The sequence below is a fragment of the Achromobacter sp. NPDC058515 genome, from assembly GCF_042721735.1.
Classification (GTDB): domain Bacteria; phylum Pseudomonadota; class Gammaproteobacteria; order Burkholderiales; family Burkholderiaceae_B; genus Achromobacter.
Map to the genome: position 1 here is coordinate 1 of NZ_JBHXNI010000006.1, position 54,276 is coordinate 54,276.

Sequence of the window (54,276 nt, forward strand, 5' to 3'; positions counted from 1 at the left end):
GCGGCGAACGCGCTTCCTATGGTTCGGAACGCCGCGAAGGCCAGGGCCGTCCGGATTCGCGCCCGTCCTATGGCGGCCAGCGCGGTGAAAACCGTAGCGGCGAACGCGCTTCCTATGGTTCGGAACGCCGCGAAGGCCAGGGCCGTCCGGATTCGCGCCCGTCCTATGGCGGCCAGCGCGGTGAAAACCGTGGCGGCGAACGCGCTTCCTATGGTTCGGAACGCCGCGAAGGCCAGGGCCGTCCGGATTCGCGTCCGTCCTACGGCGGTCAGCGCGGTGAAAACCGTGGCGGCGAACGCGGTTCCTACGGTTCGGATCGCGGGGAAGGCCACGCCCGCTCGGACGTCCGTCCGTCGTATAACGCGCCCCGCGGGGAAGACCGTGGCGGCGAACGGGACCAGGCGCCGCAAAAGCCCCAGTTCAATCGTCCGCGACTATCCTACGCCGCCATCCGTATCGACCAGGTGCAGCGCGTCCTGGGTGAAATCCTGCAATGGACGTATCCGGCCGACGCCGCGTTGTCGCATTGGCTGCGCCACCATCCGAATCTGGGGGCGCGCGACCGCTCCGAAGTCGCCGAAGCCGTCTATGACGTGCTGCGCCACCTGCGCCGCTACCGCCAGTTCGGCGAAAGCGGCGTCGGCCCCGCCTCGCGCCGCCTGGCCATCCTGGGCCTGAACGCGACCCTGGGCGCCGACGCCCTGGAAGAGGGCATGGATGCCGCGGAAGCCGAATGGCTCAAGCGCGTGTCCCAGATCGACCTGGCCACCTTGCCCCGCGCCGTGCGCGGCAGCATCCCCGATTGGCTGGACGAACGCCTGAGCGTCATGGACAGCCCGGAAACCCTGGTTGAGGCGCTCAATCGCCAGGCCAGCCTGGACTTGCGCGTGAACCCGCTGAAAGCCGAACGCGACGCGATGCTGGCCGAGTTGCAGCAAAGCGCCGGCCGTTACGAGCCCGTGGCCATGCCTTTTTCGCCTTGGGGCATTCGCATGGAAGGCCGTCCCGCGATCAACCGCTGGCCGCAGTTCGAGAACGGCAGCATCGAGGTCCAGGACGAAGGCAGCCAGCTGCTGGCGCTGCTGGTCGCGCCGCGCCGGGGCGAAATGATCATCGATTTCTGCGCCGGCGCGGGCGGCAAGACCCTGCTGCTGGGCGCGCTGATGCGCTCGACCGGCCGCCTGTACGCCTTTGACGTGTCGGCGGCCCGCCTGGCGCGCGCCAAGCCGCGCTTTGCGCGCAGCGGCCTGTCGAACGTAGTGCCGGTCGTCATCGACAGCGAGAATGATGCCCGTGTGAAGCGCCTGGCCGGCAAGGCCCATCGCGTGCTGGTCGATGCGCCTTGCAGCGGCATCGGCACCCTGCGCCGCAATCCGGACCTGAAGTGGCGCCAGCACCCCGAGGCGCTGGCCGAGCTGGGCCGCCTGCAGGAACGCATCCTGAACAGCGCGGCGCGTTGCGTGGCCCCGGGCGGCCGCCTGGTCTATGCCACGTGCAGCTTGTTGGCCGAGGAAAACGAGGTGCAGGCCGAGCGTTTCCTGGCCAGCCACCCCGATTTCGAGCGCCTGGACGCCGCCGAGATCCTCGCGGCCCGGTGCGAAACCCTGAAGCTGGACGGCCCCTACGTGCAACTGCGTCCGGACGTGCATGGCACCGACGGCTTCTTCGCCGCCGTTTTCGAGCGCAAGAAGAAGGGCGCCGCCACGGATGACGCCGCGGCCGTCGTGGCCGAGGACGCCGAAGCTGGCGTCGACGCCGGCATCGAGGCCGACGCGGGCGCGGAAACCGGGCTCAAGGCCGAAGCCGAGACCGCCGGCCAAGCCGATACGGATGTCGACGCCACGGCGGAACCGGCGCCGCAGGGCGAGGCCGGCAAGCCGGCCTGATCCGGCAGGCGGGCGCGCCGCCGGGTCAGGGACCCGGCGTGACGCCTACCGTGGCGCTGTAGCGGCGGGTGCCGATGGTCTTGTTCTGGTACTTCACTTCCCAGGACAGGGTGTCGGAACCGGGCCGGTCCGCCTGGTAGATCACTTGCGACACCGGCACAGCCTTGTATGCGCAGCGCCCGGAATCGCTGGATTGGCCGCGCGTCTGCTGGATGCTGGCCTTGCCCAGCGTCGGCATCTGCGTGATCGCCACCCGCGGCGCCCGCAGCGCCAGGCAGTCCGACCCGCGTATCTCGTAATAAGAGGCCAGCACGGCGACGTCCCCCGACTTCAGCGTTTGCGCCAGGACGGGGGCGGACAACGCCAATCCGAGCGCGGCCAGGACGGAACGAAATCGGGGACGCATTATTATGTGCAACATCAGTGGGGCAAAAGAGACAGTTGGGTAGGCGGGGCGGGCACGAAGTGTGCGCCCGGATCGTGGCGTCTTCAAGACGAACGGCCTGGCTGACAGGAACTTTAATGGCGAAATGTAGCCAAAACCAAGTGCCATTGCGAATATCCCCACCTGGAGCAAGGGTAGCCGCCACCGGCGGCCGGATTACCGCAAGGCCAGCCTCGCGACCGCCCGAAGTTGTCGCGAGAGTGGTTTTTTTGTGCTCAAAACCGGGGCTTAGTCCTTGATTTCGCTCAAAAACTATTTTGAAACTACCTTGTCATAAGACAACAAAGGTACGTTAAACTTCAGGCACTTCTCAAGCGAGGCTCATAACAGCTTTATGGATTACATCCTCTCCTTCATTGCCGGTGGTCTGACCCAAGCTACTTGGTGGCAGGTCGTCGTTTTCACCCTGGTAGTGACGCACATCACCATTGTTGCGGTCACGGTCTTTCTCCATCGCAGCCAAGCGCACCGCGGTCTGGACTTGCATCCAGCCGTCATGCATTTCTTCCGCTTCTGGCTCTGGATGACGACCGGCATGGTCACCAAGGAATGGGTCGCCATTCACCGCAAGCACCACGCCAAGTGCGAAAAGGAAGGCGACCCTCACTCGCCCATCCTGTTCGGTATCTGGAAGGTGCTGTTCCGCGGCGCGGAACTCTATCGTGAAGAATCGAACAACAACGAAACCATGGCCAAGTTCGGTCATGGCACGCCCGACGACTGGCTCGAGCGCAACGTCTACAGCAAGCACAGCCTGTGGGGCGTGCTGAGCATGCTCGCCATCGACGTGGCCCTGTTCGGCGCCATCGGCGTCACGGTGTGGGCGGTGCAGATGGCCTGGATTCCCTTCTGGGCGGCCGGCGTCGTCAACGGTATCGGCCACTATTGGGGCTACCGCAACTACAACAGCCCGGACACCAGCACCAACGTGTTCCCCTGGGGCATCGTGATCGGCGGCGAAGAGCTGCACAACAATCACCACGCCCACGGCACGTCGGCCAAGTTCTCGGCCAAGTGGTATGAGTTCGACATCGGCTGGTGCTACATCAACATCCTGAAGTTCCTTGGCCTGGCCAAGATCAAGAAGGTTGCGCCCAAGCTCAAGCTCGACGACACCCGCACCGGCATCGACCTGCGCACGCTGCAAGGCGTGATCACGCACCGCTACGAAGTCATGGCCCGCTATGCGGACGTGATCAAGAGCGCCGCCCGCGAAGAACTGAGCAAGCTGAAGGCCTCGCGCCAGGAAGGCAACGCCGAATGCGGCTATACCAAGCTGCACCAGGTGCGCCGCGCCATCCACCGCAACGAGGACATCCTCCAGCCCGAACAGCTTGCCGCTGTTGACAAGGCCATTGCCCAGAACAAGTCGCTGTCCACGCTGGTGCAGATGCGCCGCGAACTCGGCCGCATCTGGGAAAGCTCCAGCGCCAGCAGCGAACAGCTCCTCAATGACCTGCAGGCCTGGTGCCAGCGCGCCCAGCAAAGCGGCATCGCCGGGCTCGAGCAATTCGCTCAACATCTGCGCCGCTACGCGGCATGATGCTAGAGAAGCTCAACCCTGAACAACGCGCCGCAGTAACGTTAGAACCGCAGCACGCCCTGGTCCTGGCCGGGGCGGGCAGCGGGAAGACCCGGGTGCTCACCACCCGCATGGCCTGGCTGATTCAAACCGGCCAGGCTTCGCCTTTTGGGCTGCTGGCGGTCACGTTCACGAACAAGGCCGCCCGCGAGATGCTGGCGCGCATGTCGGCCATCCTGCCGATCGATACGCGCGGCCTCTGGATCGGCACCTTCCACGGCTTGTGCAACCGCATGCTGCGCGCGCACCACCGCGACGCCGGCCTGCCGCAAAGCTTCCAGATCCTCGACGTCACCGACCAGCTTGCGGCCATCAAGCGCCTCATGAAGGCCAATGGCGTCGACGACGAAAAATACCCCCCCCGCGATGTGCAGCGCTTCATCAACGGCGCCAAGGAAGAAGGCCTGCGTCCGCCGGACGTCGAGGCCTACGACGCCCATCGCCGTCGCCTGATCGAGATCTACCAGCTTTACGAGGCCCAGTGCCAGCGCGAAGGCGTGGTGGACTTCGCCGAGCTGCTGCTGCGCGCCTATGAATTGCTGTCGCGCAATGCGCCCGTGCGCGAGCACTACCAGCGCCGTTTCCGCCACATTCTGGTCGACGAGTTCCAGGACACCAACACGCTGCAGTACAAGTGGCTGCGCCTGTTGGCGGGCGGCGGCGCGGCCATCTTCGCCGTGGGCGACGACGACCAATCCATCTATGCGTTCCGCGGCGCCAACGTCGGCAACATGGCCGATTTCGAGCGCGACTACGCGCGCGGCACCGTGATCCGCCTGGAGCAGAACTACCGTTCGTTCGGGCACATCCTGGATTCGGCCAACGCGCTGATCGGCCACAACACGGGCCGCCTGGGCAAGAACCTCTGGACCGAACAGGGCGAAGGCGAGCCGGTGCGCGTCATCGAGCAGCCGTCCGACGGCATGGAAGCGCAGTGGATCGTGGACGAGATCCGTTCCCTCATCCACGAAGGCAGCGACCGCCACGAGATCGCCGTGCTCTATCGCAGCAACGCGCAGTCGCGCGTGCTGGAACACGCCATCTTCTCGGCCGGCATACCTTACAAGGTCTACGGCGGACTGCGCTTTTTCGAACGCCAGGAAATCAAGCACGCGCTGGCCTACCTGCGCCTGATGGCTAACCCGCACGACGACACGTCGTGGATGCGGGTCGTCAATTTCCCGACGCGCGGCATCGGCGCGCGCACGCTGGAACAGCTTGCCGACGCGGCCCGCGCGCACGACACCAGCCTGTATGCGGCGGTGGCGCTGGTGGGCGGCAAGGGCGGTTCCAACCTGGCCCAGTTCGCCCAGCTGATCCATCGGCTGATCGAAGAAACGCGCGACCTGCCGCTGCCGGAGATGGTCGAGCACATGCTCGAGACGAGCGGTCTGAATGCCCACTACAAGGCCGAGCGCGAAGGCGCCGAGCGGCTGGAAAACCTGAACGAACTGATCACGGCCGCGGCCGTGTTCGCTTCCGAGGAAAACTACGACGGCATGCCCGCCGGCGTGGTGCCCGAGCAGGACACCTCGTCGACGCTGATGCCGGGCGTGGTGGACGCGCCCATCGTGGCGCCGGAAGGCCTGACTCCGCTGGCGGGGTTCCTGTCCCACGCGGCGCTGGAGGCCGGCGACAACCAGGCCCAGCAAGGCCAGGACGCCGTGCAACTCATGACGGTGCACGCCGCCAAGGGCCTGGAGTTCGACGCCGTCTTCATCACGGGCCTGGAAGAGGGGCTGTTCCCCCACGAGAACAGCATCCTGGAGCCTGCCGGCCTGGAGGAAGAGCGCCGCCTCATGTACGTGGCGATCACGCGCGCGCGCCAGCGCCTGTACATCAGCCTGGCGCAAAGCCGGATGCTGCACGGCCAGACCCGTTACGCCATGCGTTCGCGCTTCCTGGACGAAATCCCCGAGCAGCACCTGAAATGGCTGTCGCCCAAGGCCGGGCTGGCGCCGGTCAGCGCCATGGGCGCCGGCTGGGGCGGAGGCAACCGCGGCGATGCGTTCGGACGCAAGGCAACCAATACCATTGCGCCGCGTCAACCTCGCGGCGTCGCGACCGGCGTCACGGTGGGCGACAAGCAGTATCGTGTAGGCCAGGGCGTGCACCACGCGCGGTTTGGCGATGGCACGATCATCGGCTTGAGCGGAGCGGGACAGGACGCCCAGGCAGAAATCCAGTTCCGCGACGTAGGCGCCAAGACCTTGGCGCTGGGTATCGCCAAGCTTGATATTGTTCAGGGTTGAGAGACATGGCCAATAACGATTCCCCGAAAGCCGAGTTAGCGTCGCTGCGCGCCGAGGTCGATGAAATCGACCAGCAGATCATGCTGCTGCTGGGCGTGCGGTTCCGTTGCACGGACATGATCGGCGAGCTCAAGACGAAGCACGACATGGATCTGGTGGACCCCAAGCGGGAAGCCCAGCAGGTCGAGCGCATCCGCCGGCTGGCCGAAGAGGCGGGCGTGCCGCCCGCCCTGGCCGAAACCATCCTGCGCGAAGTGATCGATACCGTCATCGACCACCACACCCGCCTGCGCGAGCGCCCGTACTCGTAACGCCAGGCCAGGCGGCGCGCGATGCTTGCCTGCGCAAGACACCGGCGCCGCCTTCTCTTTCTCCTACAAGACCTTCATGAACGCCAGCAAGGCGTCGATGTCGTCCGCGCTCAAATCCAGGGGCCGGATGTGCGCTGACTTGCGCGGCGCGTAAGGGTCCGGCGGGTTGGCCGGCGCAACGTCCCGGCCCATGCCGGCGTTGTACATCCGCAGCTGGCCGCGGCGGCGGAGGCCGCCGCCTTGCGGGCTCAGGCCTCGCTCTGGTCGATCTCTTCCAGCGAGCCCTGGAGTTCCAGCCACTGCTCTTCGAGTTCGTCCATGCGCTTGCCGTGTTCGCCGTGTTCGGCCATGACCTTCTGGCGTTCCGCGCGGCGCGCATCGGAGTACAGGTCGGCGTCCGCGATGACGGCGTCCAGCGCATGCAGCTTTGCGCGCAGCTTCTCCATCTCGGATTCCACCTTGGCCAGCCTGCTTTCCAGCGGCTTGCGCAGAGCGGACAGGCGTTGGCGCTGTTCGGCCTCGGCCCGGCGCTGCGCCTTGCGGTCGACGACGGGCTCGCCGCCCTCGGCGTTTTCGCGCGCCTCGGCGCGCTCGCCCGCATTGCGGGCGGCCAGCCAGTCCCGGTAGTCTTCCAGGTCGCCGTCGAACTCGCGCACCGCGCCGTCGGCCACGATCCAGAAGCTGTCCACGGTGGTGCGCAGCAGGTGGCGGTCATGCGACACCAGCAGCATGCTGCCGCCGAAATCCGCCAGCGCGGTGGCCAGGGCCTCGCGCGTTTCAACATCCAAGTGGTTGCTGGGCTCGTCCAGCAGCAGCAGGTTGGGCTTCTGCCAGACGATCAGCGACAGCGCCAGGCGCGCCTTTTCGCCGCCGGACATGGGACCGACCTTGCTGGTCACCGTGTCGCCAGAAAATCCGAAACCGCCCAGGTAGTTGCGCAGCTCCTGTTCGCGCGCCTCGGGCGCCAGGCGGGCCAGGTGCGCGATCGGCGTGCTGTCCACGTCCAGCATGTCGAGCTGGTGCTGGTGGAAGTAGCCGATGGCCAGCCCGCGCGAGGCGCGGCGTTCGCCGGCCTGCACGGGGATCTCTTCGGCCAGCGTCTTGATCAGCGTGCTCTTGCCGGCGCCGTTGGCGCCCAGCACGCCCACGCGGCTGCCCGCGCGCACCATCAGCGTCACGTCCTGCAGGATGGGCACGGCATTGCCGGCCGCGTCCGTGTAGCCGGCCGACAGGTGCTCCAGCGTCAGCAGCGGGTCGGGCACCTGGTCCGGCGAGGGGATGCGGATGTCGATGCCGGCTTCAGCCTGCAAGGGCGCAAGCACCTGCATGCGCGCCAGCGCCTTGACGCGGCTTTGTGCCTGCTTGGCCTTGGACGCCTTGGCCTTGAAGCGGTCGATGAAGCCTTGCAGCCGCGCCGTTTCGCGGGTCTGGCGCTCATAGGCGATGTTGGTCTGGCGCAGGCGCTCGGCGCGCTGCGTCAGGAAGTCGCCGTAGCCGCCGCGGTAGCGAGTCAGCTTGGCGTGGTCGAAATGGAGGATGGATTTGGCGACCGCGTCCAGGAACTCGGTATCGTGGGAGATCAGCATGACGGTGCCTTCGTAGGCGCCCAGCCATTTCTCCAGCCACAGCATGGCGTCCAGATCCAGGTGGTTGGTGGGCTCGTCCAGCAGCAGCAGTTCGGACGGCGCCATCAGCGCGCGGGCCAGCGCCAGGCGCATGCGCCAGCCGCCCGAAAAGCTCTCCACTGGCTGCGTCCACTCCGCGGGCTTGAATCCCAGGCCGGCCAGCAGTTGCTCGGCGCGCGAGGCCGCGCTCCAGGCGCCGGCTTCCACCAGCGCGGCTTCCACTTCGGCGATCTCCGTGCCGTGGTCGTCGGAGAGCGCGGCGCGCTGCGCCTGCAGCGCGCGCAGGTGGGTGTCGCCGTCGATGACGAACTCGCGGGCGGGGCGGTCGTCCGCGTGCAGCTCCTGTTCGACGCTGGCGATGCGCCAGCCCACGGGCACGGACAAGGTGCCCGCGTCCAGGTCGAGCGCGCCGGTCAGCAGCGCGAACAGCGAGGACTTGCCCGCGCCGTTCTTGCCCACGATACCCACGCGTTCGCCCGGGTTCACGACGAATTCAGCGCCGTCCAGCAGCACTTTGGTGCCGCGGCGCAGGGTCAATCCAGTAGCGCGTATCACAGGCTGAGTTGCTCGCGGGTAAGCAGCAGAAGCTGGTCCGAGGCTTCTTCCGTATCCAGCCAGACGGGCGACAGCGCCGGGAACGCGGCCTCGAAGAAGTCGCGCTCGTGGCCGATTTCCAGCACCAGCACGCCGTCCTGCGTCAGGTATTGCGGCGCCGCGGCCAGGATGCGGCGCACCAGGTCCATGCCATCGTCGCCGCCGGCAAGCGCCAGTTGCGGTTCGTGCAGGTATTCCTGGGGCAGGGCGCCCATCGAGCCGCTGTTCACGTAGGGCGGATTGCAGATGATGACGTCGTATTGGCGCGCCGGCAGCGCGTCGAACAGATTGCTCTCGTGCAGGTCCAGCCGGCCGGCCAGTCCATAGTCATCGACGTTGCGGCGGGCCACTTCCAGCGCGTCCTGGGACACGTCCACCGCATCCACGTGGGCGTAGGGGAACGCCAGCGCGGACAGGATGGCCAGGCAGCCGGAACCGGTGCACATGTCCAGCACGTTTTCCACCGCCAGCGGGTCCTGCACCCAGGGCGACAGCCCCGAGTCCAGCAGCTCCGCGATGGGCGAGCGCGGCACGATGACACGCTGGTCCACATAGAAGCGGTGGCCTCGCAGCCACGCCTCGTTGGTCAGGTAGGCGACGGGCACGCGCTCGGTCACGCGCCGTTCCAGCAGGTCCAGCACGCGGTCGCGCTCTTCGCGGACCACGCGGGCATCCAGGAACGGTTCCAGCGTGTCCAGCGGCAGGTGCAGGGCGTGCAGCGTCAGGTAGACCGCCTCGTCCCAGGCGTTGTCGCTGCCGTGCCCCAGCGCCACCTGGGCGCCGTTCAGGCGCGACACCCCATAGCGGATGAGGTCGCGCAGGGTCAGCAATTCTTGGCGGGCGGATTGATACATGAGGGACTTTTATTTTTGCAGCAGGAGGTTTTCCAGCGTGCGTCGGTAGATATTCTTGAGCGGGTCCAGCGAGGCCACTTCGACGCGCTCGTTGACCTTGTGGATCGTGGCGTTGCCGGGGCCGAACTCGATGACCTGCGGGCAGATCTTGGCGATGAAGCGGCCGTCGGACGTGCCGCCGGTCGTCGACAGCTCGGCGGCGACGCCGGTCTCGGCGTGGATCGCCTGCACCAGCGCGTCGGTCAGCGAACCGCGCGGGGTCAGGAAAGGCTCGCCGCCCAGTTCCCAGTCCAGTTCATATTCCAGGCCGTGCTTGTCCAGCACCGCGTGCACGCGCTGCTTCAGGCTGTCCGGCGTGCTGGCGGTCGAGAAGCGGAAGTTGAACAGCGCCACGGCTTCGCCCGGCACCACATTGGTGGCGCCGGTGCCCGAGTTCAGGTTCGACACCTGGAACGTCGTGGGCGGGAAGTACTCGTTGCCCTGGTCCCATTCGATGCCGACGATCTCGGCCAGGGCCGGGGACAGCTGGTGCACCGGGTTGCGCGCCAGGTGAGGGTAGGCCACGTGGCCCTGGATGCCCTTGACCGTCAACTTGCCCGACAAGGAGCCGCGGCGGCCATTCTTGCAGGTGTCGCCCAGCACGTCGCCGGAAGTCGGTTCGCCGACGATGCAGTAATCGAGCTGTTCGCCGCGCGCCTTCAGCGCGTCGCAGACGATGGCGGTGCCGTCGATCGACGGGCCTTCTTCGTCCGAGGTGATCAGCAGCGCGATCGAACCGCCATGCTGCGGGTGGGCTGCCACGAATTCCTCGGCCGCCACCACGAAGGCGGCGATCGAGCTCTTCATGTCGGCCGCCCCGCGGCCGTACAGCCAGCCGTCGCGTTCGGTGGGCACGAACGGATCGCTGTCCCACTTTTCGCGCGGACCGGGAGGGACCACGTCGGTGTGACCGGCAAAGACGGTCAGCGGCGCGGCGCTGCCGCGCCGGGCCCACAGATTGGTGACGCCGCCCTGCGCGATAGTCTCGCAGGTGAAGCCGATACGTTCCAGGCGGGCGGCAAGCGCCGCCTGGCAGTCTTCATCCGCCGGGGTGACCGACGGGCGGGCGATCAGGTCTTTAACCAGATCCAGTACGGCAGAAGGGGATTGGGCCTCCTGCCGCGTTGCGGCTGCCTCCCCGAGGGAGGGTGCACGCCCTTCGGGCGGCCGTGCGGGCGAGCTCATTTACGCCCTCAGCAGATCGTTGATGCTGGTCTTGGCGCGGGTCTGCGCGTCGACACGCTTGACGATGACGGCGCAGGCGAGGCTGTGCGAGCCATCGGCCGACGGCAGCGAGCCCGGGACCACGACCGAACCCGAGGGCACGCGGCCGTAGGTGACCTTGCCCGTGGCGCGGTCATAGATCTTGGTGCTTTGCGACAGGAACACGCCCATGGCCAGCACCGAGTTTTCCTCGACGACCACGCCTTCCACGACTTCCGAGCGGGCGCCGATGAAGCAGTTGTCTTCGATGATGGTGGGGTTGGCCTGCAGCGGCTCCAGCACGCCGCCGATGCCCACGCCGCCCGACAGGTGGACGTTCTTGCCGATCTGGGCGCACGAACCGACGGTGGCCCAGGTGTCGACCATGGTGCCTTCGTCGACGTAGGCGCCGATGTTCACGTAGGAGGGCATCAGGATCACGTTGCGGCCGATGAAGGCGCCGCGGCGAGCCACGGCGGGCGGCACCACGCGGTAGCCGCCTTGCTTGAAGGCGTTGTCGCCGAATTCCGAGAACTTGAGCGGCACCTTGTCGTAGAACTGCAAGGGCGCCTGGCCCATGATGGCGTTTTCGTTCAGGCGGAACGACAGCAGCACGGCCTTCTTGATCCACTGGTGCACGACCCAGTCGTCATTGATTTTCTCGGCCACGCGCAGGCGGCCCAGATCCAGGCCGTCGATGGTGTGCTCAACCGCTTCGCGCACTTCGGCGCTGGCGTCGGTGGGCGACAGGTTGGCCCGGTCGTCCCAGGCTTGTTCGATGGTGGTCTGCAGGTCGAGAGTCATAGCGGCTCAGCTTTTAAAGGTTGATCAAACAGAAGTATGCACAAAATGGGCGATGCGTTCGGCTGCCTGCACGCAGTCGGCCAAAGGCGCCACCAGGGCGATGCGGATGCGGCCCTGGCCGGGATTCACGCCATGCGCGTCCCGCGCCAGGAAACTTCCCGGCAGCACGGTAACACCGGTGCGTCCATAAAGGTCGCGGACGAAGGCCGTGTCCGATCCCGGCGTGGCCGCCCACAGGTAGAACGAGGCTTGCGGGCGCGACACGTCCAGCACGTTCTGCAGGATGGGCACGACCGCGTCGAATTTCTCTTGGTAGAGGCGGCGGTTGTCCTTCACGTGCGCCTCGTCCGTCCAGGCCGCGACGCTGGCCGCGCAAACCAGCGGGCTCATCGCACTGCCATGATACGTGCGATACAGCAGGAAACGGCCAATCAGCGCCGCGTCGCCCGCGACAAAGCCCGAACGCAGGCCCGGCACGTTGGAGCGCTTGGACAGGCTGGAGAACGCCACCAGGTTGCGGTAGGTGTCCCGGCCCAGGCGGCGCGCCGCCTGCAGCCCGCCCAGCGGCGGATTGCCTTCGTCCAGGTAGATCTCGGAGTAGCACTCGTCCGAGGCAATCACGAAACCGTAGCGGTCGGACAGCTCGAACAGCGTTTCCCATTCGTCCAGCGCCATGACGTTGCCGGCCGGGTTGCCCGGCGAGCAGACGAACACCAGGCGCGTCTTCTTCCAGACATCCTCCGGCACCTGGTTCCAGTCGCAAGCGAAATTGCGCACCGGATCGGCGTTGACGAAGTAGGGCGTGGCGCCGGCCAGCAGCGTGGCGCCTTCATAGATTTGATAAAACGGGTTCGGGCAGATCACGACCGAGCCGGCCGACGGGTCGATCACCGTCTGCGTGAACGCAAACAGCGCCTCGCGCGAGCCGAGCGCCGGCAGCACCTGCGTCTCGGGGTCGGGCGCGGGAATGCTGTAACGGCGCGCCAGCCACTCCGAGATCGCCCGGCGCAGGGCCGGGTCGCCCTTGGTGGACGGGTAGACGGACAGCCCGGCAAGATTGTCGCGGATAGCCTGCGCGACGCGCTCAGGCGCGGCGTGCTTGGGCTCGCCTATCGACAAGTTGATGGGCGTCAGGCCGTCCGGCTGCGAGCTGGCCGAAGCCAGCAAAGCCCGCAGTTTTTCGAACGGATAGGGGTGTAAGGCATCGAGGCGCGGATTCATGACGCAAGATTTTACCAAGCAAGCTACAATAGCGGGCTTGGCCTAATGCGAAGGTGGCGAAATTGGTAGACGCACCAGGTTTAGGTCCTGACGCCGTAACAGGTGTAGGGGTTCGAGTCCCCTCCTTCGCACCAAGAATTATTGAAATCGTTGGTTAGGTTAGGTCAATATTTAAAATCAACGGCTTAGCGGGTAGGGCGGGTGCCGGTTGACTGCCAAAAAGCAAGAATTCGCAGTCCTGGCCCATGCTCCCCGCACCTTCCGCGGGCGCTCGCCTTGCCGCAGGATTCGCAGGTCAAGTACATTTTTTCAATAAATCCATGTCTGGAGAGAGAGAATGTCAGAATTCAAGCACCAGATTTCGTATTACCGGGCGATCATCAAAGATCTCAAGTCGGCGCAAAAGCGTGCGCCCGTCTCGCCCAAAGTCGAAGATGCAAGCGGTAGCGCCGCCAAGGAAATCACACAGGCCCGGGTTAGGCAGGTGATGCGCCATCATGGCGAAGTACTTCGCGCGCTTAAGGACCGCTGATGGCGCTCCTCGATCTCGACTATGTCATCGGGGTTCACGACGAAATAATTCTGCAGCTGGGCGGCACGCCTGGTTTTGCCAATGGCGGTAGGGGCGGCGTGGAAGCCGCGCTAAAACGCATCGAGATGCACCAGCACTATGCCGGGGTGGATGATGTGTTTTCCATGTTGGAAGACGCAGTTGTCTATCTCGCAGAGGGCAGCTGGAAGCGGAAGACTTTGGCGATTACTTGGACTTTCTGTGGCTAAAGGCGGGGCGTCCTACTGAGCCGCCCGCAGGCAATTAATCACACGAATTCTGGGAAGTGCTGCCGCAAGGCATAGTTACCCGCGTGAAATCACGCGCAGAACGCGCCAGGCTTGGCGATAAAGGCCCGCTTCTCATCGCCGGAAAATCCGGCTCCCGCATAAAAATCCAGCGTCGCCTGATCCTTGCGCCCGGTCATCAGCATGACCTTGTAGCAGCGCATGGACCATGCGAATTCCAGTGCGCCTTTCAGGACCGCCTTCCCGTAGCCTCGTCCCCGGTGAGCCCGATGCGTGACCACGTTCTCGATGACGCCGTAGGGCCTGCAACCCCGAGTGAGATTTGGGATGACGGTAATCGTGCAGCTCGCAAGCAACTGGTCCTGCTCGTATGCGCCCACATGCCTGCAGCGAGGATTGGCCATCAGTTCCTCCCACACCGCCCCGACTTGCGAGGCATCCGGCAAGGGGTCGTCCGTGTCGTGCAAATGCGCATAGAGCGACAGCAGTTCGCCCAGTCCGTTTCGATCGATATGACGCAGTTCCATGGGGTTTGTCCTCATGCCCGACATCCTTGACACGCTGGAGGATAGTCCATAAAGTCACCGCACAGATTTAGATAAAAGACCATCTGTAAGGTGGTCTTTTATCGCGTGCAGATTGCGTCGACCTCTTACAGAAATAATTCCAAGAGGAGACGACTGTGCAATCATCGACCGTAAAAATACGTGGCATCGACGATGTCATCGCTTATATCGATTCACGCCCAGGCATCACGGGCCGGGCCGGCCTGATATGGTGGCTCGCGCTGGGCGGATTGTTTCTCGACGCATTCGCCAATTCCGCATTAAGCGCGGGCCTGGGCCCGATGACGCGCGACCTAGGCTTGAAAGCCGGCCAGGTGGCGCTGATGACCTCTTTCGCAGCCTGGGTGGCCATCGCCTTCAATCCCATCGGCGGATGGATGGCGGACCGCTGGGGCCGCATACGGCCTCTGGTCATCGCCAAGTTCCTCGCCGTCATCGGCGCGCTGCTGGTGGTGTTTGCGCCCAGCTTTGAAGTCATCCTGGTGGGCCGCTTCTTCGTGGGAGCGGCGTACGGCATCGACTTCGCCATCGCGATGGCCGTGCTGGCCGAGTTCACCCCCGTCAAGTTCAAGAGCCGCCTCAATACCTGGCAGGGCATGTGGTACACGGCCGTCTGCACGAACCTGCTGCTGGCCATGCTGTTCTTCTCGTGGGATGTGGGCGATTCGATCTGGCGTTATTCGGTCGCGGCCACCGCCATCTTCGCGGTCGTCATCCTGCTGCTGCAGATGCGCTACATGGTGGAAAGCCCGATCTGGCTGGCCCGCAAGGAACGCGTGGAGGACGCGGCGCAGGCAATGACGCGTATCTACGGCCAGCGATTCGCGGCGGCTCCGCTGGAAGAGCGCGTGCCTGTCCTCAACCTGGCCAGGCGCGGCCTGGCCAACGTGCTGCTGATCTTTCGCGGCGTGTACCTGCCGCGCACGATTCTGGCGGCCACGGTGCAGATCGGCCAGTCCATCCAGTACTTTGCCGTGGGCTGGTACCTGCCCCTGATCAGCGCCGCCCTGTTTGGCAAGGATTTCATCTACGCGACGATCGGCGCGCTGGTGTTCAACGTCTTCGGCATCTTCGGCGGCTTCCTCTCGCCGTACATCGGCCGCAAGCTGGGCCTGCGGCGCGCGTCGGCGTTCGGCTTTGCCGCGGTGTTCCTGATGCTGCTGCTCCTGGGCTCCTTCCACGGCAAGATGCCCATGTGGCTGGCGGTCGTGGTTCCCTCCCTGTTCATCCTGTTCCACTCCGGCGGCCCGGGCGCCAATGGCAAGAGCCTGTCGTCCCTGTCCTTCCGCAGCGAGCTGCGGGCCGGCGCCAACGGCATCATCGGCGCGCTCGGCTCCACCGGGGCGGCGATCGGCCTGCTGGTGTTTCCGATCTTCCGCGAGAACTACGGCCTGGAGAAGACCTTCCTGATCCTGTCTGTCGTTCCCCTGGTCGCCAGCATCATCTGCTTTGTGATCAAGTGGGATCCGACCCGCACGACGATCAACCCCGACAACGAAGCCGGCGCGCCGCAGTTCAAGGACGACGTGCCGCTGGCCGCCCTGGACCCCGCGATCGGAAAGGTCTCGCGATGACAAACAAGCCAGTGATTCTTGCCATAGACGAGGGCACCTCCGGCACGCGGGCGGCGACCGTGGCGCCCGATGGCCACGTGTCCTGCCTGGAGTATCTGGCGCTGCGCGTCGACTCCCCCCGGCCGGGCGTGGTCGAGCAGGACGCCAACGACATTCTGGACAAGACCATCGAGGTCTGCCGCAGCGCCATCGCGCAAGCCCGGCTCGAAGGGCAGGACATCGTCGCCCTGGCGATCGCGACGCAGCGCGCCACCGCGGTGCTGTGGGATACGCATAGCGGCCGCGCGCTGGTGCCGGCGATGGTCTGGCAGGACACGCGCTACGTGGACGAACTGGCGGAGCTGGCCCCGCAATGGGACGAGCGATTGCTGGCGCGAGTCGGGCGTCCCGTCGGCGTGCGTTCGCTCTACCTGTGGGCGGCGCGCCACCTGCGCGACACGCCGCAGGTCGCGGATGCCTGGCGCGACAGGCGGCTGGCCTTCGGCACGGTCGACAGCTGGCTGCTCTGGCATTTCTCGCAGCGGCGCGAGTGCGTGACCACGCCGACCAACGCCACGTCGGCCGGCGCCTATGTGCTGGCCGGGCATCGCTATTACGAGGATTGGGTGCAAGCGCTGGGGTTTCCGCCCGAGCTCCTGCCCGAACTGCGGCAGGACGCCGATGATTTCGGCCTTACCCGTCCGGAGGTGCTGGGCATCGAGGTGCCCATTCTCGCCTCCGCGGGCGACCAGCACGCGGGCGCCGTGGGGCTGGGCTGCCTGGACCGGGGCCAGGCGATGTGCGTGCACGGCACCGGCAGTTTCGTCGACCTGATCATCGGTCCCGAACCGCCCGCCAATTCCGGCTTGCTGGCAGGGTCGCTCACCATGACCGCGCGCCGCCAGCACGGGGTGTCGCACTTTGCCGTCGAGACTTTCGTCGCCACGACCGGCTCGGCGTTGAACTGGGTGTGCGACAAGCTGAAGTGGTTCAAGGATGCGCGCGAGATCAGCGCCTTGGCCGCGAGCGCCACGTCCTCGCGGGGGGTCACCTTCGTGCCCGCGCTGACGGGGTTGCGCGTGCCCAGGATGGAGGCGGGCGCCCGGGCTTCGCTGACCGGCGTCTCCATGGCCACGACGCAGGCGGAAGTCGCCTACGCCATTCTGGAGGGCATCGCTCATTCGGTTGCGAGCTGCATCGAGGCCGACGAGCAAGCCTCGGGCGTGCGGGTGTCGGAACTGGTGGTCGGCGGGGGGCTGGCGGGAAGCGATCCCTTGCTGCGGATCCAGGCCGACCTGATCGGCATCCCGATCCGCCGCATGCAGGAGGCCGACCGCGCGAGCCTGCGCGGCGCGGCCTTCCTGGCCGGCTCATCGGGCTTGCTGTGGAAGTCCCTGCAGGAGGCCCGCAAGACGACGGTGACGGACGCGGTGTTCGAACCCGTCCTGGATGCGGCCGGGCGGGCGCGCCGCCGCGCGCTCTGGCATGCCCGGGTGGATGCCGAACTGGCGCACGTCGATCAATTCAAGCAAGACAAACAGGAGGCCTTGGAAACATGATGGGGTGGCTATCCAGAAAGCCTGGGAAGGACCAGGCCGACATGACGAGCACCGAACCATTACGCCTGATGCGGCAGGAGCAATTGGACCGGTTGGGCGGCGAGCGTTTCGACATCATCATCGTGGGCGGCGGCATCACCGGCGCCTATGCGGCGCTGGACGCGAGCCTGCGCGGCTACCGGGTGGCGCTGGTCGAGAAGGACGATTTCGCCTCCGGCACCTCTTCCAAGTCGTCAAAGATGGTGCATGGCGGCTTGCGGTACATCGAGCAAGGCAATCTTGGCCTGGTGCGGCATTCCCTGCACGAGCGCCAGCGGCTGCGGCGCAACGCCAGGCATCTGGTGCAGCGCCTGCCGTTCCTGTTTCCGATCCTGGAGAAGGACGGGGTCTTCGACAAGCGCCTGTCCAAGGCGTTTGAAAGCCTGCTGTGGACGTATGACATCGCCGGCGGCTGGCGCGAGGGCATCCTGCACCAGAAACTGAGCACCGCCGAGGTGCTGTCGCATTGCCCGACCTTCAAGGAGGAGGGCCTGCTGGGCGGATTCCTGTACTTCGATGCGCGGGTCGACGATGCGCGCCTGACGCTGGCGGTCGCGCGCAGCGCGGCTTTCCACGGCGCCGCGGTCGTCAACCACGCCAAGGCGATCGAGGTGACCCGCAACGAGCACGGCAAGGTCGACGGCGTGATCGTCCAGGCGGGGGAACGGGAGATCCGCGTCCGCGCCGGCGCGGTCATCATGGCCACGGGCGTCTGGCTGCGGGACTGGAACGGCGCGAAGCGGGGCGATGCCCAGGCGCTGCACATCCGCCCGGCCAAGGGCGTGCATGTGGCGGTGCCCTGGCTGAAGGTGCGCAACGATTGCACGGTGACCATCCCGGTGCCCGGCCGCAGCCGCCGCGCCACCATCACACGCTGGGGCAACGTGTCGTACCTGGGCACGACCGACGAAGACTACGAGGGCGATCTCGACGACGTGTACTGCACGCGGCGCGAGCTGGACTTCCTGCTGGAAGGGGCGCGGTCCGCGCTCAAGACCGACCTGCGTGCCGAAGACGTGGTGGGCAGCATCGCGGGCTGCCGGCCGCTGGTCGCGCCGCCCGGCGGCAAGACCCTGGAGATCAAGCGCAACCACGAGATACGCGTGGCGGCGGACGGGCTGGTCACGGTCGTGGGCGGCAAGCTGACGACCTCGCGCCACATGGCCGAGCAGACCATCGATGCGGCCCAGCAGGTCATCGGAAAGCAGGCCAAATGCCTGACCAGGCGCGCCTATCTGCTGGGCGCGGCGGGCTACGACGCGCAAGCCATCGTGGCGTCCGGCGGCCTGTCCGCGCACCTGGGCGAGCGCTACGGCACCGAGGCCCGGTTTGTCAGCGACATCATGCAGGACCGGCCAGAGCTGCTGGCGCCCATTGTCGAGGGCCTGCCCTACACCGAAGCCGAAGTCGTGTACGCCGCGCGGCATGAACTGGCCGGCACCGTCGAAGACGTGCTGTCGCGCCGCATGCGGGCGCGCCTGATGGCGCGCGACGCCTCGGCCCGCGCCGCCGCGCGCGTCGGCCAGATACTGCAGGCCGAACTGGGCCTGTCCGAAACCACCGTTGCGCAGCAGGTCGACGACTACCTCGCTGCGGTCAGGCATGAAAAGTCCGTACTCATGGGAGATGAATAAATGATCAGCAAAGAAGCCATCAAGCGCGGCTACAACCGGGGCAACTACGTGGTGGGCGCGCACACGCCGCCGGCCTACGCCGCGGCATTGACCCAAACCGGCTCGGAGCCCGGCCTGCAGCGCGATCCCGTGCGCGTGCCCGCCGAGCAGGTGGAGGCCTTGCGCCGCGTCTGCGACGAGGTGCTGACCGATGTCGCCAGCGTCGTGGCCTGGACGCGCGACTGGTGGGCGGGATCGATGATGACCGAAACGGCGGGCAAGCCCGCCACGCCGCATGCCGTCATCGCCAAGGCGTCCACGGTCGGGCAGGTCCAGGCGGTGATGCGCATTGCGAACGAAGGCGGCATCCCCGTCACCGTGTCCGCGGGCCGCAGCAACGTGACGGGCGCCGCCTTGCCGGTGCGCGGCGGCATTGTGCTGGACGTCTGCCAACTGAACAGGCTGATCGGCGTGGACCGCGAGAGCCAGATCGTGGAAGTGGAAGCCGGCATGTTCGGCGACGTCTTCGAGCAGACGATCCAGGGCGAGTACGGCCTGACGATGGGCCACTGGCCCTCGTCGTTCGGCATCAGCACCGTGGGCGGCTGGGTGGCGTGCCGCGGGGCAGGGCAGTTGTCCACCCGCTACGGCAAGATCGAGGACATGGTGTTCGGCATGGACGTGGTGCTGGCCGACGGCAGCCTGATCACGGTGGGCGGCTACTCGCGCGCCGCGCTGGGTTCGGACCTGCAGCAGGTGTTCATCGGATCGGAAGGCACGCTGGGCGTCATCGTGCGCGTGCGCCTGAAGCTGCACCGGCTGCCGGACTACGGCCGGGCCATCGCCTATGGATTCAAGACCTTCGCCGTCGGCCTGGACGCCTGCCGCGAGATCATGCAGCGCGGCGCCAACCCCGCCGCGCTGCGCCTGTACGACGAACTGGAAAGCGGCGTGCAGTTCAACCGGCCGGACTTGAACGTGCTGCTGGTGGCGGACGAGGGAGCGCGGCAGATCGTCGACGCCGTCATGGAGATCAGCGAAGGCGTGTGCGAGGAACTGGGCGAGAAGCTGGACGGCGACGCGGTCTTTGAGCGCTGGCTGGAGACGCGTTACCTCACGGGCAAGAGCGCCGAGGGATTCAAGCGCAGCCCGGGATTTGTGGCCGATACGCTGGAGATGGCGGGGCGCTGGAGCGATCTTGCCGCCATCTACACCGAGGTCGTGAACGCCGTCAACGCGGTGCCGGGCACCCTGGCGGGATCGGCGCATCAGTCGCATGCCTATGTCGACGGCGCATGCCTGTATTTTTCGCTGCGCGGCGAGGTGGAAGTGGAGCGCCGCGCCCAGTGGTATCGCCAGGCATGGGACGCGGCCAACGCGGTGCTGATTAAATATAATGCGGCGCTCAGCCATCACCACGGCGTGGGCCTGCTGCGGGCGCCGTACATGCAGGAATCGCTGGGCAGCGCGTTCGAGGTTCTGCGGACGATCAAGCGCACGCTGGATCCGCGGAACATTCTCAACCCCGGAAAGCTCGGACTTGGCGATGAGCTTTTCCCCGACCAGGGCAAGCGATAACCATGGACAGATCATTCGGCGCATGTCTGGCGCGTCACCCGGTCATCGCGACGCTGTACGGGGTGGAGCAGATCAATACCTTCGTGGGCAGCGCGGCCGAGATCGCGATCGTGGCCAATGTGGAACTGCGCAAGCTCGCGCCCGTGATCTCCACGCTGAATCGGGCGGGAAAGTTCGTCATCGTCAACATCGACAGCTGCGAGGGCCTGTCGCAAGACAAGGGCGGGGTCGAATACCTGGCGGACATCGGCGTGGCCAGTCTCGTTTCCACGCGCGTGGCCACGATCCAGCGCGCCAACCGGGCAGGCATGGTGACCATGCAGAAGGTGTTCGTGACGGACCGCTCCACCTGGCCGCGCAGCGTCAAGGCCCTTGAGCAGAGCGATCCCAACCTGGTCCAGCTGATGCCGGCGCCCATGCTCGCGCACATGGCGGCGCAGGATCTCAAAGCCTTGCCGCCCATCGTCGCATCGGGGTTTGTCTGCAACCAGGCCGATGTGGGCATTGCCATCAAGCATGGGGCGGTCGGCGTGTCCACCAGCGAACATGCGCTATGGAGCCTGGACCCGGGCCAGTTAAGGCGCTGACGCCTCAACGCCGCGACAGCCTCGCGTCCCGCAGGGCCCCGCGCATGTGATCGTGCGCGGGGCCTTGCGCCTTTTCGCTACGCCCGTTTGCGCGATGCCCGAATTCCTTGCGCAACGTTATCTTGGTTGCGGCAGCCATTGCCCGCCTTGCCGCGTACAAGGATTGTCAAGATTTGCATTGTTTTAACTTCCTGGCGCGCGCTTCAAGATACCGTTGGGCTTTCGTTTTCGAGGAGTGGAGATGTACTCGCTACCCAAGCGCTGCGGCGCGGAATTCTTTGGCACGTTCTGGCTGGTGCTGGGCGGGTGCGGGGCCGCGGTGCTGGCTGCCGGCTTTCCGCAGATGGGCATCGGCTTTGCAGGCGTGGCCCTGGCCTTCGGCCTGACCGTGCTGACCATGGCGTTCGCGGTGGGCCATATTTCGGGTGGGCACTTCAATCCGGCCGTCACCGTCGGCCTGGTGGCGGGCGGCCGCTTTCCCGCCCGGGAAATCCTGCCTTACGTCATTGCCCAGGTCCTGGGCGCCATCGCGGCGGCGGCGGTGCTGGCCTGCATCGCCAGCGGCAAGCTCGGGTTCGATCTGAAGGCCAGCCACTTCGCGGCCAATGGCTACGGCGCCTACTCCCCGGGCAAGTATTCGATGGTCTCCGCCCTGGTGACGGAACTGGTGCTGACCGCCGGCTTTCTCTTCGTGATCCTGGGCGCCACAAGCCGGCGGGCGCCGGCGGGATTCGCGGCGATCCCGATCGGGCTGGCGCTGACGCTCATCCATTTGATCAGCATCCCGGTCACGAACACGTCGGTCAATCCCGCCCGTTCGACGGGCCCCGCCGTGTTCGTGGGCGGCTGGGCGCTGGAGCAGTTGTGGCTGTTCTGGCTCGCCCCGATCGCGGGAGCAGTCATCGGCGCCATCGCTTACCGGCTGGTCAGCGATCCTTCAGCGGAACGCGCGTAGCGCGATCAGGTCGCCTCATCCAGTTGCGCCAGTTGGGCATCCTCGGGAAAGCCCAGTGTCCGATACCGGATGGGATAGTAGTTTTCCGGCGCAAGCAGGGGTTCAAGCAGATGCGCGGCTTGCTCCCAGGACACCACCCGGACTTCGCCGATGTCGTCGGCGGCGTCGGGGCGGACCAGCGCCAGGCGGTCTACCCTGGGCAGCGAGGTATCCACGCCGCGTGTCCATGACGCCAGCGAAAACGAGGTGCCAGGGTCTTCGTTCTGCGTGAAGAGGTTGTAGCTGGCCACGAAGATGTCCTTGCCCTGTTCTTCGTGGATGTGGTCCAGGGCCTCTTTCTGCGCATCGTATTCGGACTTGGCCAGCACGCGGGCCAGGTGCGCCAACCGGTGCGCCAGCGCGGCGTCGCGCGGCTGGTAGCGCGACGCCGTCTTGTCTTCGTAGTGGTACATGTGCGGCGAGATCATCCGGCCATGCTGGATGGCCAGGTGGCACAGCTCCACCATTTTCAAGAGGCCCTCGTCGTCGTTGTCGCCGGCGACCAGCAGCGCATCGCGCGTAGGCATCATGAATACGGGCCGGCCCCGCACGGGAACTCTTTCCAGCATGTCCGGCAGCAAGGCGCGGCTGATGTCGTAGCCGTCGGCCCACGCGCCGCCGTAGACACCCGTTGCCAGTTCAGCGAAGTTGTCGGGCTCGTCGCGCAGATTGTCCATGGCGATGGCCAGCGCCTGGTCGAATGTCAGTTTCCAGGCCGCCTCGGGACCGTTCGTCAGTGTGGAGATGGCGTCCGGATGATCCAGCGCGAGCAGCACCGCGCAATCGTCTCCGAACGGCAGGTACGACGGATGGTGGGCGTCGTCGTTGCCCTCTGCCCGGATGTGATGCAGCCGCACGTCCTCGATGGCGCTGCGGTTGCGGATGATGGCGCGCAGCAGCGGCCGGACCTCGGACGCCTGTTGCGGCGTGCCTTGCGTGCTGCTGGCCAGCGCGCAGACATACCGCTGCAGGGCGCGCTCCCGTTCGGCGCCTTTGTTGCCGCAGTAGGCGTGATAGGCGTTGTGCAGATTGAAGAACGATCCTTCAGCCAACAGCAGCCGGAACTCGTCGGCCTTGTACTGCAGTTCAGCGTCAAAACCCTGCTGGCGCGCCGCGTTGACAAACAGCTTGGCAAACTGGTCCTGCGTAGGCTTGCGCCGGAAAAAAGAATCGAAAAAACCCATGTTGGCTCAGCCTGTTGGATCAAATGCCGGATGGCGCGGCGGACCGGGCCGCGACGGGACATTGTGGCCAGTCATCGCCGGTGCGTCCAGCGATAACGCTCGCGCGCCCGCGCGGGGGGATAATGGGGCCGAGTCGCTCGCTCTTGTTCCTGGCCGTCGGCCCGGACGGGCGCTCAACGAAGAACCCGACCGCGAACGAGGCCTTCCATGAGTGGATTCTCCATTGCCATCAACCTCTTTCTCGCCATGCTTCTGGGCGCTGCCGTCGGTGTGGAGCGGCAATGGAGGCAGAACTACGCCGGGGTCGTGACGCACGCACTGGTCTCCCTGGGAGCGGCCGCCTATACCTCCTTGCCCGCGTTGCTGGACGCCGGCAGCGACATGCGCCTGGGCAGCCAGGTGGTGACGGGCATCGGTTTCCTGGGCGCCGGCCTGATCATGCGGGACGGGCTGACCATACGCGGGCTGAGCGCCGCAGCCACCATCTGGGCCACTGGCGCAGTCGGCGTCCTGTCGGGCTACGGCTTTCTCGCGGGCGCGTCGGCCGTGACAGGGCTGATCCTGGTTACCAACGTCCTGCTGCGGCGGGGCGCCAGTCTGGTGGACCGCTACGTGCCGGAAGCGGCAACGGAGGAGCGCTACTACAACATCGCGCTGACCTGCGCGTCGGTGGACGAAGCCCTCATGCGGGCCGAGCTGCTCAACGCGCTGGGCAAGCACAGCCTGCGTCTGCGCGGCGTGGAAAGCCAGCTGCGCGACGGCGGGCGTTCCGAGGTCCATGCGGTGGTCTATACAACGCATCAGGAAGACGAGCGCGTGGAGAAACTGGTGGGCAGCCTGAGCCTGCTGCCGCAGACATTTTCCGCGAGCTGGACCTCCGATACGGGAAACGCCTGATGCCTTCCGTAGCAGGGCGCAGCGGTCGGGACGCCGCCAGCGGGATGAGGCGCTGGAGGCCGGGAAAGCGGCACAGGGGGTGAAATCCTGGGTGGGCAGGTTGTACATTACGCACTATCCCCTGCCTTATTTCTACAGGATGCACCCATCATGACCGCCCCAGAAGTCGCTATTTCCTCCTCGATCAGCTGCGCGAACGATCGGCCCTTCGTGCTGTTCGGCGGCATCAACGTGCTGGAATCCAGGGATCTCGCGCTGCGCGCCTGCGAGGAATACCAGCGCGTGACCCGCAAGCTGGGCATTCCCTACGTCTTCAAGGCGTCGTTCGACAAAGCCAACCGCTCCTCCATCCACTCCTATCGCGGCCCGGGCCTGGAAGAGGGGATGAAGATCTTCGAGGCGGTCAAGGACCAGTTCGGCGTCCCCGTCATCACCGACGTGCATGAACCCTGGCAGGCCGCCCCGGTGGCCGAAGTGGCCGACATCCTGCAACTGCCGGCATTCCTGGCGCGCCAGACGGACCTGGTGGTGGCGCTGGCGCGGACGCAGCGCGTCGTGAACATCAAGAAGCCCCAGTTCCTCAGCCCGGGCCAGATGCTGAACATCGTCGAGAAGTTCACCGAGGCCGGCAACGACAAGCTGATCCTGTGCGACCGGGGCACCAGTTTCGGCTACGACAACCTGGTCGTGGACATGCTGGGCTTTGGCGTGATGAAGAAGGTGAGCGGCAATCGCCCGCTGATCTTCGACGTGACGCACGCCCTGCAACAGCGTTCGTCGCTGGACGCCGCGTCCGGCGGCCGCCGCGAGCAGGTCGCCGAGCTGGCGCGCGCCGGCATGGCGGTCGGCCTGGCGGGCCTGTTCCTGGAAGCCCACCCCGATCCCAAGAACGCGAAATGCGATGGCCCCAGCGCCTTGCCGCTGGACAAGCTCGAACCCTTCCTGACGCAGCTCAAGAGGCTGGATGACCTGGTGAAGTCCTTTGCTCCCATCGACATCGAACCCTGACCTTGGCCGTCATCCCCGATACGCCAAGTTGTTATACGATCCAGGCCACGCTTTAGGGAGGCCTGGATGTCTTTGTATGTGATCGTCGCCGTTCGAAAAGAACCCGTCAGCGGGCACGTCGCCTATGTGCGCTGGGGCCAGGCCGTGCGCGGCGTACCCGGCTGGGTCACCGAGCCCATGACGGCGGCGGCCTCCGAGGTCATCGATCTCATCAAGGACGGCGCGGAAGTCGAGACCGCGATCAGCGTGGATGGCCTGACCGTGGCCTCGCGCGCGGTGCGCGTGCTGGTCGACGATGACGGACGCGAGCATCTTGCATCCGTGCCCGTGCCCAGCTCCACCCTGCATACGCTGTTCGACCTGCCCGAGTTCTAGCCGGGCCGGGCGGGCTCCTGGCGGCGGCCTTGCGCGAAGCTGCGCAGGGCGTCGCCCGCCAGGCGGTAGCGCACCCACTCGTCCTGCGGCAGCGCGCCGATGGATTCATAGAAGTCGATGGCGGGCTTGTTCCAGTCCAGCACGCTCCATTCCAGCCGTCCGCAGCCGTTTTCCACCGCTTCCTGCGCGAGGCGGCGCAGCAGATCGCGGCCCGCGCCGATTCCGCGCTGTTCGGGCGTGACGTACAAATCCTCCAGATAGATGCCGTTCCTGCCCAGCCACGTGGAGTAGCTGTAGAAGTAGACGGCGTAGCCGATGGCCTTGCCGTCCAGCAGGCACATCAGCGCCTTGGCGGGCGCACCCTCCGCGAAGAGGGTCCGCTTGACGTCGGCGGCGCTGGCGATCACCTCGTGCGCGGCGCGCTCGTAGACGGCGAGCTCGGTGATGAACGCATGGATCTGGGCCGCATCCGAAGGGGCGGCGGGGCGGATTTCGATGTTCACTGGGGCTTCCTGTTTGTTGGGATGGCTATCCTACCTGCTAATTGCCGCCCCCGCAGGCCCCATACGGGGAATCCCCCTCTTGCGCGGCGGACGGAGTGGCGTGATTCTTCAAAGGGACTGCGCCCGCCAGGGCGCACACCAAGAGGACATCCTCTATGCCTGAGCCTGGCCCTGCCGCCGGTGAAGCGCCCTCCGCAACTCGTCGCGGGCGCCGGCTTTCCTGGATCTGGCTGGTGCCGATCATCGCGGCGCTGGGCGGACTGCTGCTGGTGCTGCGGGTCTGGATGGATGCCGGCCCGACGGCCACGATCAGCTTTCAGACGGCCGAAGGGCTGGAGGCCGGCAAGACCCAGGTGCGCTACAAGGAGGTCAATGTCGGCATCGTCGAGCGGGTGGCCCTGAACCCAGACCGCACCGGCGTCGTGGCGACAGTGCGCATCGACAAGGAAGCGGGCAGCCTGCTGCAGGAGGGCACCATGTTCTGGGTGGTCCGCCCGCGCCTGACGCTGAGCGGCGTGTCCGGGCTGAGCACCTTGCTTTCCGGCGCCTACATAGGCCTGGACCCGGCTGGGCCGAACGCCAAGAACGGGCATGCCGGGCCCACCAAATTCTCCTTCACCGGGCTGGAGGTGCCGCCCGAAGTGGCGCAGGACCGTCCCGGCAAGCGCTTTACCCTGAATGCCCACGACCTGGGGTCGCTGGATATCGGGTCGCCCGTCTACTACCGGCGCATCGCCGTGGGCCAGGTGGTGGGCTATCAGCTGGACAGCAGCGGCAAGGGCGTCAATGTGCAGGTGTTTGTCGATGCGCCCAACGACGCCTACGTCAACGAGGGCACGCGCTTCTGGAATGCCAGCGGCGTCGATTTCACCGTGGACGCGCGCGGCCTCCAGGTGCATTCCCAGTCGCTGCTGTCGGTGATCGTGGGCGGGGTGGCCTTCGATTCGGTCGAGGCGCGCGAGCATGCCGCCGCCAAGGCCGATGCGGCCTTTGTCATCTACCCCTCCGAAGAGGCCGCCCGCGCGCGGCCCGACGGCACGCCCTTGCGCATCCGCATGCGGTTCGACCAGTCGGTCCGGGGCCTGGTGGTCGGCGCTCCCATCGATACCTTTGGCGCCACGATCGGGCAGGTGGATTCCATCGGGCTGGAACTGGACCGCACGACCAACCAGTTCTACGCGGTGGTCGGCGCCACCCTGTATCCCGAGCGCCTGGGCGCCAAGACCTTCGGAGACATCACGGAATTCTCGGGGCCCTCGTTGGAGCACCCCTCGGGCAAGTTGATGGCGGCCATGATCGAGCGCGGCCTGCGGGCGCAATTGCGCATCGGCAATGTGCTGACCGGCCAGTTGTACGTCGCGATGGTGGTGTTTCCGGATGCCAAGCCGGCGACGTTCAAGATGGAGGACGCGCCGTTCATTCCGACGGTGCCGAACAATCTCGACCATCTGCAGCAACAGATCAACAGCATCCTGGCCAAGCTCGACAGGGTGCCTTTCGATGGGCTCGGGACCGAGCTGACCAATGTGCTGCGCGGCGCCTCAAGCCTGGTCAGGCGGCTGGATACGCAGCTTGCGCCCGAGGCGGTGGCCATGTTGCGGCAAGCCGGCAAGTCCCTGGCCGCGGTGGGGGGATTGCTCAACCCCGACGCCGGGCTTCCGGTCAATACGGGGATGGCGCTGCAGGAGCTGGCGCGAACGGCGCGGTCGCTGCGCGAATTGGCGGACTACCTGCAGACCCATCCGGATTCGCTGCTGCGGGGGCGCGCCCCGGACTCGGTGCGCGAGCGCACGCAGGTGCGCTAGGGTGCGAATTTCGGCGCCAATGGTAGATTTTCCACCGCCGGTCGGATGGATCAGGCGGAAATGCGGGATTCCTGGACGGCGGGGAGGCAGGTACGGTAATTGCTGTTGAACCTGTTGGCGGGATTGCCGTTGCCTGTGTCATGGCATGGCGCCCGTTGGGGGATTCAGCATGGATCATAGTGAAATGATGGTGCGCATGATCTCGCAGCCCGTTGCGCCGGACAAGTTTGACGGTTGGGATGGCGTGCTTTCCGCCTTGGCGGACTGCTTGTTGCAGGTGCAGGGAAAGCTGTCGGAAGCCGATGTGAAGCAGTTCCTGGACGTCGGAGCCCTGGTCTACCGCACCTGTTGCCAGGACGAGGCCCGGCAGCGCTGGACGGCCGAGGAAATGGCTTCCTATCACCGCAAGCGCCAGCTTGGCGCGTAGGGCGGGCGTTCGCGCCCGCGGCGTTCAGTACAGGCACTGCCGCAGCGCGAACTTCCTGCCGAAGGCGTGGACCTCGTCGCCGTCCACGGATGCAGCTACATCCCAGCGGTCGCCGCGAGTGATCAGGATCGACTGGCTGGAGAAGGCGTGACGCAAGGCAAACTGCCAGAACGCGGCTTCGGAACCCTCCGGCGCCAGGTCATGCGGCCCGATCCGAAGCCGGACAGGCCGGGGCGTTGCGCCTAGCGTCCATCGCAAGGCAATCGCCAGGAACGCGAAACGCCCAGACAACGATGCGGGCTGGATGCACAGGACTCGGATCTTGTCGCTCATGGCCGTAACCCTATTCAGGTGGAGCCAGCGTAGCAAAGACCCTTGCGGCCTTCCATACCGCGTTTGGTCGATCCCGTGCGCGCCTTGGATCAGGGGGAAAGCTATTTCAAAGTAGTTTTTATCCGGGCCTGGCGACGCGCCCGAGCAGGAGCAACGCGAGGGCCGGGGCCAGCGCGAACGCCCCGAACAGCCACTGCGCCGCATGCTGCGCGCCGGCCACGCCGCCGGGATTGGCCAGCCCGGCGCTGTTGGTGATGATGCCGGCCAGCGCCGCCGTCAGCGCCGTGCCGTAGAGCTGCACCGTGGTGATGGATGAGGATGTCAGCGTCTCTTCGCCCCGGGGCGCGGCGTTGAAGATCTTGGTCAGCAGATGGGGCCACCCCAGGCCGATGCCGAATCCGACCCCCGCCAGCGCGACGACGTACACCGCCAGTCCGGCAGGGCTGTCCAGCAGCCCCGCTCGCGGCGTCAGGATGGCCAGCGCGATCAGCGCGGCCAGGATCACCGCCGGGCTCGACCGCACCATGAAATCGGCGTCGGCGCCGCTGCGCGTCGAGCTGGGCATGGCGGCCAGCGTCCACCCCGCCGCCATGGCCGCCGTCATGTAGCCGGCGCCCAGGGGCGTCATGCCATGGATGACCTGCAGGAAGTACGGCACGAAGATCTCGGTGGTGATGGCGGCAACCACCAGGCACATCATCGCGTACAGCGCGCCCAGCGGCGCGCGGATCGAATAGGCGCCGGTAGGCAGCAGCCGCTTGGCGGCCCGCGTATCCACCACGCCGATCAGCGCCGCGAGCGCCAAGCCCGCGGCGATGCCGGCAAGGTTCCAGCCGATTGCCGTGGACAGGCTGGCCAGCGTGATGGCCAGCACGGACGCCACCAGCAGGCCCAGCGTGGTCCAGGGCAGGGCGATGGGCGGAGCCGGGCGGGCGGAGGCTTTCCCGCCCACTTTGAAGGCCACGATCAAGGCCAGCGCCGCCGCCGCAGGCAGCAAGGCCCAGAATGCCAGCCGCCACTGGCCGGCCTGCGCGAAGACGCCGCCGATGGCGGGTCCGCAAAGGGTGGCGACGCCCCACATGCCGGACACCAGCGCCATGGCCCGCGACCACAGCGGGGCCTCGAACACCAGGCGGATGAGCGCATAGCTGAGCGCAAAGAGAATCCCGCCGCCCAGGCCCTGGATGCTGCGTCCGGCCAGCAGCAGCGGCATGGACGGCGCCAGCGCGCAGACGATGGTCCCCGCGGTGAATATCGCGACGGCCAGCAGATAGGCGGCGCGCGGCCCCAGCGCCGCGATCAGTTTGGCCGACAGCGCCGACCCGACGATGGACGTGACCACGAACAATGTGGTGTTCCAGGCGTAGTACTCCAGCCCGCCAATATCCTTGATGACGCTGGGCAGGATCGTCGTGACGATATAGACATTGATCGCGTGCAGCGCAACGCCGCCCGCCAGCGCAATCGAGCGCAACGCATTGGCGCCGTGCAGCAGGTCTGCCCAGGATGCGCTTGAAACATTGGCCGTGCCGGAACTCACGCTGACCCCCGATAGGTATTGTTATTTAAACAAGTTAATTGTTGGATAATAGGCGCGATGCGCAGGAACCGCAATCCCGCCGCTCGGGCCGATCAGGCGGCCGTATCGCCTGAACCCCGCAGCAGACCGCGCAGCAGCAGATCCAGCGCCTGCAAGGCGTGCGCCAGCCGCGGGCCCTCGTCGCCTTCCTCGGCGATCCAGAAAGCGCTTTCCACCAGGCTCCCGTTGATCAGCCGGGCCAGGGCCAGCGGGTCCGCCGCCTCGACCACGCGTTCGTCCATCAGCCGCTGCAGCAGCGCGCTCAGCGAAGCGATGCACTGCTGCGCCGCGGCCGGCGCGGGCGCCAGCACCGCCCGCGCGTCCTGCAATACGATGCGGCGGATCTCCGGTTCGACGGCCATTTCCAGATAGGCCCGGCAGCGATCGCGAAACGCGGTCCAGGCGTCGGGGGCCCGAAGGGACACGGCGCGCAGCCGCTCGTCCATCTCGCCGTCGATCTGTTCGACGACGGCGGCGAGCAGTCCTTTCTTGTCTCCGAAATGGTGATACAGCGCCCCACGCGTCAGTCCCGCCGCGGCAGTGAAATCGTCCATCGACGTGGCCGCATAGCCCGCCTGCCGGAAGGCCTGCCGGGCGGTCGCAAGCAGCTTTGCGCGGGTGGCTTCAATCATCTCGGCGCGGGATCGCGACATTCGGCTCTCCAGGACATACGTTGCGTAGGTAAATTGACATACGCAATGTATGTGAATACGATCTCGCTGTCTACCCGCATTCAAAGGACCCCGGTGTCGAATCCGTATCGCGAGTTGTTCCAGGCGCCCGGCGCCGCCGGCTTTGTGCTGGCCGGCGCCATCGCGCGGCTGCCCTTGCCGATGATAGGCATCGGCATCATCACGATGCTGTCCCAGGTGCGCGGGGCATATACCCTGGCGGGCGCGGTCGCCGCCACGTTCGCGCTGGCCACGGCCTTGCTGGCCCCCCGCATCTCGCGCCTGGTGGACCGCCACGGGCAGGGCAAGGTGCTGCCCCTCGCCGCGGGCGTCTGCGTCATGGCGCTGATCGGCCTGTCGGCAAGCGTGCACTGGAATGCGCCGGACTGGGCCTTGTTCGTTTTCGCGGCGTTGTCGGGCAGCCTGCCCAGCATGCCCGCCATGATCCGGGCGCGCTGGACGGAGATCTTCCGGGACCGCCCCGAATTACGCACCGCCTACGCCCTGGAGTCGGTGGCGGACGAGCTGAGCTTTATTGTCGGGCCGCCCTTGGCGGTGGGTCTGAGCGTGGCGCTGTTCCCGCAGGCGGGGCCGCTTGCCGCCGCGCTGCTGCTGGCCGTCGGAGTCGCCGCGTTCGTCATGCAGCGGGCCACGGCGCCGGCGGTGCAGTTCCGGGAGACCGGGCGCCAGGCGTCCGTGCTGCGCATGCCCCGGATGCGTCCGCTGCTGGCCATGATGTCGGCGATGGGCGTGATCGTCGGGACCATCGATGTGCTGAGCGTGGCGTTCGCGAGGCAGCAGGGCATGCCGGCCGGCGCAAGCCTTGTGTTGTCCGCCTACGCCCTGGGATCCTGCGTGGCGGGCTTGGTGTTCGGCGTGCTGAAGTTCCAGATGCCGCTTGCCCGCATGCTCGCGATCGCGGCCGCCGTGACGGCGTTCACGACCGTGCCCTTGCTGCTGGTGAATGATCTGCTCAGCTTGTCGCTGGGCGTGCTGCTGGCCGGCCTGTCCTTTGCGCCGACGATGATCATTGCGATGGCTTTGGTGGAAAGCAGCGTGCCGGGCAACCGGCTGACGGAAGGGCTTACCTGGCTGGTGACGGGCCTGGGCGCGGGCGTGGCGGCCGGGGCGGCGCTGGCGGGTTGGGTGGTCGACCACCACGGCGTCAGCGCGGGTTTCTGGACCGCCGTGGGCGCAGGCGCGGTCGTCCTGCTGGTGGCGGCGCCGGGCGCGCGCGGCGGGGCGGTCGAACCCGTCCGCGCATGAACCTCGATTGCTAGAATGAGCGCCAGGCGAGCCGCCGGCCGCCAGGAGAAAAACATGTCCAGAACCGTCGTCAATCCCGATACCGTATTCAACTCCGTGCAGTACGGATTCAGCCAGGCCGTGATCGTGACGGGACAGCGCCGCATGCTGTTGTCCGGCCAGGTCGGCGTGGACGCCGGCGAGCGCACCGTGGGCCCGGGCCTGCAAGTGCAGACCGAAGCCGCGCTGGACAACATCGAACGCGTGCTCGCCGCCGCCGGCGGCACGCTGGCGCAGGTCATCATGCTGCGCATCTATATCTGCGACACCGTCCGGGAAGAGCAGGAGGTGGTCGCCCAGGCGCTGCGCGACCGCTTCAAGATCGACCCGCCGCCTTCGTCGTGGATCATCGTCAGCGGTTTGTCCCTGCCGGAATGGCTGATCGAGATCGAAGCCGAAGCGATGCTGGACTGAATGCCCTGCTGCGCGCTACGGCGCGTCGCGCCAGGGCGGCGTGGCGAAGGCGGCGCGCAGGTAGGCCAGAAAGCCCGCGGTGCGGGCGGACAGCTCCTGCCGCGATTTCACTAGCGCCACCACATTGGCTTCCGGCAGGCTCCAGCCCGCCAGCAAGGGCACCAGCGCGCGCGCCCGCGTGTGCTCGGCGACGTCCCATTCCGAACGAGCGACGATGCCATGGCCGGCCAAGGCCCATTCCAGGGCGGCCGCGCCCGTATTGCTGGAGAGCACGGGCGCTATGCGCACCCCCACCGCCGGGCCCCGGCCGCGCTTGAAACGCCACAAGGTCACGTCCTCTTCATTCTCGCGCAAGGCGATGCAGTCATGGTCGCGCAAGTCTTCCGGCTTGGCGGGCGCCCCCCGGCGCGCCAGGTAGGCGGGCGACGCGCACAGGATCCGCCGGTTGGGCGCCAGCGGATAAGCCACCAGCGAGGAATCGCGCAGTTCGCCGATATGGACCATGACATCCCAGTTGTCGGACGCGAGGCGGGGAGGGCCGTCCGACAGCGTCAGGCTGGCCGTGACGTCTTCGCTGTTCTTGCGAAACTCCGCCACCAGCCCCGCCACGTAGCGCTGGCCGAAGCCCAGCGGCGCGACGACGCGCAGGTGCCCGGCCACCACGCCGCGCCGTCCCGCCAGTTCGTCGGCAAGATCGATGAGTTCGCCGCAGATCTGTCCGGCGCGCATGGCCAGCAGCCGGCCCTCGTCGGTCAGCGCCGTGCCGCGGCCCGACCTGTTTACGAGCCGGACGCCGAGGCGCTTTTCCAGCGCATGCAGCCGCTGCGTGACCGCCGGCGGCGTCACGTCCAGGGCGCGGGCCGCCTGCGCCAGGGAGCTGGTCGCGGCAAGGCTCAGGAAAAAGCGCAGGTCGTCGGTGGTGATCATTCAGTTCGTGCTTAATCGAAAATTAAGATTCTATTAAACACGCATGAGCCCTTGCGCGCCATACTCCGTTCATATGGGAGCCGGGCTGGCTCGGCTTCCCGCCGATAATCCCCATAGAGGCCGTCATGACACTTGCCCCCGCACCGTCCACGCTGGACACCCTGGAAACGCCCTGCCTGCTGCTGGACGAGACGCGCATGGCGCGCAATATCGATCGCCTGAACACGCTGATGGCAGGCCACGGCGTGCAACTGCGTCCCCATCTGAAGACGCCCAAGTCCATCGAGGTGGCGCGCCGGCTCATGTCGACGCCCCAGGGGCCCGCCGCGGTGTCGACGTTGCAGGAAGCGGAGCAATTCGCGGCCGCGGGCGTCACCGACCTGCTTTACGCGGTAGGCGTGTCTCCCGCCAAGCTGGATCGCGTGCTGGCGCTGCGCGGGCGCGGCGTGGACCTGACGGTGGTGGTCGACAGCATCGAGGCGGCGCGGGCGGTGTCCGCGCGGGCCAGGACGGCGGGCGACGCCATCCCGGCCTTGATCGAAATCGATTGCGACGGCCACCGCGCCGGGGTGCAGCCCGGCAACACCGAGCATCTGCTGGCGATCGCCCGGGTGCTGCATGAGGACGGCGCCTGCCTGCGGGGCGTCATGACGCATGCGGGCGAGTCCTACGGTTGCCGCAGCGTCGAGGCGATCGCGGACATGGCCGAGCAGGAGCGCTGGGCCGCCGTGAGCTGCGCACAGGCAATCCGCGATGCGGGCCTGCCGTGTCCGGTGGTCAGCGTGGGATCCACCCCCACCGCCCACTTCGCGCGCAGCCTTGAAGGCGTGACCGAAGTCCGCGCGGGCGTTTATGTATTTTTCGATCTGGTGATGGCCGGGCTGGGCGTATGCAGCGTGGATGACATCGCAGCTACCGTATTGACGACCGTGATCGGCCATCAGCCCGACAAAGGCTGGATCCTGGTTGACGCCGGATGGATGGCCATGTCGCGCGACCGGGGCACCGCCAAGCAGGCGGTGGACCAGCTGTACGGCCTGGTCTGCGATGCGGACGGCAAGGTCTATCCCGACCTGCTGCTCGCCGAAACCAACCAGGAGCAGGGCATCGTCAAGCTGCGCGCCGGCAGCAGCGCTGTCCTGCCCGACTTGCCCATCGGCGCCAAATTGCGGATCGTGCCCAATCATGCCTGCGCAACCTGCGCCCAGCATGACGCGTACGAAGTCGTGCGCCCCGGCGAGACCGGGGTCGTGGCGCACTGGGAACGCTTTCGCGGCTGGTAGGCCGTAAGCCGAGCAAGGAGTCAGAGATGGAAATGATCCACACGCCCAAGGCGACGCCGCCCGCCGGCCATTACTCGCAGGCGGTGCGCGCAAACGGTTTTGTGTTTGTCTCGGGGCAGTTGGGCTTTCTGCCGCCCGCGGAGCCCGGCGCGCGGCCGGTCCTGGCCTCGGGCGCGTCCGCCCAGACCCGTGAGGCGCTGCGCAGCGTGCGGGCGATCCTGGAGGCGGCCGGCTCGTCGCTGGCCGCGGTGGTCAGCGTCACCGTGTACATCCCGGACGTCGGCCTTTGGGATGAGGTCAATCGGGTTTACGAAGAGGGTTTTGGCGACCATCGCCCGGCGCGCGCGATCGTGCCCACCCGCGAACTGCACTACGGCGCGCTGGTGGAGATCAGCGTCATCGCCGCGGCCTGAACGCCGCCTTTCGGGGCGCGTGATGGGCGCGCCCGCGCCCATCGGTGGACGTTACATTGAGACGAATAAATACAAATTTTCGGCGTTTTACGTAACGTTCACTTTCTTTTTCATTCTTTTTTAGACGTAAATCACTCGCGTCCGCTCGGCTATCCGGGCGCCTTTCGCTCGCGAGCCCTGGGCGCAATGAACGCCCCTTTTCGCGTATCTCTCCGATTTCACACAGATTTCTGCCCGGCTAGCGCCGAAACAGCAGGCAACAAAGGGGTCATATCGACGGCTGAGGTTCCACTTCTAATTCGTACAATTTGAAATTGTATTTTGTACAGAATGTAGAAAACTGTGAGCCAACGAGGACGCCGCATGACCTTCAAACAGCCTCTCCCCACGGCACGGCCCATCCCAGCCTTGCCGTCGTCAAAGCGCATTGCGGCTGCTGCATTGGCAGCCGCGTGTCTTGCCCCTTGGGTAGGGGTGGCTTCCGCCCCGCTCACGCCCGCCGAGCGGGCCGCGCAACGGGCAGCCCAGCAGGCCGCGCAGCAGGCGGCGCTGGAGGCCCAGCGGCGGGCGCAGGCCGAATACAGGGCGGAGGTCCAGGCTCGCGGCGCCAATGCCGTGGCAATGGGCCAGACTGCGTCGATCCTGCTGCTGAACACCGAGCTTGGCACCGTGGGCCAGCGCCAGGGTGAATTGCGCAACCTGTCGGGCAAAGGCGGCCTTTGGGTGCGCGGCGCGGGCAGCAGCTACAAGGTGGAGACGGCGAACGCAAGCGAGTTCGACCAGGACGCCAGCGCCATTGCTGTCGGCGGCGATTACGTCTGGACCGCGACCACGGCCAAGGTCTACCTCGGCGCCTTCGTGGGACTGTCGCAGTCCGAGCAGGACGCCGAACATGGCACGCGCGGAAAGATCAACAGCCGCTACGCCGGCATCTATCTGTCGTATGTCGACGACAACGGCCTGTATGTCGACGTGGTCAACAAGGTCGGCAGGATCGACCAGGACGTGCGGTTCGATCTGCCCTTGGATCGCGGCGCCTACACCGACGGCGCATCCCACACGACTTACAGCGGCAGCGTGGAGCTCGGCTACCACTGGCGCCTTGCGGACCAGTGGTTTGTCGAACCCCAGCTGCAAGGCATCTACAGCCGCAGCAGCCAGACGTCGATCGAAGGGCGGGCCGGCCTGCGCGCCGGGCGCGACATCAGCCTGTCCGGCGGCGGCACGCTGCAGCCCTACGCCAGGGTGTCGTACCTGAAGCAGTTCTCGAATGACGACACGGTGGGATTCGGCAACACCACCTACGACGTGGCGCTCCCGGGAAATCGCTGGCAGATGGGCGGCGGCGTAGCGGTCGAATCCGGACGCCATCGGGCATTCGTGGACCTGCAGTATGGGCATGGCGCGAGCGTCAGCCAGGAAGTCACCGCGAACATCGGCTACAGCTTCCGCTTCTGATTCCGGGGCGGACGGACGGTGGACGGGCGCCGCCTATAATGCGGGCGCCTCAACGCCCACGGGGGAGACCGTCCACATGCAATACGAGTATCTGTTCTGGTCCATGGCCGCCATGGTGGCCGTCGCGCTGGCGGGCGGTTCGCTGTGCGGCCGCCTGCGCTCCGTCAAGCACGTCCTGATGGGCGTCGTGGCGCTGGCGGCGGCCGTCTTCGTGGCGGTAATGCTGTTGTCGCGCCATGGCGGCTTTAGCGACCTGTCGGCGATGCTGTCGATCGCCGCCTTCATGTTCAGCCTGGTGATCGGCGCCGCGGCATCGCTGCTCACGCGGCGCATATTGCAGCGCCGCTGAGCCGGGCGCCGCGGCTCATTCTTCGGCGTCGAACTCCTCGTCCTCTTCGTCATCCTCATCCTGTTCCAGGGCGTCGTAGCCTTTCCAGGTGATGCGCCAGCGCGTCGCGCCCGCGGTCGCCGCTGTTTCGCTGATCTGCTTGACCAGGCCGGCGTCCGACAGCAGGTCCAGGTGATGCGCAATCAGCTGCAAGCCTTGCTCCTCGGGATGAGGGGCCAGGGCGGCGTTCTTGATGTCGTGCGTGCTCAGGTTGGGGCCCGGCGCGTCGCGCAGGGCGCCCAGGATCGTGACGACCAGATCGAAATCGCGTTGCATGATGTCCACCATGTTGGGATAGAAAAGAACACGCCGACGATAGCAGAGTTCCGCGGCTGCGAAGCGACAGGCGCCGCTGCCGGGTTACAGTCCAGGGTTCTCGACAACCGACACACACAGAGACTATGAAGAAACCCGCAGAACGAGATTGCCTCGCGGTGATCCCCGGCTATACGGGCCAGGCCGCCAAGCTCTTTCTATCGCGTGGCGAAGACGAACGCATCAATGGCGTGACCGTGTTCGACCTGCTGGGCCACGTCAAGCAGCAGGGCGACGCCGAGGCCGCCGCCGCCTGGGTGGGCGAATGGCTCGCCCAGGAAGCCGGCAACCGCAGGGCGCGGCGCACCCAGCTCCAGGCGCAGATGTTCATTTGCAAGCTGGCCGGCGACGAGAAGGAAACCTTCCTTGGCGCCCAGAAGCCGCTCATCCGCGTGCTGGCCGAAGCAGGGGTGCGCAGCCGTAGCGTCGCGGCGACGTCCGGGGCCGCCCGGCAGTCCCTTGGTCCGAATGTCAGGAAGCATTAGCCTAAGGCTGTTATAGTCGCGCCTGGGCGTGCGTGTGCACCTACACGGTGCGTGCCCGGGCGGGCTTGGCCCGCAGATCAAGGAAGATGGAACATGGAAATAATCAGTCGGCAGGTTGCCGACGTAGCGGGCGGCGTTGAGCTGCACACCACGCTGGATGGCGAGAGCATCAGCGCCTATGTCGTAGTGGGCGTCACTGATCTCAATGCGATCGCAGACATCGTGCCGCGCGAGAAAGTCGAAGCAGGGGCGGATATACACGCCGCAAATGTCGACAATGTTGATAATGCGCAAGAACAGATCGACCAGGTCCTGGAAAATATGAATCCCGGCGACGTGGCGGTTTTCCTTTGCTCGGGTCCCGATGCTTTCGGCGCGGCGCTCGATCTGTTGGGCTTACCTATCGACGAGTAAGCCTGGCGGCAAACCAAAGTGCCATCCAAACGGCGTATTGCAGGTAGTACGCGTTTAGGCGGCATTTATATAAGCCTTGATTGTTTTTTTATGATGCGTGGGTGTAAACACCTATGCAGGACTTCGTTTTGCCTATGAAAACGTGTGTCTTTTTTGCGCAGTTTCTCTTTGTTGCATTATTGGCACGTATTTTTTAGGATTATGTTGACTTGTGAGGGGAACATAACGATAGTGTCGGCACACGATCACAAGCGTTGCGATTTTCGTTCAGTGCCGTGCCTTTTCCGGCTCAGCGTTATTGTTCTACTGTCCCCTCCTTGATTGATTCGTGACCTCCGGGCATTTGCCCATTATCTCTAGGAAATACAGTATGGAAACCGGCGTCGTTAAGTGGTTCAATTCGGAAAAAGGCTATGGCTTCATCACCCCGGAAGCGGGTGGTAAGGATCTGTTCGCTCACTTCTCCGAAATTCAGGGCTCGGGCTTCAAGTCTCTGGAAGAGAACCAGCGCGTCAGCTTTGTGACGGCCAATGGCCCCAAGGGCCCGCAAGCCACGAAGATTCAGGTCCTGTAAGGCTCTGATTTTTCGGAAAAAGCCCCCTCGTGGGGCTTTTTTTGTTTTTGGGCGCGGTATTCTTCGGCTGTTCCCGCCGTTGCGGCGCCCCTGGCGCCGGCGGCCTCATTCAGCCCCAGGACCTGCCGTCGCCATGACCCATTCTTCCCTCACGCTTCTCTCCACGCAGCCGCAGGACGTTGTCGCGTTTTGGCTTGAAGCGGGTCCGCAGCAGTGGTTCAGCAAAAGCGCGGCCTTCGACGCCACGTTTCGCGAGCGCTTCGAAGACGCCCACACGGCCGCCGCGGCGCGCCAGCTGGATGCGTGGCTGGACGATGCCACGGGCGCCCTGGCGCTGGTGATCCTGCTGGACCAGTTTCCCCGCAACGCGTATCGCGGCACCGCGCACATGTTCGCGACCGACCCCCTGGCCCTGTATTTTTCCGAACGCGCCATTGCGGCGGGGCACGACCTTGCCGTTGATGCCCGGCTGCGCCAGTTCTTCTATCTGCCGTTCGAGCACGCAGAGAGCCTGGCGGCGCAGAATCGGGGCGTGACCTTGATGGAGCTCCTGGATGCCGAATCCTTGCGCTGGGCGGTCCTGCATCGCGACATCATCAAGCGGTTCGGGCGCTTTCCGCATCGCAATGCGGCGCTGGGCAGGCAGACGACGCAGGCCGAACGGGAATTCCTCGAATCAGGCGGATTCTCGGGCTAAGGCCGCTGCGCGGCGCGGCCCTTCTTCGCGAGCCACATCGCGCTGCGTATCTGCCTGTATCCGAGCGTCGCAAGTTGAAAATATCCAGGCGGGAGCGCCGCCTGGCGCCTTGCTGAAGGCGTGGCTCGGGGCGCGCCACACCGTGTCGGCCTTTCGCATATTTGACGTTTTTCGGGGTTCGCCAATACACTGGGTTTAGCGAGATTCTCAAGCGACGCGGTCTGCGTTTCTCTTGGTCGCCGTCAGTGGTGCTGCGGTTGCTTTCCTCTCCCATCCTTGATGATCTGGCGCCCCGCGAGCAATCGCTTTTTCTAGGTTCAAGGACATTCCATGGCAACCGGCATCGTCAAGTGGTTCAACGCCGAAAAAGGGTATGGCTTCATCATGCCCGACGACGGCAGCAAGGATCTTTTCGCCCACTACTCAGAAATTCGTAGCGAAGGCTATAAGTCGCTACAGGAAAACCAGCGCGTCACCTTCGAGGTCGGAACCGGCCCCAAGGGCCCCAGCGCCAAGAACATCAAGGTCGCGGCCTGAGTTCTTTCGGGTAGCGCGCTCCGGGTCTTCCCCGGCGTTCCGCCCATAAAAAAGCCCCCACACGCAAAGTGTGGGGGCTTTTTTTGTCTTTCGGGGCTAGTGCTTGCTGGTCGCGGGCGAGGACAGTTTGTCGACAAGCGCGATCCCCAGCGCCGACAGGATGAACAGGGCATGGATGATGGTCTGCCACATGACGCCCGCTTCGGTGAAGCGCGCGTTCGGCGTGCCGAGGGTGCCGGCTTCGATGAATGTGCGAAGCAGGTGGATCGACGAGATCCCGATGATGGCCATCGCCAGCTTCACCTTGAGTATGCTCGCGTTCACGTGGCTGAGCCACTCTGGCTGATCCGGGTGGTTCTGCAGGCGCAGGCGGGACACGAAGGTCTCGTAGCCGCCCACGATCACCATGACCAGCAGGTTCGAGATCATGACCACGTCGATCAGGCCCAGCACCAGCAGCATGATCTCCATCTCGCCGAAGCTGTTGGCATGCGTCAGCAGATGCCAGAGCTCCTTCAGGAAAAGCAGGACGTACACGCCTTGCGCGACGATCAGGCCCAGGTAGAGCGGCAGCTGCAGCCAGCGGGAACTGAAGATCAGGTTGGGGAGCAGGCCCAGGCGGGGAGGGGGATTGGGGATCATTGTGGGTGCGAGCCGTTTGTTGTTTGCAAGAAAAAGTGCGGCGGCAATTTTATCAATGCCGCCGGGCAAGCGGCACCTGTTTTTGATGACAGGGATTATTCACGCACGGCGTCTAGCATGGCCGGCCGGGGCGCGCTGGCCTTTTGTGTAAGTGAAATTCGCATTTGCGAAACTCTGTGCCGAAACGCTTCGAGAGCTTTTGCCGTATATAGAATTGCCGCCTCCCTCGCATAGATCCAGTCAATAGGAGTTTGTTCTCATGAAGATCCGCTACACCGTCGCTGCGCTGGCCGTTGCGCTCGCCCCTTACTCCGCCGCCCAGGCCCTGGACATCGGAGGCCTGGTGGGAGCCGGCAGCAAGGTGGTCCAGGCTGCAACGCTGAGCGATGCCGAGATCAAGACTCTGTCGGACAAGGCGTGCGCGCAAAGCGACTCGCAGGAAAAGATCGCCGCTCCCGGCAGCAAGTACGATGCGCGCCTGCAAAAGATCGCCAAGTCGCTGGGCGGCACGGTCAATGGCCAGAAGGCGAACTACAAGGTATACATCACCAAGGACGTCAACGCCTGGGCCATGGCAAACGGCTGCATCCGCGTCTACAGCGGCCTGATGGACATGATGACGGACGACGAGGTGCTGGGCGTGGTGGGCCATGAAATCGGCCACGTGGCGCTGGGGCACACCAAGAAAGCGATGCAGACGGCCTACACGGTCTCGGCAGCGCGCGACGCCGCCGGCGCGGCGGGCGGCTCGACGGTGGCCGCGCTGAATTCCTCGCAGCTGGGCGACCTGACCGAGAAGTTCATCAACGCGCAATTCTCGCAATCGCAGGAAAGCGCCGCGGATGATTATTCGTTCGATCAACTGCAGGCCAAGAAGCTCAATACCCGTGGCCTGGTGACCGCATTCCAGAAGCTGGCCGAGCTGGATGGCGGCAAGAGCGATATGATGAGCTCGCACCCGTCCTCGGCCAAGCGCGCTCAACACATCGAAGACCGCATCGCCAAGGCCAAATAAGGCCTCGGAAAGGCGTTTACCCTCCCTTTTCGGGCGGAAAACGGGGCGCGAGCATCCGGGCAAATCCGGAGCTCGCGCCCCTTTGCGTCAGGGTTCCGGAAGTTTCCGGTAAAATGGCGCGTTTATCCGCCCGTAATCTCATCTCTCGGAAAATAGGTCTTTTAATGCAGCCTGTGGTTGAAACCCTCTCCGGCCTGGAGCGCCGTGTTGATCTGGCCGTCTCGGTGGCCGACGTCGAAAAGGAAGTCCAGGCGCAATTGAAGCGCGTGGCTCGCACCGCCAAGGTCCCCGGCTTCCGCCCGGGTAAAGCTCCGCTCGCCATGCTCGAGCGCAGCCATGGCCCCAGCATCCGCTACGACGTGATCAATAGCCAAGTTGGCCGTGCCTTCGAACAAGCTGTCGACGGCGCCAAGCTGCGCGTCGCTGGCGCCCCGAACCTCGAACCCAAGACCGAAGGCGTCACCGACGACACGCTGGCGTTCACCGCCACGTTCGAGGTCTATCCTGAAGTCGCCGTGCCGGATCTGTCGACCCTGGCCGTCACCCGCTATGAAACCGCCGTCACCGACGCCGAAGTGCAGCAAACGCTGGACGTCCTGCGCAAGCAGCGCGCCACGTTCGAAGCCCGCGAAGGCCGCGCCTCTGCAGACGGCGACCGCGTCACGCTGGACTTCGCCGGCACCATCGACGGCGTGCCGTTCGAAGGCGGCAAGGCCGAAGATTTCCCGTTCGTGCTCGGCCAAGGCCGCATGTTGCCGGAATTCGAAGAAGCTGCCCGCGGCCTGAAGGCTGGCGAGTCCAAGGTCTTCGAACTCAAGTTCCCCGATGACTACCAAGGCGTGGAAGTCGCCGGCAAGACCGCCGAATTCACCATCACCGTCAAGGAAGTGGCTGAAGGCGTCCTGCCCGAGCTGAACAGCGAATTTGCCAAGTCCCTCGGCCAGGCCGAAGGCGACGTCGAAAAGCTGAAGGCCGACATCCGCAGCAACATCGAACGCGAAGTCAAGGTGCGCTCGCAAGGCCGCACCAAGTCCAGCGTCATGGATGCCCTGGTCGAAGCCGGCAAGTTCGACGTGCCGAAGTCGCTGGTCGACAACGACGTGCAAGGCCGTGTCGCCGCTGCCCGCGAAGAGCTCAAGCAGCGCGGCATCCCGAACGCCGAGTCCGTGCCGATCCCGGCTGAAGCCTTCTCGACCGAATCCGAGCGCCGTGTCCGTCTGGGCCTGCTGGTGTCGGAACTGGTCAAGCAAGCCCAACTGCAAGCCAAGCCCGAGCAAGTTCGCGCGCGCATTGAAGAATTCGCCGAAAACTACGAACAACCCGCTCAGGTTGTCAGCTATTACCTGGCTGACCGCCAGCGTCGTGCTGAAATCGAGGCTATCGTGCTGGAAGACAACGTCGTCGCGCACGTGTTGGAAAAGGCCAAGGTCACCGAAGAGTCGGTGCCTTTCGATCAGTTGATGGGGATGGCGTAACACTATGCAGAGATTCACCGATTTCTATGCGGCAATGAATGGCGGGTCTTCGGTGACCCCCACCGGCCTGGGCTACATTCCCATGGTGATCGAGCAGTCGGGGCGCGGCGAGCGCGCCTACGACATCTATTCGCGTCTGCTCCGCGAACGGCTCATTTTCCTGGTGGGTCCGGTGAACGACGCCACGGCCAACCTGGTCGTGGCTCAGTTGCTGTTCCTGGAATCGGAGAATCCTGACAAGGACATTTCCCTGTACATCAACTCGCCCGGCGGGTCGGTGTATGCGGGCATGGCCATCTTTGACACCATGCAGTTCGTCAAGCCGGACGTTTCCACCCTGTGCACGGGCCTCGCGGCCAGCATGGGGGCGTTCCTGCTGGCGGCAGGCAAGAAGGGCAAGCGTTTCACCTTGCCCAACTCGCGCATCATGATTCACCAGCCGTCCGGCGGCGCCCAAGGGCAGGCCTCCGACATCCAGATCCAGGCTCGCGAGATCCTGGACCTGCGCGAGCGGCTGAACCGCATCCTGGCCGAGAACACCGGCCAGACGATGGAGCGCATCGAGCTGGACACGGAACGTGACAACTTCATGTCGGCCGAAGATGCGGTATCGTATGGACTGGTGGACAAGGTGATGCACTCCCGTTCGGAAGGCTGACTTCCCGGTTGATCCAGACCCCCTGCCATCATGTTTGAGTAAGCGCATGCGCTAGACCTCTTTCCCGGTCTGGCGCATCTTTACCTGAGATACGAAACAAATATGCCTGAAAAAAAGGGATCGGCAGACGCAAAAGTGCTGCATTGCTCGTTTTGCAATAAAAGCCAGCATGAAGTCCGCAAGCTGATCGCGGGTCCGTCGGTGTTCATCTGCGATGAATGCATAGACCTGTGCAACGACATCATCCGCGAGGAAGCGCAGGCTACCGCGCGCGCGGCGATTCGTTCCGAACTGCCCACTCCGGCCGAAATCAAGACTTTCCTCGACCAGTACGTCATTGGGCAGAACTCGCCCAAGCGCATGCTGGCCGTGGCCGTCTACAACCACTACAAGCGCATTCGCCACGGCGAGATCAAGGGCGACGAAGTCGAGCTGTCCAAGAGCAACATCATGCTCATCGGCCCCACCGGGTCGGGCAAGACGCTCCTGGCGCAGACGCTGGCGCGCATGCTGAATGTGCCGTTCGTCATGGCTGACGCCACCACGCTGACCGAAGCCGGCTACGTGGGCGAAGACGTCGAGAACATCATTCAGAAGTTGCTGCAGAACTGCAACTACGAAGTGGAAAAGGCGCAGCGCGCCATTATCTACATCGATGAAATCGACAAGATTTCCCGCAAGTCCGACAACCCGTCCATCACCCGCGACGTGTCGGGCGAGGGCGTGCAGCAGGCCTTGCTGAAACTGATCGAAGGCACCGTGGCTTCGGTGCCCCCGCAGGGCGGCCGCAAGCATCCCAACCAGGACTTCGTCCAGGTGGATACGACCAACATCCTGTTCATCGTGGGCGGCGCCTTCGACGGACTGGAAAAGGTCATCCGCGACCGCACCGAAAAGTCCGGCATCGGCTTCTCGGCTTCCGTGCGCGCCAAGTCGGAACGCGGCGTGGGCGAGCTCTTCTCCGAAGTCGAGCCGGAAGATCTGATCAAGTTCGGCCTCATCCCCGAGCTGGTCGGCCGTCTGCCGGTCGTCGCCACGCTGGACGAGCTGGACGAAGCGGCCCTGGTGCAGATCCTGACCGAGCCCAAGAACGCCTTGCTCAAGCAATTCCAGAAGCTGTTCGCCATGGAAGGCGCCGAGCTCGACGTGCGGCCCGCCGCACTGAAGGCCATCGCCCGCAAGGCGCTCAAGCGCAAGACTGGGGCCCGCGGCCTGCGGTCCATCATCGAGCAGGCATTGCTCGACACCATGTATGACCTGCCTTCCCAAGGCAACGTCAAGCGCGTGGTGCTGGACGACGGCGCCATTGAAGGCGAGGGCAAGCCCTTGCTGATCTACGCCGACGAAGCCACGGCTTCGGACAAGCCGGAGCGCGGGGAAGTCCGCGACGCCGCCGCTTGACCGCTGCCTGATATTTCAAAAAAGCCCGTTCTCGTAACGGGTTTTTTTGCCTTAGGGCCGTCCCCAGGTGCAAACACGCTTTTCTCGCGGCGGCGACACCCGCATACTGAGGGCGCTATCTGGGGTTTTTTTCAGCCTTCAGGTTATCCGGACGCCGAGATCTTGAATTTTCGGCTATTGTTCCCATAACAGACGTAACTGACGAGATTGCTCGGGTATTCCCGAACTTCCCGTCCCCGATACGCCGAGTCATACCGAGGAACCTCCTATGTCTGCCAGCCAGACCCTGCCTTCCGACCCGATCGACCTTCCCCTGCTGCCACTGCGCGATGTCGTGGTGTTTCCGCACATGGTCATCCCGCTGTTCGTCGGCCGTCCGCGCTCCATCCGCGCGCTCGAGGTTGCGATGGAAGCGGGCAAGAGCATCATGCTGGTGGCCCAAAAGTCCGCCGGCAAGGATGACCCCACGCCTGAAGACGTCTACGAAATTGGTTGCGTCGCCGGTATCCTGCAAATGCTCAAGCTGCCCGATGGCACCGTCAAGGTGCTGGTTGAAGGCACCCAGCGCGCCCGCATCAACAGCATCGAAGATGCCGATTCGCACTTCACCTGCCAGGTGTCGCCGATCGAGCCGGACGCCATGCAAGGGTCCGAGACCGAGGCCCTGCGCCGCGCGATCGTCGCCCAGTTCGAGCAGTACGTAAAACTCAACAAGAAGATTCCCCCGGAAATCCTGACCTCGCTGGCTGGCATCGATGATGCCGGACGCCTGGCCGATACGATCGCCGCGCATCTTCCCCTGAAGCTCGAGCAGAAGCAGAAGATGCTCGAGATCGTCGGCACCTCCGAACGCCTCGAAGGCTTGCTCACGCAGCTCGAAACCGAAATCGACATCCTCCAGGTCGAGAAGCGGATTCGCGGCCGCGTGAAGAAGCAGATGGAAAAGAGCCAGCGCGACTACTACCTGAATGAGCAGGTCAAGGCCATTCAGAAGGAGTTGGGCGAAGGCGAAGAGGGCGCGGACATCGAAGAGCTTGAAAAGAAGATCATCGCTGCCCACATGCCCAAAGAGGCGCGCAAGAAGGCCGATGCCGAGCTCAAGAAGCTCAAGCTCATGTCGCCCATGTCGGCCGAAGCCACCGTGGTGCGCAACTACATCGATACGCTCATCAACCTCCCCTGGAGGAAGAAGAGCAAGATCAACAACTCGATCAGCAACGCCGAGACGGTGCTGGACAACGATCACTACGGCCTTGAGAAGGTCAAGGAACGGATCCTGGAATATCTTGCCGTGCAACAGCGCGTGGACAAGGTGAAGGCTCCGATCCTGTGCCTGGTCGGCCCTCCGGGCGTGGGCAAGACCTCGCTTGGGCAGTCCATCGCCAAGGCGACGAACCGCAAGTTCGTCCGCATGGCGCTGGGCGGCGTGCGCGACGAAGCCGAAATCCGCGGCCACCGTCGTACGTACATCGGCTCCATGCCCGGCAAGATCGTGCAGAACATGTCGAAGGTCGGCGTGCGCAATCCCCTGTTCCTGCTTGATGAAATCGACAAGCTGGGCATGGATTTCCGCGGCGATCCCTCGTCGGCGCTGCTCGAGGTGCTGGACCCGGAACAGAACCACACGTTCCAGGACCACTACATCGAAGTCGACTTCGACCTGTCCGACGTCATGTTCGTGGCGACCAGCAACACGCTGAACATCCCGCCCGCGCTTCTGGACCGCATGGAAGTTATCCGCCTGTCGGGTTACACCGAGGAAGAGAAGATCCACATTGGCCGCGACCATCTGCTGCCCAAGCTGATGAAGAACAACGGCGTGAAGGACAGCGAGCTCACGGTGGACGACAGCGCGCTGCGCGATATCGTGCGCTATTACACCCGCGAGGCCGGCGTGCGTGCGCTCGAACGCGAAGTGGGCAAGATCTGCCGCAAGGTCATCAAGCAGTTGCTGACCCAGACTGATCGCGCCAAGGCCGAGGGCAAGACCCTTGAGGTCAAGCCGGTCAACGTCACGGGCGACAACCTGAGCGATTTCCTCGGCGTGCGCCGCTACACCTTCGGCATGGCCGAAAAGGAAAACCAGATCGGTCAGGTGACGGGTCTGGCATGGACGGAAGTCGGCGGCGACCTGCTGACGATCGAAGTCGCGGACATGCCCGGCAAAGGCGTCATCCAGCGCACGGGTTCGCTCGGCGATGTGATGAAGGAGTCGGTCGAGGCAGCGCGTACGGTGGTGCGCTCGCGCGCTCGCCGTCTGGGCTTTGCCGACAGCGTCTTCGAGAAGCACGACATGCACGTGCACGTGCCGGAAGGCGCGACCCCCAAGGACGGTCCGTCCGCGGGTATCGCGATCACCACGGCCATGGTGTCGGCCTTGTCGCGCATCCCGGTGCGCGCCGATGTCGCCATGACCGGCGAGATCACGCTGCGCGGCGAAGTGCTCCCGATCGGCGGCCTGAAGGAAAAGCTGCTGGCGGCGCACCGTGGCGGCATCAAGACGGTCTTGATCCCGGAAGAAAACGTCAAGGACTTGGCGGAGATCCCGGACAACGTCAAGAACCATCTCGAGATCGTGCCGGTGCGCTGGATCGACAAGGTGCTGGAACTGGCCCTGGAGCGTCTGCCCGAGCCTTTGGCCGAGGAAGAGGCGGTCAAGGAACCCCTGGTCGCCAAGCCGGCTGAACCCGGTTCGACCGACCCGGTGCTGAAGCACTGATCGCGCTTTACGCCCGAAAGGGCGCCTTCGAAAGAGGGCGCCGCAAAAGAAAACCCCGCCTGCGCGGGGTTTTCTTTTGCCGTTAACGATGCGCCTAGTGCAGCGCGTGGGTGCGGATCAGGCCGACCGCAATGCCTTCCAGGGCGAACTCCTGGTCGGCCTCGACCACGATGGTTTCGAAGTCGGGGTTCTCGGGCAAGAGCTCGATATGGCCGTTCTGGCGCTGCAGGCGCTTGACCGTGACGTCATCGCCCAGGCGGGCCACGACGATCTGGCCGTTGCGGGCTTCCGAGGCTTTCTTGACGGCGAGCAGGTCGCCTTCCAGGATGCCGGCGTCGCGCATGCTCATGCCGCGCACCTTCAGCAGGTAATCGGGCGCCTGGGCGAACAGGTGGGGGTCCACGCCGATTTCGCGTTCCACGTGTTCGGCGGCCAGGATGGGGCTGCCCGCCGCGACCCGGCCGACCAGCGGTAGCAGCAATTGCGCCAGCGCGGGCAGGGTGGCCTGCGTCGGCGCGGACGATGCATCCTTCAGGCGGATGCCGCGCGAGGCGCCGGCGGTAAGCTCGATGGCGCCCTTGCGGGCCAATGCCTTGAGGTGGTCTTCCGCTGCGTTGGGGGAACGGAACCCCAGGGCCTGGGCGATTTCGGCACGCGTCGGCGGAAAGCCGGTGCGCGTGACGGTCTGCCTGATGAGGTCCAGGATTTGCTGTTGACGATCCGTGAGTTTGCTGGCCATGGCGATGATCCGGTGCGAGCGGACTGTACATATATACAGCGCCATTCTGGGGGACACAGCGCAAAAAAGCAAGCCAGCGCGGGGCAAAAGAAAAACGGGACCCGAGGGTCCCGTTTCTGGCGGCAGGCCTGCAGGGGGCCTGCGTGGACGGCGTTACAGCACCGCGGCGATGCCGGCGGCTACCTTGTCGATGTTGCCGCTGTTCAGCGCAGCCACGCAGATGCGGCCGCTGGACACGGCGTAGACGCCGTGCTCTTCGCGCAGGCGATCCACTTGCGCGGCGCTCAGGCCCGAGTACGAGAACATGCCGCGCTGGTTCAGCACAAAGCTGAAGTCCTGCTTGCCGCCGTGCTCCTTGATCTTGTCGACCAGTTGCTTGCGCATCAGGCGGATGCGGTCGCGCATGCCGGCGAGCTCTTCTTCCCAGAGGGCGAAGAGTTCGGGCGTGTTCAGGACCGTCGAGACCACCGTGCCGCCGTGCGTGGGCGGGTTGGAGTAGTTGGTGCGGATCACGCGCTTCAGTTGGCTCAGCACGCGGGCGGCTTCGTCCTTGCTGCCGGCCACGACCGTCAGCGCGCCGACGCGCTCGCCGTACAGCGAGAACGACTTCGAGAACGAGGAGCTGATGAACATGGTCATGTCCAGGTCGGCGAACATGCGCACGACCGAGGCGTCTTCCGTCAGGCCGTCGCCGAACCCTTGGTAGGCGATGTCCAGGAACGGGACCAGGTTGTTTTCCTTGACGACGGCGGCGATCTGCTTCCACTGGTCGGCGGTGGGGTCCACGCCGGTCGGGTTGTGGCAACAAGCATGCAGCACGACGACGGTCTTGGCGGGCGCGGCCTTCAAGTCCGCCAGCATGGCGTCGAAGTTCAGGCCGCGGGTGGCGGCGTCGTAGTACGAATACGTGCCCACTTCAAAGCCGGCGCGCTCGAACAGCGCGCGGTGGTTTTCCCAGCTGGGATCGCTGATCAGGACCTTGGAGGCCGGCAGCAGCTGGCGCAGGAAGTCGGCGCCGATCTTCAGGGCGCCGGTGCCGCCCAGGGCTTGCGTGGTCAGCACGCGGCCTGCGGCGGCCAGTGCGGAATCCTTGCCCAGCAGCAGGGCCTGAGCACCCGAGTTGTAGCCCGCGATGCCTTCGATCGGCAGGTAGCCGCGGGCCGCGGCGGCCTCGATGCGGGCGGCTTCGGCTTTGCGCACGGCGCCCAGCAGAGGGATCCGTCCCTGATCATCGTAATACACGCCCACGCCCAGATTGACTTTACCGGGGCGGGTATCCGCGTTGTATTGTTCGTTCAGACCAAGGATGGGGTCGCGCGGCGCGAGTTCGACGGAATCGAAGAGGGTGCTCATGGGGCTCTGATGAGGTGAGTGGACGCAGTACGAGGTGCTGTGGATAATGAGGGGTTTACCCTGGAACAGTCTAGCATGCCTAAGAGCGCAATAGACCCGAGTGCGGTGGTCCCTGCCGCAGGTCCGGGATTCGTCGATTTTCCTGACAGCCCGTTTCATCTCTATCAGCCCTATCCGCCCGCGGGGGACCAGCCCACGGCCATCGCGGGGTTGACGCAGGGCGTCGAAGACGGCCTGATGTTCCAGACGCTCTTGGGCGTGACGGGGTCAGGCAAGACCTACACCATGGCCAACGTCATTGCGCGCATGGGCCGTCCCGCGCTGGTGCTGGCTCCCAACAAGACGCTGGCCGCGCAGCTGTACGCCGAGATGCGGGAGTTTTTCCCGAAGAACGCGGTGGAGTACTTCGTCTCTTATTACGACTACTACCAGCCGGAAGCCTACGTGCCGACGCGCGACCTGTTCATCGAGAAGGATTCGTCCATCAATGAGCATATCGAGCAGATGCGGCTGTCGGCCACCAAGAGCCTGCTCGAGCGCCGCGACACGATCATCGTGGGCACGGTGTCCTGCATCTACGGTATCGGCAACCCGGGCGACTATCACGCGATGGTGCTGATCCTGCGCACAGGGGACCAGATCGCCCGGCGCGAGATCCTGGCGCGCCTGGTCGCCATGCAATACACCCGCAATGATGCCGAGTTCACGCGCGGCACTTTCCGCGTGCGCGGCGAAACCATCGACATCTTTCCGGCGGAAAGCGCCGAGCTGGCATTGCGGCTGACGCTGTTCGACGACGAAATCGAAAGCCTGGAGCTGTTCGACCCCCTGACCGGGCGCATCCGCCAAAAGCTGCCGCGCTTCACGGTCTATCCCGGTTCTCATTATGTGACGCCGCGCGATACCGTGCTGCGCGCCATCGAGACCATCAAGGAAGAGCTGCGCGAACGCGTCAAGCGCTTTGTCGACGACGGACATCTGGTGGAGGCCCAGCGCCTGGAGCAGCGCACCCGCTTCGACCTGGAAATGCTGCAGGAGCTGGGGTTCTGCAAGGGTATCGAAAACTACTCCCGCCACCTGTCGGGCGCCGCGCCCGGCGATCCTCCGCCGACGCTGATCGATTACCTGCCGTCCGATGCGCTGATGTTCATCGACGAAAGCCACGTCACCATCGGGCAGTTGAGCGCCATGTACCGCGGCGACCGGTCCCGCAAGGAAACGCTGGTGCAGTACGGTTTTCGCCTGCTGTCCGCGCTGGACAACCGGCCGCTCAAGCTCGAGGAGTTTGAAGCGCGGATGCGCCAGTGCGTCTTCGTGTCGGCAACGCCCGCGGCCTACGAAAAAGAGCACGCCGACAACGTGGTGGAGCAGGTCGTGCGGCCCACGGGGCTGGTGGATCCGCTAGTCGAGGTGCTGCCCGCGCGCACGCAGGTGGACGACCTGCTGGGCCAGATCAAGGCGCGCGTTTCGCAAGGCGAGCGCGTGCTGGTCACTACCCTGACCAAGCGCATGGCGGAGGACCTGACCGACTTCCTGAGCGAGCACGGCGTGAAGGTGCGCTACCTGCACTCCGATATCGACACCGTCGAGCGCGTCGAAATTCTGCGCGACCTGCGGCTGGGCATGTTTGACGTGCTGGTGGGGATCAACCTGCTGCGCGAAGGCCTGGACATTCCCGAGGTGTCGCTGGTGGCGATCCTGGACGCGGACAAGGAAGGCTTCCTGCGTTCGGAACGCAGCCTGATCCAGACCATCGGGCGCGCGGCGCGCAACCTGAACGGGCACGCCATCCTCTATGCCGACCGGATCACGGATTCGATGCAGCGCGCCATGCAGGAAACCAGCCGCCGGCGCGCCAAGCAACTGCAGTTCAACATCGACAACGGCATTACGGCGCGCGGCGTCCATAAGGCGGTGCGCGAGTTGATAGACGGCATCGTGGCGCCGGTCCAGCACGATGCGCTGGAAGCTGCGGTTCCGGCCGAGTTCCTGAAGGACGAGAAAGCCCTGGCCCGCGAGCTCAAGCGTCTGGAAAAGCTGATGATGGATCACGCCAGAAACCTGGAATTCGAGCAGGCGGCCGCGGCCCGCGACGCCCTGACCGCCCTGAAGCAAAGGGTCCTGCTGGATGGGGCGGTGTAGCCCGGATACAGGTATCTGAATGTATCTGTTTGCTGACTAGCTGCTGAATTTCGCCTAGCACTGTTGCGTTGCAATCGTGCCTGCTCAATCTCAGCGAATCCTTGGTCGAAAGTCTGAGCGCCTACATGCAAAATACCATTCAACTATTTGATTTAATGGAATAAATCAAGGGGACGGATTTGCTCTTGATCAATTGCGCAAGCGCAAAAAAAGCTTGCCTTATCTCGGGTTTTCCCGCACACTTGCCTACATGATGACCAAGGTACTTTTCGTTTGCATGGGCAATATCTGTCGCTCGCCGAGCGCAGAGGGCGTGTTTCGCCATTTGGTGAACGACGCGGGTTTGGGCGATGTCGTGCGCATCGACTCCGCGGGCACGCACGCGTTTCATATCGGCGAGGCGCCTGATGCCCGGGCGCAGGCTGCGGCGCGTAAGCGCGGCTACGAGATCACGCACTGTGAGGCGCGTCAGGTCACCGCGGACGATTTCCGCGACTTTGATCTTATCCTCGCCATGGATTGGGACAATCTGTCCGCCATGCAGCAGCAGTGCCCCAAGGCCTATCAGCACAAGCTGATGCTGCTGATGCGCTTTGCCAATGAGTTCGAGGAGGCCACCGTGCCCGATCCGTACTATGGCGGCGCCGATGGCTTCGGCAAGGTCCTGGACTACCTTGAAGACGCCTGCCAGGGTGTCCTCGAACTGGTCCGTAAGCGCGCTACCCAGTACCAGGCGGCTTGATCCGCAATCATGCGGAACCGCCTGCAGTGCGGTTCTTGGGGTACATGGCAGTGAAGAGAACCGCGCAAATGCGCGGTTTTTTCTAGCCGGGAGCCATACCAAATTAGTCGGGAATAGGCTATACTTGACCCAATTACTCGGGTATTGACCGCTGGATTCGCTGGCGGCCATTGCCGAATCACAGGGAACCCACCATGCGGCTAACTACCAAAGGGCGTTTCGCCGTGACTGCCATGATCGATCTGGCTATGCGGCAGCATAGCGGCCCGGTCACTCTTGCGGCCATCAGCCAGCGTCAGAACATCTCGCTTTCCTATCTGGAACAGCTATTCGGAAAACTGCGCCGCCACGAACTCGTGGACAGCGTGCGTGGCCCGGGTGGCGGTTATTCGCTTGCCCGCCTGGCGCGCAACGTGACCGTCGCCGACATCATTTTCGCGGTCGATGAGCCGCTGGACGCCACCAGCTGTGGCGGCAAACGGGACTGTACGAGCGGCAACGACGGCAAGCCGGGCAAGTGCATGACGCACGAGCTCTGGGCCACGTTGAATCGCAAGATGGTCGATTACCTGGATTCGGTGTCCCTGCAAGATCTGGTTGATCAGCAGCGCGTGCGCCAATTGCAGGAAGCCAACAATCAAGCGCAGGCTTGCGCGGTGCGTGTGAACAGGGTGGGAGGCGCCAATGCCGCCAACGCCCCGACCACGACCGTCGCCGCCAATGCCACCGTATAAGAAGTATCAGGAGTTGTACAAATGACCACCCGCCCGATCTATCTGGACTATTCGGCCACGACGCCCGTCGACCCCCGCGTCGTGGACAAGATGGTGCCCTGGCTGTATGAGAACTTTGGCAACCCGGCTTCGCGCAGCCATGCGTTCGGCTGGGAGTCGGAAGAGGCCGTCGAGCGCGCCCGCGAGGAAGTCGCCAAGCTCGTCAACGCCGACCCGCGCGAGATCGTCTGGACCTCCGGCGCGACCGAGTCGGACAACCTGGCCATCAAGGGCGCCGCGAATTTCTACGCCGAACGCGGCAAGCACATCATTACCGTGAAGACCGAGCACAAGGCCGTGCTGGACACCTGTCGCGAGCTGGAACGCCAGGGCTTCGAGGTGACCTACCTGAACGTGAAGGACAACGGCCTGATCGATCTGGATGTCTTCAAGGCCGCGCTGCGTCCCGACACCGTGCTGGTGTCGGTGATGATGGTGAACAACGAGATCGGCGTGATCCAGGACGTGGAAACGCTGGGCGAGATCTGCCGCGAAAAGGGCATCATTTTCCACGTGGACGCC

55 protein-coding genes and 1 tRNA gene (1 of these 56 only partly in view) are annotated in these 54,276 nt (G+C 65.0%); 38 read left to right on the plus strand and 18 right to left on the minus strand.

From position 1 onward, the window contains the following. Positions 1-464 precede the first annotated feature (464 nt). Complete coding sequence (locus tag ACFWP0_RS12335; RefSeq protein WP_377842772.1) at positions 465-1,886, plus strand: RsmB/NOP family class I SAM-dependent RNA methyltransferase; 1,422 nt, start codon at positions 465-467, stop codon at positions 1,884-1,886. A gap of 25 nt (positions 1,887-1,911) precedes the next feature. Here ACFWP0_RS12335 and ACFWP0_RS12340 read toward each other — a convergent pair whose 3' ends face one another. Next, positions 1,912-2,292, minus strand: coding sequence for a hypothetical protein (locus tag ACFWP0_RS12340; protein ID WP_377842355.1), 381 nt, complete (start codon positions 2,290-2,292; stop codon positions 1,912-1,914). A 373-nt stretch (positions 2,293-2,665) separates the two neighbouring features. On the opposite strand from ACFWP0_RS12340, the gene ACFWP0_RS12345 reads away from it, so the two are divergent. Genes ACFWP0_RS12345 through ACFWP0_RS12355 form a run of 3 tightly spaced genes read left to right on the plus strand, consistent with a single transcriptional unit; the run spans position 2,666 to position 6,476 of the window. After that, a complete protein-coding gene (locus tag ACFWP0_RS12345; protein WP_377842356.1) occupies positions 2,666-3,874 on the plus strand; it encodes a fatty acid desaturase in 1,209 nt (402 codons plus the stop codon). Further along, complete coding sequence (locus ACFWP0_RS12350) at positions 3,871-6,165, plus strand: UvrD-helicase domain-containing protein (protein WP_377842358.1); 2,295 nt, start codon at positions 3,871-3,873, stop codon at positions 6,163-6,165. The genes ACFWP0_RS12345 and ACFWP0_RS12350 overlap by 4 nt, the downstream gene beginning before the upstream one ends. 5 nt (positions 6,166-6,170) lie before the next feature. Continuing rightward, positions 6,171-6,476 carry a chorismate mutase gene (locus tag ACFWP0_RS12355; RefSeq protein ID WP_377842359.1) on the plus strand — a complete coding sequence of 102 codons (306 nt, stop codon included), beginning with the start codon at positions 6,171-6,173 and terminating at the stop codon, positions 6,474-6,476. A 63-nt stretch (positions 6,477-6,539) separates the two neighbouring features. On the opposite strand, the gene ACFWP0_RS12360 is transcribed toward ACFWP0_RS12355, so the two are convergent. From ACFWP0_RS12360 to dapC, 6 genes are read right to left on the minus strand one after another with little or no spacing between them, the layout of a single operon-like run. Continuing rightward, entirely contained in the window at positions 6,540-6,683 is a 144-nt protein-coding gene (locus tag ACFWP0_RS12360; protein ID WP_377842361.1) for a hypothetical protein, read from the minus strand. Between the two features lie 41 nt (positions 6,684-6,724). Continuing rightward, positions 6,725-8,656 (minus strand): ABC-F family ATP-binding cassette domain-containing protein, encoded by a 1,932-nt coding sequence (locus ACFWP0_RS12365; protein WP_377842362.1) that lies wholly within the window; start codon positions 8,654-8,656, stop codon positions 6,725-6,727. Then, positions 8,653-9,549 carry a 50S ribosomal protein L3 N(5)-glutamine methyltransferase gene (gene prmB, locus ACFWP0_RS12370; RefSeq protein ID WP_377842364.1) on the minus strand — a complete coding sequence of 299 codons (897 nt, stop codon included), beginning with the start codon at positions 9,547-9,549 and terminating at the stop codon, positions 8,653-8,655. Before prmB ends, ACFWP0_RS12365 begins: the two co-directional genes overlap by 4 nt. Before the next feature lie 9 nt (positions 9,550-9,558). Next, positions 9,559-10,773, minus strand: coding sequence for a succinyl-diaminopimelate desuccinylase (dapE, locus tag ACFWP0_RS12375; protein ID WP_377842366.1), 1,215 nt, complete (start codon positions 10,771-10,773; stop codon positions 9,559-9,561). Then, entirely contained in the window at positions 10,774-11,595 is an 822-nt protein-coding gene (gene dapD, locus ACFWP0_RS12380) for a 2,3,4,5-tetrahydropyridine-2,6-dicarboxylate N-succinyltransferase (protein ID WP_377842367.1), read from the minus strand. Between the two features lie 24 nt (positions 11,596-11,619). Then, a complete protein-coding gene (gene dapC / locus ACFWP0_RS12385; RefSeq protein WP_377842369.1) occupies positions 11,620-12,816 on the minus strand; it encodes a succinyldiaminopimelate transaminase in 1,197 nt (398 codons plus the stop codon). A 47-nt stretch (positions 12,817-12,863) separates the two neighbouring features. On the opposite strand from dapC, the gene ACFWP0_RS12390 reads away from it, so the two are divergent. From ACFWP0_RS12390 to ACFWP0_RS12400, 3 genes are all read left to right on the plus strand, one after another. Further along, positions 12,864-12,950: transfer RNA gene (locus ACFWP0_RS12390), tRNA-Leu, on the plus strand. Between the two features lie 203 nt (positions 12,951-13,153). Continuing rightward, a complete protein-coding gene (locus ACFWP0_RS12395; RefSeq protein ID WP_377842371.1) occupies positions 13,154-13,348 on the plus strand; it encodes a hypothetical protein in 195 nt (64 codons plus the stop codon). After that, positions 13,348-13,596 (plus strand): hypothetical protein, encoded by a 249-nt coding sequence (locus tag ACFWP0_RS12400; protein WP_377842373.1) that lies wholly within the window; start codon positions 13,348-13,350, stop codon positions 13,594-13,596. The genes ACFWP0_RS12395 and ACFWP0_RS12400 overlap by 1 nt, the downstream gene beginning before the upstream one ends. An 89-nt stretch (positions 13,597-13,685) precedes the next feature. Here ACFWP0_RS12400 and ACFWP0_RS12405 read toward each other — a convergent pair whose 3' ends face one another. Further along, complete coding sequence (locus tag ACFWP0_RS12405) at positions 13,686-14,141, minus strand: GNAT family N-acetyltransferase (RefSeq protein WP_377842375.1); 456 nt, start codon at positions 14,139-14,141, stop codon at positions 13,686-13,688. A gap of 155 nt (positions 14,142-14,296) precedes the next feature. Here ACFWP0_RS12405 and ACFWP0_RS12410 point away from each other — a divergent pair, with 155 nt between their 5' ends. From ACFWP0_RS12410 to aqpZ, 6 genes are all read left to right on the plus strand, one after another. Beyond that, positions 14,297-15,754 carry an MFS transporter gene (locus ACFWP0_RS12410; protein ID WP_377842376.1) on the plus strand — a complete coding sequence of 486 codons (1,458 nt, stop codon included), beginning with the start codon at positions 14,297-14,299 and terminating at the stop codon, positions 15,752-15,754. Beyond that, entirely contained in the window at positions 15,751-17,292 is a 1,542-nt protein-coding gene (locus ACFWP0_RS12415; protein ID WP_377842378.1) for an FGGY family carbohydrate kinase, read from the plus strand. The genes ACFWP0_RS12410 and ACFWP0_RS12415 overlap by 4 nt, the downstream gene beginning before the upstream one ends. Next, positions 17,289-18,965, plus strand: coding sequence for a glycerol-3-phosphate dehydrogenase/oxidase (locus ACFWP0_RS12420; RefSeq protein WP_377842379.1), 1,677 nt, complete (start codon positions 17,289-17,291; stop codon positions 18,963-18,965). Before ACFWP0_RS12415 ends, ACFWP0_RS12420 begins: the two co-directional genes overlap by 4 nt. Further along, positions 18,966-20,522 (plus strand): FAD-binding oxidoreductase, encoded by a 1,557-nt coding sequence (locus tag ACFWP0_RS12425; protein WP_377842381.1) that lies wholly within the window; start codon positions 18,966-18,968, stop codon positions 20,520-20,522. Between the two features lie 2 nt (positions 20,523-20,524). After that, positions 20,525-21,109 carry a glycerol-3-phosphate responsive antiterminator gene (locus tag ACFWP0_RS12430; protein ID WP_377842383.1) on the plus strand — a complete coding sequence of 195 codons (585 nt, stop codon included), beginning with the start codon at positions 20,525-20,527 and terminating at the stop codon, positions 21,107-21,109. Between the two features lie 241 nt (positions 21,110-21,350). Next, positions 21,351-22,064 (plus strand): aquaporin Z, encoded by a 714-nt coding sequence (gene aqpZ, locus ACFWP0_RS12435; RefSeq protein WP_377842385.1) that lies wholly within the window; start codon positions 21,351-21,353, stop codon positions 22,062-22,064. Between the two features lie 5 nt (positions 22,065-22,069). Here aqpZ and ACFWP0_RS12440 read toward each other — a convergent pair whose 3' ends face one another. Then, positions 22,070-23,287, minus strand: coding sequence for a hypothetical protein (locus tag ACFWP0_RS12440; protein ID WP_377842387.1), 1,218 nt, complete (start codon positions 23,285-23,287; stop codon positions 22,070-22,072). A 207-nt stretch (positions 23,288-23,494) separates the two neighbouring features. Here ACFWP0_RS12440 and ACFWP0_RS12445 point away from each other — a divergent pair, with 207 nt between their 5' ends. The 3 genes from ACFWP0_RS12445 (at position 23,495) to ACFWP0_RS12455 (ending at position 25,567) form a co-directional block, all read left to right on the plus strand. Further along, the gene (locus tag ACFWP0_RS12445) at positions 23,495-24,184 is read left to right on the plus strand and encodes an MgtC/SapB family protein (protein ID WP_377842388.1); all 690 of its coding nucleotides are present in this window, start codon (positions 23,495-23,497) and stop codon (positions 24,182-24,184) included. Positions 24,185-24,334: 150 nt separating this feature from the next. Beyond that, complete coding sequence (gene kdsA / locus ACFWP0_RS12450) at positions 24,335-25,192, plus strand: 3-deoxy-8-phosphooctulonate synthase (RefSeq protein ID WP_377842390.1); 858 nt, start codon at positions 24,335-24,337, stop codon at positions 25,190-25,192. A 66-nt stretch (positions 25,193-25,258) separates the two neighbouring features. Further along, positions 25,259-25,567, plus strand: coding sequence for a carbohydrate isomerase (locus tag ACFWP0_RS12455; RefSeq protein WP_377842391.1), 309 nt, complete (start codon positions 25,259-25,261; stop codon positions 25,565-25,567). On the opposite strand, the gene ACFWP0_RS12460 is transcribed toward ACFWP0_RS12455, so the two are convergent. Continuing rightward, positions 25,564-26,070, minus strand: coding sequence for a GNAT family N-acetyltransferase (locus tag ACFWP0_RS12460; RefSeq protein WP_377842393.1), 507 nt, complete (start codon positions 26,068-26,070; stop codon positions 25,564-25,566). The genes ACFWP0_RS12455 and ACFWP0_RS12460 overlap by 4 nt on opposite strands. Before the next feature lie 155 nt (positions 26,071-26,225). Between ACFWP0_RS12460 and ACFWP0_RS12465 the strand changes: the two genes are divergently transcribed. Further along, on the plus strand, positions 26,226-27,875 hold the full coding sequence (locus tag ACFWP0_RS12465; protein ID WP_377842394.1) for an intermembrane transport protein PqiB: 1,650 nt from the start codon (positions 26,226-26,228) through the stop codon (positions 27,873-27,875). 169 nt (positions 27,876-28,044) lie between these two features. Beyond that, positions 28,045-28,302 carry a hypothetical protein gene (locus ACFWP0_RS12470; RefSeq protein ID WP_377842396.1) on the plus strand — a complete coding sequence of 86 codons (258 nt, stop codon included), beginning with the start codon at positions 28,045-28,047 and terminating at the stop codon, positions 28,300-28,302. 24 nt (positions 28,303-28,326) lie between these two features. Here ACFWP0_RS12470 and ACFWP0_RS12475 read toward each other — a convergent pair whose 3' ends face one another. The 3 genes from ACFWP0_RS12475 to ACFWP0_RS12485 all read right to left on the minus strand — a co-directional run bounded on the left by ACFWP0_RS12475 (position 28,327) and on the right by ACFWP0_RS12485 (position 30,867). Continuing rightward, on the minus strand, positions 28,327-28,635 hold the full coding sequence (locus ACFWP0_RS12475) for a hypothetical protein (RefSeq protein WP_377842397.1): 309 nt from the start codon (positions 28,633-28,635) through the stop codon (positions 28,327-28,329). 118 nt (positions 28,636-28,753) lie between these two features. Further along, a complete protein-coding gene (locus tag ACFWP0_RS12480; RefSeq protein WP_377842398.1) occupies positions 28,754-30,175 on the minus strand; it encodes an MFS transporter in 1,422 nt (473 codons plus the stop codon). Between the two features lie 92 nt (positions 30,176-30,267). Next, on the minus strand, positions 30,268-30,867 hold the full coding sequence (locus tag ACFWP0_RS12485) for a TetR/AcrR family transcriptional regulator (protein ID WP_377842399.1): 600 nt from the start codon (positions 30,865-30,867) through the stop codon (positions 30,268-30,270). 93 nt (positions 30,868-30,960) lie between these two features. On the opposite strand from ACFWP0_RS12485, the gene ACFWP0_RS12490 reads away from it, so the two are divergent. Together ACFWP0_RS12490 and ACFWP0_RS12495 are read left to right on the plus strand one after the other, a co-directional pair. Then, a complete protein-coding gene (locus tag ACFWP0_RS12490) occupies positions 30,961-32,151 on the plus strand; it encodes an MFS transporter (protein ID WP_377842400.1) in 1,191 nt (396 codons plus the stop codon). Between the two features lie 54 nt (positions 32,152-32,205). Beyond that, positions 32,206-32,604: a RidA family protein gene (locus ACFWP0_RS12495; RefSeq protein WP_377842402.1), complete on the plus strand. Its 399-nt coding sequence runs from the start codon at positions 32,206-32,208 to the stop codon at positions 32,602-32,604. Between the two features lie 15 nt (positions 32,605-32,619). On the opposite strand, the gene ACFWP0_RS12500 is transcribed toward ACFWP0_RS12495, so the two are convergent. Further along, positions 32,620-33,531, minus strand: coding sequence for a LysR family transcriptional regulator (locus ACFWP0_RS12500; RefSeq protein WP_377842403.1), 912 nt, complete (start codon positions 33,529-33,531; stop codon positions 32,620-32,622). Positions 33,532-33,656: 125 nt separating this feature from the next. Here ACFWP0_RS12500 and ACFWP0_RS12505 point away from each other — a divergent pair, with 125 nt between their 5' ends. The 4 genes from ACFWP0_RS12505 (at position 33,657) to ACFWP0_RS12520 (ending at position 37,034) form a co-directional block, all read left to right on the plus strand. Next, positions 33,657-34,814 (plus strand): DSD1 family PLP-dependent enzyme, encoded by a 1,158-nt coding sequence (locus tag ACFWP0_RS12505; RefSeq protein WP_377842404.1) that lies wholly within the window; start codon positions 33,657-33,659, stop codon positions 34,812-34,814. A gap of 26 nt (positions 34,815-34,840) precedes the next feature. Next, positions 34,841-35,227, plus strand: coding sequence for a RidA family protein (locus tag ACFWP0_RS12510; protein ID WP_377842406.1), 387 nt, complete (start codon positions 34,841-34,843; stop codon positions 35,225-35,227). Positions 35,228-35,701: 474 nt separating this feature from the next. Then, the gene (locus ACFWP0_RS12515) at positions 35,702-36,685 is read left to right on the plus strand and encodes an autotransporter outer membrane beta-barrel domain-containing protein (protein WP_377842407.1); all 984 of its coding nucleotides are present in this window, start codon (positions 35,702-35,704) and stop codon (positions 36,683-36,685) included. 76 nt (positions 36,686-36,761) lie between these two features. Next, complete coding sequence (locus ACFWP0_RS12520; protein WP_377842409.1) at positions 36,762-37,034, plus strand: hypothetical protein; 273 nt, start codon at positions 36,762-36,764, stop codon at positions 37,032-37,034. Positions 37,035-37,049: 15 nt separating this feature from the next. Here the strand turns inward: ACFWP0_RS12520 and ACFWP0_RS12525 are convergent, their stop codons facing one another. After that, a complete protein-coding gene (locus ACFWP0_RS12525; RefSeq protein ID WP_057283231.1) occupies positions 37,050-37,349 on the minus strand; it encodes a DUF2513 domain-containing protein in 300 nt (99 codons plus the stop codon). Between the two features lie 125 nt (positions 37,350-37,474). Between ACFWP0_RS12525 and ACFWP0_RS12530 the strand changes: the two genes are divergently transcribed. The 5 genes from ACFWP0_RS12530 to ACFWP0_RS12550 all read left to right on the plus strand — a co-directional run bounded on the left by ACFWP0_RS12530 (position 37,475) and on the right by ACFWP0_RS12550 (position 40,095). Next, the gene (locus ACFWP0_RS12530) at positions 37,475-37,873 is read left to right on the plus strand and encodes a hypothetical protein (protein ID WP_377842410.1); all 399 of its coding nucleotides are present in this window, start codon (positions 37,475-37,477) and stop codon (positions 37,871-37,873) included. A gap of 93 nt (positions 37,874-37,966) precedes the next feature. After that, on the plus strand, positions 37,967-38,287 hold the full coding sequence (locus ACFWP0_RS12535) for a hypothetical protein (RefSeq protein WP_377842412.1): 321 nt from the start codon (positions 37,967-37,969) through the stop codon (positions 38,285-38,287). Between the two features lie 370 nt (positions 38,288-38,657). Beyond that, a complete protein-coding gene (locus ACFWP0_RS12540) occupies positions 38,658-38,861 on the plus strand; it encodes a cold-shock protein (RefSeq protein WP_006220190.1) in 204 nt (67 codons plus the stop codon). 133 nt (positions 38,862-38,994) lie between these two features. Continuing rightward, positions 38,995-39,558, plus strand: coding sequence for a DUF924 family protein (locus ACFWP0_RS12545; RefSeq protein WP_377842413.1), 564 nt, complete (start codon positions 38,995-38,997; stop codon positions 39,556-39,558). Between the two features lie 330 nt (positions 39,559-39,888). Next, a complete protein-coding gene (locus ACFWP0_RS12550; RefSeq protein ID WP_006225311.1) occupies positions 39,889-40,095 on the plus strand; it encodes a cold-shock protein in 207 nt (68 codons plus the stop codon). A gap of 96 nt (positions 40,096-40,191) precedes the next feature. On the opposite strand, the gene ACFWP0_RS12555 is transcribed toward ACFWP0_RS12550, so the two are convergent. After that, positions 40,192-40,737, minus strand: a complete 546-nt coding sequence (locus ACFWP0_RS12555; RefSeq protein ID WP_377842414.1) for a TIGR00645 family protein — start codon at positions 40,735-40,737, stop codon at positions 40,192-40,194. Between the two features lie 259 nt (positions 40,738-40,996). Between ACFWP0_RS12555 and ACFWP0_RS12560 the strand changes: the two genes are divergently transcribed. The 5 genes from ACFWP0_RS12560 (at position 40,997) to lon (ending at position 48,005) form a co-directional block, all read left to right on the plus strand. Continuing rightward, a complete protein-coding gene (locus tag ACFWP0_RS12560; RefSeq protein ID WP_377842415.1) occupies positions 40,997-41,752 on the plus strand; it encodes a M48 family metalloprotease in 756 nt (251 codons plus the stop codon). A gap of 164 nt (positions 41,753-41,916) precedes the next feature. Beyond that, positions 41,917-43,227: a trigger factor gene (gene tig, locus ACFWP0_RS12565; protein WP_377842417.1), complete on the plus strand. Its 1,311-nt coding sequence runs from the start codon at positions 41,917-41,919 to the stop codon at positions 43,225-43,227. A gap of 4 nt (positions 43,228-43,231) precedes the next feature. Next, a complete protein-coding gene (gene clpP / locus ACFWP0_RS12570; RefSeq protein ID WP_377842418.1) occupies positions 43,232-43,885 on the plus strand; it encodes an ATP-dependent Clp endopeptidase proteolytic subunit ClpP in 654 nt (217 codons plus the stop codon). 102 nt (positions 43,886-43,987) lie between these two features. Then, a complete protein-coding gene (clpX, locus tag ACFWP0_RS12575; RefSeq protein WP_377842419.1) occupies positions 43,988-45,286 on the plus strand; it encodes an ATP-dependent Clp protease ATP-binding subunit ClpX in 1,299 nt (432 codons plus the stop codon). 268 nt (positions 45,287-45,554) lie between these two features. Further along, positions 45,555-48,005 (plus strand): endopeptidase La, encoded by a 2,451-nt coding sequence (gene lon, locus ACFWP0_RS12580; RefSeq protein WP_377842420.1) that lies wholly within the window; start codon positions 45,555-45,557, stop codon positions 48,003-48,005. A 94-nt stretch (positions 48,006-48,099) separates the two neighbouring features. On the opposite strand, the gene lexA is transcribed toward lon, so the two are convergent. Continuing rightward, positions 48,100-48,744, minus strand: a complete 645-nt coding sequence (gene lexA, locus ACFWP0_RS12585; RefSeq protein WP_377842422.1) for a transcriptional repressor LexA — start codon at positions 48,742-48,744, stop codon at positions 48,100-48,102. Positions 48,745-48,897: 153 nt separating this feature from the next. Beyond that, the gene (locus ACFWP0_RS12590) at positions 48,898-50,097 is read right to left on the minus strand and encodes an amino acid aminotransferase (RefSeq protein ID WP_377842423.1); all 1,200 of its coding nucleotides are present in this window, start codon (positions 50,095-50,097) and stop codon (positions 48,898-48,900) included. Between the two features lie 75 nt (positions 50,098-50,172). Between ACFWP0_RS12590 and uvrB the strand changes: the two genes are divergently transcribed. The 4 genes from uvrB to ACFWP0_RS12610 form a co-directional block, all read left to right on the plus strand. Continuing rightward, positions 50,173-52,239, plus strand: a complete 2,067-nt coding sequence (gene uvrB, locus ACFWP0_RS12595; RefSeq protein WP_377842425.1) for an excinuclease ABC subunit UvrB — start codon at positions 50,173-50,175, stop codon at positions 52,237-52,239. A gap of 250 nt (positions 52,240-52,489) precedes the next feature. Next, the gene (locus ACFWP0_RS12600) at positions 52,490-52,981 is read left to right on the plus strand and encodes a low molecular weight protein-tyrosine-phosphatase (RefSeq protein WP_377842774.1); all 492 of its coding nucleotides are present in this window, start codon (positions 52,490-52,492) and stop codon (positions 52,979-52,981) included. Positions 52,982-53,175: 194 nt separating this feature from the next. Further along, positions 53,176-53,715 carry a Fe-S cluster assembly transcriptional regulator IscR gene (gene iscR, locus ACFWP0_RS12605; RefSeq protein ID WP_171663886.1) on the plus strand — a complete coding sequence of 180 codons (540 nt, stop codon included), beginning with the start codon at positions 53,176-53,178 and terminating at the stop codon, positions 53,713-53,715. 21 nt (positions 53,716-53,736) lie between these two features. After that, positions 53,737-54,276: the beginning of an IscS subfamily cysteine desulfurase gene (locus ACFWP0_RS12610; RefSeq protein ID WP_377842427.1), read on the plus strand. It continues 672 nt past the right edge of the window; only the first 540 of its 1,212 coding nucleotides appear in the window; its start codon is at positions 53,737-53,739; the stop codon falls past the right edge of the window.

What these genes read in the sequence shown, in the direction of transcription:
- ACFWP0_RS12505 (WP_377842404.1), top strand. Translation starts at nt 33,657, where the DNA reads ATGACACTTGCCCCCGCACCGTCCACGCTGGACACCCTGGAAACGCCC.
- ACFWP0_RS12485 (WP_377842399.1), bottom strand. Translation starts at nt 30,867, where the DNA reads ATGTCGCGATCCCGCGCCGAGATGATTGAAGCCACCCGCGCAAAGCTG.
- ACFWP0_RS12535 (WP_377842412.1), top strand. Translation starts at nt 37,967, where the DNA reads ATGGAAATAATCAGTCGGCAGGTTGCCGACGTAGCGGGCGGCGTTGAG.
- lexA (WP_377842422.1), bottom strand. Translation starts at nt 48,744, where the DNA reads ATGGCCAGCAAACTCACGGATCGTCAACAGCAAATCCTGGACCTCATC.
- ACFWP0_RS12355 (WP_377842359.1), top strand. Translation starts at nt 6,171, where the DNA reads ATGGCCAATAACGATTCCCCGAAAGCCGAGTTAGCGTCGCTGCGCGCC.
- ACFWP0_RS12395 (WP_377842371.1), top strand. Translation starts at nt 13,154, where the DNA reads ATGTCAGAATTCAAGCACCAGATTTCGTATTACCGGGCGATCATCAAA.
- ACFWP0_RS12415 (WP_377842378.1), top strand. Translation starts at nt 15,751, where the DNA reads ATGACAAACAAGCCAGTGATTCTTGCCATAGACGAGGGCACCTCCGGC.
- clpP (WP_377842418.1), top strand. Translation starts at nt 43,232, where the DNA reads ATGCAGAGATTCACCGATTTCTATGCGGCAATGAATGGCGGGTCTTCG.
- ACFWP0_RS12465 (WP_377842394.1), top strand. Translation starts at nt 26,226, where the DNA reads ATGCCTGAGCCTGGCCCTGCCGCCGGTGAAGCGCCCTCCGCAACTCGT.
- uvrB (WP_377842425.1), top strand. Translation starts at nt 50,173, where the DNA reads ATGCCTAAGAGCGCAATAGACCCGAGTGCGGTGGTCCCTGCCGCAGGT.
- ACFWP0_RS12475 (WP_377842397.1), bottom strand. Translation starts at nt 28,635, where the DNA reads ATGAGCGACAAGATCCGAGTCCTGTGCATCCAGCCCGCATCGTTGTCT.
- ACFWP0_RS12420 (WP_377842379.1), top strand. Translation starts at nt 17,289, where the DNA reads ATGATGGGGTGGCTATCCAGAAAGCCTGGGAAGGACCAGGCCGACATG.
- ACFWP0_RS12400 (WP_377842373.1), top strand. Translation starts at nt 13,348, where the DNA reads ATGGCGCTCCTCGATCTCGACTATGTCATCGGGGTTCACGACGAAATA.
- ACFWP0_RS12495 (WP_377842402.1), top strand. Translation starts at nt 32,206, where the DNA reads ATGTCCAGAACCGTCGTCAATCCCGATACCGTATTCAACTCCGTGCAG.
- lon (WP_377842420.1), top strand. Translation starts at nt 45,555, where the DNA reads ATGTCTGCCAGCCAGACCCTGCCTTCCGACCCGATCGACCTTCCCCTG.
- ACFWP0_RS12345 (WP_377842356.1), top strand. Translation starts at nt 2,666, where the DNA reads ATGGATTACATCCTCTCCTTCATTGCCGGTGGTCTGACCCAAGCTACT.
- ACFWP0_RS12530 (WP_377842410.1), top strand. Translation starts at nt 37,475, where the DNA reads ATGAAGAAACCCGCAGAACGAGATTGCCTCGCGGTGATCCCCGGCTAT.
- ACFWP0_RS12525 (WP_057283231.1), bottom strand. Translation starts at nt 37,349, where the DNA reads ATGCAACGCGATTTCGATCTGGTCGTCACGATCCTGGGCGCCCTGCGC.
- ACFWP0_RS12445 (WP_377842388.1), top strand. Translation starts at nt 23,495, where the DNA reads ATGAGTGGATTCTCCATTGCCATCAACCTCTTTCTCGCCATGCTTCTG.
- prmB (WP_377842364.1), bottom strand. Translation starts at nt 9,549, where the DNA reads ATGTATCAATCCGCCCGCCAAGAATTGCTGACCCTGCGCGACCTCATC.
- ACFWP0_RS12550 (WP_006225311.1), top strand. Translation starts at nt 39,889, where the DNA reads ATGGCAACCGGCATCGTCAAGTGGTTCAACGCCGAAAAAGGGTATGGC.
- aqpZ (WP_377842385.1), top strand. Translation starts at nt 21,351, where the DNA reads ATGTACTCGCTACCCAAGCGCTGCGGCGCGGAATTCTTTGGCACGTTC.
- ACFWP0_RS12455 (WP_377842391.1), top strand. Translation starts at nt 25,259, where the DNA reads ATGTCTTTGTATGTGATCGTCGCCGTTCGAAAAGAACCCGTCAGCGGG.
- ACFWP0_RS12600 (WP_377842774.1), top strand. Translation starts at nt 52,490, where the DNA reads ATGATGACCAAGGTACTTTTCGTTTGCATGGGCAATATCTGTCGCTCG.
- ACFWP0_RS12590 (WP_377842423.1), bottom strand. Translation starts at nt 50,097, where the DNA reads ATGAGCACCCTCTTCGATTCCGTCGAACTCGCGCCGCGCGACCCCATC.
- ACFWP0_RS12520 (WP_377842409.1), top strand. Translation starts at nt 36,762, where the DNA reads ATGCAATACGAGTATCTGTTCTGGTCCATGGCCGCCATGGTGGCCGTC.
- ACFWP0_RS12500 (WP_377842403.1), bottom strand. Translation starts at nt 33,531, where the DNA reads ATGATCACCACCGACGACCTGCGCTTTTTCCTGAGCCTTGCCGCGACC.
- ACFWP0_RS12360 (WP_377842361.1), bottom strand. Translation starts at nt 6,683, where the DNA reads ATGTACAACGCCGGCATGGGCCGGGACGTTGCGCCGGCCAACCCGCCG.
- dapD (WP_377842367.1), bottom strand. Translation starts at nt 11,595, where the DNA reads ATGACTCTCGACCTGCAGACCACCATCGAACAAGCCTGGGACGACCGG.
- ACFWP0_RS12340 (WP_377842355.1), bottom strand. Translation starts at nt 2,292, where the DNA reads ATGCGTCCCCGATTTCGTTCCGTCCTGGCCGCGCTCGGATTGGCGTTG.
- ACFWP0_RS12545 (WP_377842413.1), top strand. Translation starts at nt 38,995, where the DNA reads ATGACCCATTCTTCCCTCACGCTTCTCTCCACGCAGCCGCAGGACGTT.
- ACFWP0_RS12405 (WP_377842375.1), bottom strand. Translation starts at nt 14,141, where the DNA reads ATGGAACTGCGTCATATCGATCGAAACGGACTGGGCGAACTGCTGTCG.
- ACFWP0_RS12540 (WP_006220190.1), top strand. Translation starts at nt 38,658, where the DNA reads ATGGAAACCGGCGTCGTTAAGTGGTTCAATTCGGAAAAAGGCTATGGC.
- kdsA (WP_377842390.1), top strand. Translation starts at nt 24,335, where the DNA reads ATGACCGCCCCAGAAGTCGCTATTTCCTCCTCGATCAGCTGCGCGAAC.
- ACFWP0_RS12425 (WP_377842381.1), top strand. Translation starts at nt 18,966, where the DNA reads ATGATCAGCAAAGAAGCCATCAAGCGCGGCTACAACCGGGGCAACTAC.
- dapC (WP_377842369.1), bottom strand. Translation starts at nt 12,816, where the DNA reads ATGAATCCGCGCCTCGATGCCTTACACCCCTATCCGTTCGAAAAACTG.
- ACFWP0_RS12555 (WP_377842414.1), bottom strand. Translation starts at nt 40,737, where the DNA reads ATGATCCCCAATCCCCCTCCCCGCCTGGGCCTGCTCCCCAACCTGATC.
- iscR (WP_171663886.1), top strand. Translation starts at nt 53,176, where the DNA reads ATGCGGCTAACTACCAAAGGGCGTTTCGCCGTGACTGCCATGATCGAT.
- ACFWP0_RS12510 (WP_377842406.1), top strand. Translation starts at nt 34,841, where the DNA reads ATGGAAATGATCCACACGCCCAAGGCGACGCCGCCCGCCGGCCATTAC.
- dapE (WP_377842366.1), bottom strand. Translation starts at nt 10,773, where the DNA reads ATGAGCTCGCCCGCACGGCCGCCCGAAGGGCGTGCACCCTCCCTCGGG.
- ACFWP0_RS12560 (WP_377842415.1), top strand. Translation starts at nt 40,997, where the DNA reads ATGAAGATCCGCTACACCGTCGCTGCGCTGGCCGTTGCGCTCGCCCCT.
- tig (WP_377842417.1), top strand. Translation starts at nt 41,917, where the DNA reads ATGCAGCCTGTGGTTGAAACCCTCTCCGGCCTGGAGCGCCGTGTTGAT.
- ACFWP0_RS12470 (WP_377842396.1), top strand. Translation starts at nt 28,045, where the DNA reads ATGGATCATAGTGAAATGATGGTGCGCATGATCTCGCAGCCCGTTGCG.
- clpX (WP_377842419.1), top strand. Translation starts at nt 43,988, where the DNA reads ATGCCTGAAAAAAAGGGATCGGCAGACGCAAAAGTGCTGCATTGCTCG.
- ACFWP0_RS12430 (WP_377842383.1), top strand. Translation starts at nt 20,525, where the DNA reads ATGGACAGATCATTCGGCGCATGTCTGGCGCGTCACCCGGTCATCGCG.
- ACFWP0_RS12440 (WP_377842387.1), bottom strand. Translation starts at nt 23,287, where the DNA reads ATGGGTTTTTTCGATTCTTTTTTCCGGCGCAAGCCTACGCAGGACCAG.
- ACFWP0_RS12350 (WP_377842358.1), top strand. Translation starts at nt 3,871, where the DNA reads ATGATGCTAGAGAAGCTCAACCCTGAACAACGCGCCGCAGTAACGTTA.